The sequence below is a fragment of the Anaeromicrobium sediminis genome (genome assembly GCF_002270055.1).
GTDB classification, from domain to species: Bacteria; Bacillota; Clostridia; order Peptostreptococcales; family Thermotaleaceae; genus Anaeromicrobium; species Anaeromicrobium sediminis.
In genome coordinates this window covers 1-57,671 of sequence record NZ_NIBG01000002.1, presented here as the reverse complement: position 1 = coordinate 57,671, position 57,671 = coordinate 1, and the positions used below count along the sequence as shown (strand labels likewise).

Genomic DNA, 57,671 nt, shown 5'->3' with positions numbered 1-57,671 from the left:
GACCATATGGTGTATCATGTGGAATTCTAGAAACAACATATTTCCAGTCTTCACCGTAAAGCCCTGCAATGTACTCATCAGTTTTTGGACCTTCATCACAATTAAGTCCCCATGACCAGATAACATCTGGTGATGGAATAATGTTATTGGCTTTTGCACCAATACGTGTTTTGTTTAATGCACAGTGACGGCAACCATAAGTCATACCATCTTCTTCAGCTTTATACAAATAATCATCTACCTTGTGGAAGATACCGTTTAGAATAGTTACTAAATGAATGTCAGGGAATGTAACAAATACTTTATCCTTTCCTGCAGCTTTAATAGCGTAATAATTAGTACTGATTGCAGGGATAATTCCATATACGATTTTAACACCATCTTCTTTATATTGATGAAGCTTTGAAATTTCAATTGCTTCCCTAATATATGCACCAAGCATTTTTCTGATACCTAAGTATTGAATATCCCAATGCTCAGGAATCCATTCATCTTTTGCATAGGCAACATCTTCTTCTGTTAATCCAAGCTTCTTTGATCCTTCAATCCATAGAGGAAGTAATTCTTCAATTTCGCTTTCATCAAATGCACAAAGCTCTAGGAATTCTCTATAAACTTTTGACATGTTATTTTCCCTCCTTTACAGCTTCAATGAAACTTTCAATACGTGTTTGTAATGGCCCCATTGCTTCTCTTGAGTATTCATATGAAGATTCTAACTTAAGTAATGGAATACCAGCTTCACTTAAACGCTTAGCAAGTACAGTATGCTCCATGTCATAGATTTCATCAAATGACAATTGATACCATATTACTGCGTCAACTTTATATTCTTTAACAATTTCCATAAGAGACTCATATCTATCATTCCATGCTGGTTGGAACATATTTACAGCAATCTTATCAAGATATTTAGCTTGGTGAATATTCTCAATCATATCCCCTTCTGTGGCAATATCATTTCTATACCAACGAAGGCCATCATCAAACATGTCTGCTACAATCTTACCGCCTGCTTCTTCAATTAATCTAGGAACAGTATAATCCCCTTGAGCAACGATATGACCTGCAAATAAAATACGTGGTCCGTTAACAGTGTTACCTTCAGAAGTTTTAGCTTCTTCATAGAATTTTTCAAGATAGTCAAGAGCTACTTCTGGTCTAGCCTTATATGTAAAATGATTAAGTTTAATAAAATCATGACCGCTAATTTTAGGATTATCTTCTTTTCTTAATTCATCAAGTTCTCTAATCACTTTTCTAATTTTATTAGATTTTTCAACTTCAGCTTTTAATACTTCATTAGTGATTTCGTTTCCTGTTTCATCTTCAAGACGTTTCTTTAATTTTTCTAAAGAACGCTTAAAATATTTTCTAGCAAAATCTTTCTTCCATTCAACAGGAACACCCACTTTATAAACGGGTAATCCGTGGAATTCCATTAACTCTGAAATACGCCCAACATGACAATCTAACTGTTGTGCAACAATTAAATCTGCAAATGGTGTTACAGGGTCTAATCCCATTAGGTTATAACCTGCTAATGATCTTGCATAAGGATTCATGAAACGTAACATATCTTCAAGTACAGCATCTGGTGGCTCAGGCTCTCCACCTTTAATCATGAAATATGGTTCTGCACCTGCAGCATAAATCATTTCTTCTGGTACATATTGTCCAATGTATTCAATGACCTTTTTTCCCTCATCTTTAGCTTTTCTAAGCTCAGCTGGTCTCTCATTGGCAACAGTTTGAAAGTCTTTTAAAATTGACATATTATCCCCCCTTGATCTATTTATAAAGATACATTATATATCTTTACTTTCTAATACTTATTTGCTTTCAAGCATAGTTTCAGATCCATTTAATTCATCTACAACAACACTTTCTTCCAAAAACTCAATTCCGCATACAGAACATCTTAACCCTTCTGCTTCTGGTAAATCTATATCTTGATATTTCATTTGAATATCAAATTCTTCTTCCATTTCAACATTACATTTACCACACTTATACATTCTTTTCACCTCCAAAATCTCAAATCACGTATTTCAAAAACTTGCTTAATACTTTTACTCAAATTCGTGTCCTAATAGAACGCGGTGGGCATATACAGTCTTGATCGTATATGTTTCTCCATCTTTTTCGTAAGCAACATATGGACAAAAATTGTCTAAACGTGCTTTCGCTAGAATACTTTCATCTTCAGCAATTAAAAATGTCTTTTCTGCTTCAGCCTTTTCTATTACAGCCTGAACGTCTTCTTTAGCAACTCCTCGCTCACTCATCAAATCTTTAACTTCACTTGAAATAATGATTTCCATTTTCTTTCCTCCATTTTTTATGTGTTTCTTTTATTTATGAAATGCTGTGCCAAGGGCTTTCTTAGCACACTCCATAACAGCTTCTGTTAATGTTGGATGGGCATGAATGGTTGTTGCCATCTCCTCAACAGTGGTGCCCTTCTTAATGCACATAGCAAGTTCTCCAATAAGGGAGCTAGCTTCTGTACAGTATAAAATTGCACCAATAATCTTTCTAGAATCTTTATCAATAGTCATTTTCATAGCACCAACTGTCTCTTGCATAGTGGCTGCTTTTTCATTAGCACTCATTTGAATATATCCTGTAAGTACATGAATGCCTCGTTCTCTTGCTTCATCTTCAGATAATCCTACTTTAGCTATTTCAGGAACTCCAAATATAATCCATGGTAGTACACTATAATCAAGGGTTACTTTGTTACCACAAATATTTTCTGCCGCAATAACGCCTTCATTCTGTGCTTTATGAGAAAGCTGTGGACCTGCTACAATATCTCCAACTGCATAGATACTTTTGACACCCGTCTGCATATGTTCATTGATAACAATTTTACCTCTTTCAATCTTAACTTCGGCAACGTTTTCAAGACCTAAATCATAAATATTACTTGTACGACCTATACCTACTAAGACATTTTCTGTCTCTAATATTTCACCATTGTTTAAATAACTTTTTACTTTTTTGTCTTCAACAATCTCAACTTTTTCAATCTTAACATCTGTCAAAACTGTAATTCCTTCTTTTTCTAGATGTTCTGCCACTAGTTTACTCATACTAGCATCTTGTAAAAGTGGTGAAACATCTTTAGCCGCTTCAATAATAGTTACCTTACAACCCATAGCATTATAGATTGTAGACATTTCAATTCCTATAGCCCCTGCACCAATTACAACCATATCTTTTGGCACTTCCTTAAGGGTTAATGCTTCATCAGAAGTAAAAACATTCTTTCTATCAATATTAAAAGCTGGAATCATACTTGGCTCTGATCCTGTTGAAATAACAATACCATCTTTAGCAGTTACTTCCTGAACACCATCTTTACCTGTCAATTTAACTCTATGACCATCTAAGATTTCAGCTTTTGTACCTACACGAAGTTCAATGTTATCCCTTCCGCCAATTACAAATTGCTTTAATCCAAAATTTAATTGCTGTACGATTTTGTTTTTACTAGCCATAACACGTTTAAAGTTCACATCAAAGTCTTTAACTTCAATTCCAAATTTTTTTGCTTTTTTAATGTCTTCTAAAGCACGAACACTACGAAGCAAAGCTTTTGTAGGAATACATCCCCTATTAACACAAGTTCCTCCTGGTCCATCCTTACCTCGTTTATCAACTAAAAGAACTTTTTTTCCATTGTCAGCACATCTCAAAGCACAAGCTGTTCCACCACTTCCTGATCCTATTACAATTACGTCAAAATCAAAAGTATTCATTATAACCTCCTTTATAATTTTCACAAAATATCTCTCCAGAATTTACACATGTGTAATCAAGGACATAAATAACTGTAAAATACATCATTTTAATAGTATGGATTGTTAATAGTATCACAATTAAGGCAAAAAATATATACCTTATCCAGCAGCAACACACGTTTTACACATGTGTAATTTACCATAATTATATATTCGCATTTACTACATGTCAACCTATTTGACAAGAATTTTCAAAATATTAAATCAAATGCATATAATCGTTATTACAGCTTATATAATCTTATATTTAACAATCAAATCAATTTATAGCTGCCATTGTAAAAATATGTTATACTAAATGTCATCCTAGCTTATTTGTTAAAAATATTTATTAATAAAGGAATGTGAGTTAAAATGAACGATACTGAATTAAAAATATACAATGCTGCTAAAGAACATTTTTATAAAAACGGCTATTACAATACAACTGTACGGGAAATAGCAAAATCTGCAGAGGTTAATTCCGGCTTATTTAATTACTATTTTCAAAACAAATACAATATCGCTAAAATGATGTATGATGACATATTCTACAATATTAAAAATCTTACATTACAATATTTTAATGACGAAAAAAATCCGGCCATTTTTATGGGAGTCATGATGCGTTTACATACCTATACTCTTTACAGCGATCCTATTGTCAAGTTTGTTATGGATGCCTTAAAAGAAGGTATTTTTGAAGATTCTATATTTTATACTACAGAAATATTGGTTAAAAATATCGCTGACTATTATAAAAGAAATTATACTGACGAAGCATTACATCTGCTGTTATCCATCACTATTGCTACTGAAAAAACATGTCTTACTCAAAAATACAATGGACGTATCAGCTATGATTTACACCAAATAGCCAATACTATATTAAAGATTCATCTTTCGGGTTTTGACTTAGACAAAGATGAAATTGCAAGATGTACTGAAAGCATCGTAGAGAAATTTGAATTCATCACAAGCAAACATCCTAATTTCGTTGATTTAATCATTTAGTTCTACATTCATCAGCCTTACTGTATTTGCTGTATTTTTTATAATACCATCTATTGTAGTTATTAAAGAAACGTTGAAATTGGGGGACTTAGCTAACATGAAATACTATTTTTATTTCCAATGCAAATAATTAAAAACTATAAATTTGTTAATATAATATATCAAAATCAGGTAGTAAAAAAATCTTACTTGAACTAATAGATTTGAAAGAAATCGGTATCATTATCAGTAGAACTTAAAAAAGTTGACTCCTGTTAAAGACAGAAGTCAACTTTTACTAACTTATGGGAATGAAAAAAAAGATGCTATAAAAAGTGAGTCCACTGAAAAACTTAGGTAAGTTTAAAAACTGAAAGAAAATAAGTTCAATAATTTTTGAAAAGGTTGATCATCAGAACATCCTATGATGTAAACAATTATGAACCTTCTATTTTAAATATCTTATACTTAACCTATAGCCTGATAGTGACTCCCTTTGAAAAAAGGTTCCATGGAAAATTCCATAAAACCCTTCTTTATTTTCATATTGCTCCCCCATGGGATACAGCATTTTTGCCCTTTTCCTTTGACATATATAATCCCTTATCAGCTACCTGAATAAGTTCATCCACAGTTCTTCCATCATGAGGATAAGAAGAAATACCTATGGAAATAGTAAACCTAGGATTACTATCACAACTCACATTCTGCCTTATTCTTTCCGCCACATACGTAGCCCCCTTATGAGAAATGTCTGGTAGCACTATTATAAACTCATCTCCACCATATCTACCTAGAGAATCTACATCCCTTATGCTTCTCTTACTAATATAAGCTAGATTCTTAATGGCCTTATCTCCTGTTATGTGACCATGTACATCATTTATTTTTTTAAAATTATCTATATCATACATTAAAACAGAAAACCTTTTCTCCAATTTAATAGATTTTCCAATAATATCTAATATGGTTGTCTTATTATAGGCCTGTGTAAGCGCATCCTTCTGAGCCTTGTTTAATAACCTTTCATTATGAAGTTTCATATGGAATAATTGTTTTTCAAATTCTAACTTACTAGATTTATTAGATAAAATCTTTTCTTTATTTTTATCCTTAATATTGATTCTTTTAAAGAAATACATATAAAAATAAAAATATGCCATGAACTTAAATAAAGTTGATATATATGAAAAAATTATTATATCTTTAAATATGATTAATACATAACTTATTAATAGATTTACCAAAGCCTGCCAAAAAATTTTTTCATCTTTCTTTACGAGGATAATATTAAATGAAATTAAGATAAGTATAAAAATGTTTTTTATTATGTTGGATATATTAAAAAATCCTATTAATTGAATTTTATATAATATAGTTGCTAGTAATATTGTTCCTATAAATATAATTACTTGTACACACCTGTATGTATTTTTACGAAATTTACAAATCAATGATATACTAATTGAAATCATTAACACAACTTCAGCCATATAGACCATTTCAGAAAGGTAAACATCTTCATTAAATACAAATGGAATAATACATAAAAGAAATGGTACAAAGAACATAATTCCCCTAACTTTAATATTTGTATTTAGTTTTTTACAAGTTATTGTGGAGAAAAAAATCAAAAAAGAAAAACATATAATTATTAAAAATATTATTTTATCCATAGTATAAAAGAACTGCCTCCTCCTTTTATATTGGTGTAATAGTCTGCTTTTCGAAAGTTTAAGTTATAATTAAAATGTCTTCTAAACTTATGTAATTCTACATAATTGTACAAATTTCCTCTCTTTTCACAATAAGAATATAATTCTTTTATTAAATAATTGTGCTTATATGAAATTATAAAAGTATAAATGAACAGGGATACTAAAATTTTTTTAATTTTAGCATCCCTAGTATTTTCTTAATTATTCAAATATACACTTTTATTCTTAACTGTCATTAATCACCTGATAAAAACCTAGCAACATTCGTAACTAACATTTAAACATAAATCTACTGTAACATCTACATTGCTTGCACTTGGCCTAATTACAATTGAATTAAGCACATCTGATGTAATAACAATTGAATCATTAAGATCTAATGTCAACCCTTGTGATACACCGTTTAAAAGTATATCTAAATTCCCATCAGTAAGTTCCGTTACTTCTAGCACTAGTGTTCCAGAAGTACTTACGACTCCATCGGCTTCCCATAGCGTTCGAGGGATATCAGGACCTATACCTGTATACGAATAGCATTGTTCAAAGCAGTCTTTATCCATTATTTTGTCACGACAACATATACAACTTTGTTCACAATATGAACCCATAAATAAACTCATCTCCTTTATTAGTATATTCACTTGCAAAACATTAATTTTTCTATAGTTATCAGATTCATTCCTCTTTTATATTCTTTATTTAAAAGAAGTAGCTTGTCCGTCTCTTCTGTTACTATAGGCTATGCACCATAGGCATATATGGTTACTATTCAGCTACTTTGTAATTTAGATAAAGTGAAGATGAATCTAAATAAAACCTAACGTTCATGAGACTTTTTAGATATGTATACTTTCACTACTTTAGACAAGAGATGATTCTTTGTACACACACCTACAGAATTATCTCTTATGAAAATTTATTTTTTAAGATATATTACTTAGAAAATTATCCTAGCAGCATTATAACTAACAGTTACACGTAAATTTACTGTAACATCTTCATTTATTAAATAATTCTACCTAAATAAAAATATAATTGAAAAGGCATATTATGAATTTAAAAACTCACAATATGCCTAGTATTTTCTTAATTACTACATATATACTTTTACTCTTAACTACCCCTATTTACCTGATTAAAGCCTAGCAACATTGATAACTAACATCTACACATAAGTCTACTGTAACTTCTACATCATCCTGACCTGCAGCAATTGAAATTTCATCAAGGTCATTTGAAGTTATAACAACTGAATCATCAAGATCTAATGTATCTACTGCTGTCATTTCACCATTTAAAAATAGAGCTATAGTAGCAGCGGCAGGACTAATTGCAGTGACTTCTAAAGCTAATGTTCCAGAAGGATTTGAGACTCCATCCGCTTCCCATAGTATTTGAGCACTATTGAAAGTACTATCTAGACTTGAAAATGTATAGCATTGTTCAAAGCAGTCTTTATCTATCACTTTGTCACTACAACATATACAGCTTTGTTCACAGTATGAATTCATAAATAAACTCATCTCCTTTAATAATTATTTATATCTTAACTATCCGATAAAATCGCTACTTTATTAGCAACGATCATAATGAATTATCATGCACATGTTAATTGCACAGGTACCTTGATCAGCATTACCACTACACATAACTTCAATCTCGTCAATTCCATCTATAGTTATTGCTCGCGACTCACCTTGGTTTAACGTAATTACTCTGGTAGTTCCATTATTTCTAGTCAAGGTAATTTGAATTGTTCCGCCTGCAGAACAAGCTTTAGTAAAATTAAATACTATAGTAGCACATGGATTTACTAACCCGTTTGCCATCCATATTATTTCATTCTCACCACAATCAGGCGTAAAGCATTTTTTTATTAAATTGGTTACTCTTTCTCGAGGTGAACATATACCCAAGATTCTCATCTCCTAACTTATTATTTTGAAATATGAATTATTAATAAATTTTAGTATACTTCTATTTATAAGAATAGGTTATCACTTACAAAACAATAATTGTCTTGTGGTGATCAAATGGTCCCTCTCTTATATTCTCTTTGGAAGAAGTAGATAGGTTGTTCCTTCTTCTACTGTAATATATGTCCCATAGGACTAAATGGTTACATGGTAGTAAAAATAATATTATCTTGTCCTAAATCCTAACTCTTATATGAAGGTCTCATCCTTATACCTCCATGATCTTCTTTCTAAAAAAAATAAATCCGCCCCAATTAAATACGAGACGGATCCTATGAATATGATTTTGTCTTTAAATATTCTCTTTGTTTAAGAATTAGCTTAGCACCATTCACAACAACAACAACAATCCTCCTTTTCGCATGGGTTAAAAGGGTAATGTACAATTAACGTAAAGCAACCTGAACATACCTGATCTTCTTCAGGTCCACAGCACTTTACTGCAATACTACGAACAAAACCTATTGTCAAAGTGAGTTCATCCTTTGGCAGCACAGTTTCTATACAAGTTTTACATTTTGTTCCCTTCTTTATTATTAATCTCATTTCGCAATCAGATGTATTAGTTACTTTGATTGTCCCTGATGTTGTTACTCTAATTCCTTTCCAAATAATTTTGGGACGGGAATTGCATTTTTGCCGAATCCTTCCACAAATTTTATCTGTTATTAATTGTTGTACCTTATGTCCTTTATCTTTTTCACACGGTGATGATCTTGAAGACACACAACGATCACTTACGGCGACTTTAGTCCAATAAGGCTGTTGATTCATAATTTATTAGCCTCCTCAGTATGTTCATAAAATTTTCAATATACAATTTTAATCACATCCACAAATGATTGTATTTAATTTTAACTTATCACACTATATACTATGACTTTTTTATAAGAATAGTGATTATTGTCCTTTTATCATCTCTCAGGTCATGTTAAAATATTTTTTGGAAAAAGCTACAAAAAAAAAGACGGAACCTAGGTTCCATCTTTTTAGATTATTAATAAAATATAATTTAAATTTCCACAAATAAAATCTAACTAACAAACTATCCTATAAACCCAACTACAATATACAACACAAAGGCTATGGCAGAACTTAGTAATGCATAAGGTATTTGGGTCTTAACATGATCAATGTGATCTGATGCAGATGCCATTGAAGCTAATATGGTCGTATCAGAAATAGGTGAACAATGATCTCCCATTATGGCACCTGATACTACGGCACCTATACTTGCATAAATGTTTGCATCCATAGCCACTGCCATTTGTAATGCAATTGGCATTAATATGGCAAAGGTTCCCCAACTAGTTCCCGTTGAGAAGGCCATTATACAACCTAATATGAATATAATAGCTGGACCAAAGGCTCCACTTACTTTTCCTGCCACTAAGCTTGCCAAGTATTGTCCTGTTCCTAAATCAGAAATAGAATTTCCTATAGCAAAGGCAAATATTAAGATAGATGCTACAGGTACCATTCCACCTATACCTTTATATAGATAATCCATGTATTCATTTAAAGTTAAGATTTTCTTTCCTATATATAAAACTCCACAAAATGCCACTGCTGCAATTACTGCCCAGTATACTGATGTGGATCCTGATCCTTCCATCATGTTTCCTTCACCAGTAATATACAAACTAATAGGCATCATTCCGATTAAGACTATTAATGGTAATATCATATTCCACATGTTAGGAGTTACCCCTTCTTTCACGGGTACTTCCGTTGCGTCAGTAGAAACTAATGGTGTAGCTCCCTTTCTTAAAACTTCTCCAGTCCTAGCCCTTTCTTCGGCTTTTTTCATAGGACCCCAATCCTTCTCAGTTAATATATAATAAAGTACTGATAATATTGCTATTATGGAATAAAACTGATATGGTATACTCTTTGCTAATATGCTTGTAGGATTTCCTGAAATTACTCCTGATGATACTTGAACTCCTATAATTCCAATTAATGTGGCACCCCATCCATTTAAAGGAATTAGCCCGCATACAGGTGCTGATGTGGAGTCACATATATATGCTAACTTTTCCCTTGAAACGTTATACTTGTCAGTAAGTGGTCTTGCCACAACTCCTGATGTTAATATGGTTATGGATGATTCTATAAAAACTACAATTCCAATAATATAAGCTAATAACATAGCTCCTTTTCTGTTTTTTACAGTCTTTCTCTTTTCTGTCAAAAACTCAACAAATCCAGCCACTCCACCAGATGCCTGTATTAAAGTTATGATTCCTCCTACTAAGAATGAAAACAATATGGTCTTTGTTATCCATCCTTCCTGAAATATTACTACAATTCCTGATAAAGATTCATTTAATGCGGTTATAAAGTTCCAGTCTGCCAAAATAAGTTCTGCCACATAAATCCCCGCAAACAAGGATATAAATACTTGTTTCGATCGAATAGCCAAGGCAATGGCTATAATCGGGGGCAGTATAGTTAAAAATCCATATTCCACTACGCACTCCTCCTTCTTTTTATTTTTTCTATTTTAACAGATATACACTCATAAATCTAGTAAAAAATGTCATATATTTATAATTTATTGAAAATTCTGTACATTTATTCATACTAACTAAAAAAGAGCATACTCATGCCCTTTTATATGATACTCTCTTTAATTTCCTTAGCCCATTTTTTAGCTTCTTCTAAATCCTTATCTTTATTATTCTTAAGTGGATCCTGAAAATCTATTTGGCCTAAATATTTATTTTCACCTAAATCTTCTTTGAATCTTTCAAAGACCTTTCCCTTACCTCCACCGTGGCAGCAGAATAAGGCTATATTCTTATTCTTAATATTAACCTTAGATAAAAAAGCTCTAAAGGCAGGAGCATAGGACCATGCCCATACGGGAGTTCCCATATATATTAAATCATAATCATTTGGATTTTTATCAATACTTTCAAGTTCAGGTATTTTCTTTGTCATTACTTGCTTTCCACCCCAGAAATATTTCATAAACCCACTTTTTTTAGGCTCTTCTAGCGGTTTTAACTCTAATAAATCTGCACCTACCTCTTTAGCAATGCCCTCTGCAATATACTTGGTATTACCCTCAAAGGAGTAAAATACAACTAACTTTTTCATAATAAACCTCCCAATATTATCCTATTATTACCATTATACCCATTTATTTTAGTAACATTCTATAATTTCTTCTTAACTAAAAAAAGACTAATATCACTTTATTTTTAGCAATATTAGCCCTAGATGATCCAATTATTAGGCGCCACTATACATACTCATTATGAGCATACTCATAAGAAAGAATATACATCCTATAGTTATAAGTGGACCATTTATGATTTTCTCCTTAGAAAATACTTCTTTATTTTTAAAGGATATATCCACTTTATATTTTTTACTTAAGTATTTCATCAATTTAACAGCCATAAAAATTCCCATAGTACTAACTATAAAATAAATTAATAGTTCATTATTACTTATATTAAAATCCATCTCGTCTGTTGATGGTTCCGATAATAAATTTAACACTTCTGGAAATCCATTGTTTGTAAAATGTATAAACATGGATGATAATATGGATCCAGTTATTCTTACCACATAAGTCATTACTATACCTGCTATGAATGTGTGGGTAAACTGAAAAAAGTTCATATGAAACATTCCAAATAATAGACCATTCATAAAGGCTGCCACATGAATACTTTTATCCCTATATCCATCAAGGACAATTCCCCTCATAACCAATTCTTCAAATAGGGCTGGAAACACTACGGTGCTTATAATAAGTACATACATATTTTCAATGGGAAAATCCATTAGCTCTTCAATCATTTCACTACCACAAAACTTTTCAAATATAAATATAACACTTAACTTAGTTGGTAGGACACTAATCCATATTAAAAATAGAATGAGGTAAGTTTTCATGTCTATTAATTTAAACTTAGACAATATGGCCCTTCTTCTCTCCTTATTTTTATATAAGTAAATAGCACAAGGTATAAAGGCACCTATTGGCAATAGTGCCCATTGGGGAGTAAAGAATCCAACTATCATTAGCCATATAATAGTCTTTAGCAAAAACATGTTTGCCTTATACATATTTCTCTCTTCTACTTTTGTCTCTATCTCCAATTGTCGCCCCCCTAAACTAATACCTTAAAATGCAGGCTGTGCTGCCTTTTGTAGTATTTCATTTATCTCTACTGACTTTTTATTTTTCATATATTCAGAGTTCATTTCCACTATACTATGTCTAAAGTTAACTTCATTCATAAGCTTCATATAAGGTATAGGATCAAAGGCTTCTGGCGAGTATACTCCTGGCTTTTTCCATATACCTCGCCCAAGTAGCTCTATGGCTATAGTTGCTCCTATGGCCGTTTGGGCTACTACTGCTTGGCTGTTAAATCTCTCAAAGGCCTCTTCCTGTTCATAGGGTTGATATATGAAAATTTCCCTTTTTAGTCCATCCTTAATCCCCTTACAATGAACTCCCACACACATTTTACCTTCATAACTATCATCTATCTTATCAGGCTGTGGTAATACGGCTGCCACCACATCCCTAGGTTTTATCATTTGATTTTTATAATTAATCTCCTTTAAACTTCTCATTCCTAATTTATCTATCATCTTAAGGGCATCTATTAACCCATCATCAAGGGCTATTTTATAAGTGCATTTCCTAAGACCATATTCCTTTAAAAACTTAGGCATACATACAACTTCTTCATGCTCTATTTGGTATATTTTTTGATAACCTATTCCCTCTGGAAAATTAAACAGTTCTTCTCCTGAAAAGGGTGGATAGGCTGTATAACCAGTGTCTTTATCCCAAACTACACTTGGATTTAAACACTCATCTAATATAGTCCATACATTAAATCCAAAGGCCAAATCATCTTCATTATTTTTCTTACTGATATTACAACCATCCTTCACATGAAGTTCATGTAATTCATCAAACAAGTGCTGTGCTGCAAATTTGGCAAATACATTTACAACTCCTGGATCTATCCCAACACATATTATGGCCGTCTTACCATTTTTCATCCATTTGTCATGGGCATTAAAATTATGATCTGTCATGAAGGGATCATATACCTTTTTAGCCTCCATTGATTCTTTAATATCAAACTTAGGTAAAGACCAAGTTCCCATATTTAAAAAATCAACATTCATCTCATGGGCCACATCAAATAAGGTCTCTGCTAAAAATGGAGGTGAAGCATCAAATAAACAATCACAATCATATTTTTTAATAATCCCTCTTAATTGATCTTTGTTAGACGCATCTAGGCCCTCTCCATAAGCCTTAACTTTTGAGCCTTTGTAAAACTCTGTCATTTCCTTGGCCTTTTCATAATCATAATCGGCAAATACAATAGACTCAAGCCAGTTGGAATCTCTACTTCTTTCCTCTAAAAATTTTCCAACAACTTCTCCAACGCATCCACATCCTACAAGTAGTAAACGCACATTCCCAGTCCTCATTTCTTTATTGGATTTTATTGATAATTAATTATAAACCTCTCATTTTCAAAAGACAATAACTTTATTTTTTCCTATTTAATTATATGTTCTTACTTTCCATTTGATTAAAAATGCACCCATTAAAGTTATTAAAGGAAATAGATAACAAAGTACTGCATAGGGAGCATATTCCAGGGCTGATATGCCCGTTACACCAAGTATAATAAGGGCATTTATATTAATAGGTATAATGGGAGCTATTACAGTTCCCGTATCAGATATGACCCTACCTAATACTTCCTTATCCATATGAAATTCTTCAAACTTTTCTTTAAATACCTTACTAGTAATAACTATACCCATAGTCTGATCGCAGGTTATTAAAGTAATTAGCATACTAGTAAGAGAGGCCCCTAATACGGCACTTCTAGGACTCTTTATCTTAACTATGATAATATTAAAGAGTTCATCTATAATACCACTCTTTCTTAAAACCTCACCTAATGTGACTACCATAACTACTATACAAACTACCTCTATCATAGAATACAATCCACCACTTTTTAGAACATCAGAAAGTATTCCTAATGAATCGGAACTATATCCCTTATACATGGTATACAATATATCTTTAAACGCCACCCCCTGCATATAGAAACTAACTAGACTTCCTCCTAGTAAACCTATTAATACAATGCCTAATAGATCTATTCCAAGGACAGATAAAACTAACATACATAGGGGAAACAAAAATAAATAGGGAGATATATTAAATCCATTTTTAATACTCTCTTGATACATAACTATATTATCCACATTAGAAACACCATACTTAGTTCCCATATAATAATAGATAATTAAAGTTATTATATACACGGGTAAAAAGGTAGTCATCATCCTCTTCATCATATCCTTATACTTGGCATCTATCACATACATACTAATATTTAAAATGCCTGATATGGGTGATAACTTATCTGATATAAATGATGCGGATACAACCACACCAAGGATTACTCCCATGGGTACACCAAAGCCCTTAGCCACACCTAATATGGCCACACCTACAGTTCCTATAGTTCCTATAGCGCTTCCTATAAATACGGACATGAAGGATATGATTAAAAAGGACATGAACAAAAAGTTCAATCCCTTCATATACTCAAATCCATAATACATAATAGTAGGTACAACTCCAGATAAAAGCCATATGGATACATTTGCTCCAATTAAAAGTATAAATAAATATAGCTTCTTGTACTCTAACATTTCCCTAATAACTTTCTTATATAATTTTATTAAATCATACTTCTTCCTATGAAGAAGTAATCCAACTAATAAGTTACTAATGATAAATCCATATAATAGGGACTTTCCTAAATACAATACTACTCCTACAGAAAGTACTATTATGAAAAAAACTAAAATTAACTCGGTCTTTGTAAATACATCCTTTTTCATAGTTTCTCTACCTCTACTTAAAAATAAACTTTATATATTGTTCCATATGCAATTACATATCCCTTTATTCTTTACAAAATCTTCATAAAATTTTAATGTTCCAATAAATTATGGTAAAAAAAAAGAGGTTTTATCCTCTTTTATACTAATCTTTAATTAATGTTCTTCTTAACCTATAACTTTAACTTGAACATTATCATTATTTAAATTTATACTTAAATATTCTTTGGTCTCAAAGCTTAACAACAACTTTAACATTCACTTTTAGGTTTTTTAAAGAAAAACAACCTATAGACAACTCCATGAGCTAATGCTATTAAAATACATTTCTTATATACATCTAGTGCATAGTCCATATTTAGATTCAAAACTGCACCCTTATAAAAACTTGCCATTACTACCCAAGACCCTATAGCTAACCATATTTGCCACGACAACCTAAAGTACCCCTTAAAAAACCTCATGTCATATCCTCCCCTATATTGAAGTTAAAGAGTAACCTTCACTTTAACATAAACTTTATATTATTCTAGTCATTATATTCAAACAATATTCATGTTCATGTTCACGTTCTGGCCTAACATCAGCAGTTCTAAATAGGTCTATAATTTCTAAGTTGTCATAAGAGCTGATTAACTCCTTAAAATTAATTTCGTCATAAAAGTTGAAAACCCTTCCCTATTTGAAGGATATGTAAAAGATACTTTCATTTTTTAATCCATATAAATAAATCGAACATGACTTTACTCATGTCCGATCTATATTCTATGCACTATGGATCCATTAATTCATATGAAAAAGGCATACTTCGTATGCGACCTTATGGAACCCTATGGTTCCCGCAGGCGTCTGCTAACGCAATCTGAACACCTTCCTTTGAAGAGGCAGGGGAATCCTTCCCCCACACCCCCTTAATTTTTTACTTATCCACAATTTACATAATTTGTAATTTCCTAGTAAGTAAAAAATTCAATTAATCTTGAATTTTATCTTTTCTTCTCAAAGTAGTTCCTACAGATGGTATATTTCCTCTATAGTGATTTAAACTATCATATTTAACTTCACTTAAAGTTTTAATCTCCCTTAATGAACTTCCCTTAGGACATATTATAACTTCCACACCTTGGAATTTTCTATTAGTCTTTAATTCAATCTCTGATGTATTAAATATTAGTACCTTATTTTTAGTACTTATAGCCACTAAGTCCGAATCTTCTTCCATCATTTTCATAGAAATCAATTCACAATAATCAGCATAAGCATTAACAAGAACTGTTCTATTAGTTTTAGTCTGATAACTAGATAGAGGAATCTTTGTACACTTACCATTTTTGAAGAAGAATAGCATATATCCGCTATAGTCAGTAGTTGTTACCATGTATATAATCTTCTCATTATCTTCAAGATGAAGTAAACTTCCAAGATATTCTCCAAGGCTACTACTTTTACAATCATGGATTTCATAAAGTCTCTTTTTATATACCTTTTGCTTATTAGTAAACAATAGGATTTCAGATTTATTAGTAGTTTCAATCTCTTGTACTATTTCATCTCCATCCTTAAGTCTTTGTTCACTATTACCTCTTAAACTAGCATGGGTAATCTTTTTTAAATAACCTTCTTTAGTTCTAAACAACTTTAAGTTATAATCTTCAATTAAATCTTCTTTATTTATATTTTCAATATGATTTTCATAAACCACATCTGTACTTCTATCTTGACCATATTTCTTAGATACACGAGAAAGATCATTTGTAATAATTCTCTTAATCTTTTTATCACTATTTAAAGTGGCATCTAAATTTTTAAGTTCTTTTTCAAGTTTCTCTATATCTTTTATCTTTCCAATAATATATTCCTTATTGAAATTTCTAAGCTTTATCTCGGCTATAAATTCTGCTTGTTCTTTGTCTACTGAAAAACCTTCCATAAGATTTGGAATTACATCCTTCTCTTTTTCCGTTTCTCTAACTATTTTAACAGCCTTATCTATATCAAGTAAAATCTTCTCTAAACCTCTTAATAAATGTAATTTTTCTGATTTTACTCCTATATCATATATTATTCCCTTTTTAATACACTCTTGTCTAAATTTAACCCATTCAAGTAATATATGCCTTACTCCTAATACCTTTGGGTATCCATCTATTAATATATTAAAGTTACAGCTAAAGGAATCTTGAAGCTTAGTATATTTAAATATCTTTATCATAAGCTTCTCCACATCTGTAGCTCTTTTAATATCTAGGGTAATCTTAAGACCATTTTTATCAGTTTCGTCTCTAAGATCTGTAATATTTTTTATCTTGCCATTTTTAATTAAATCAGTAATTTGATCTATGATAGTTTCCACATTTGTGGTATAAGGAATTTCAACTATATCTATACAATTGTTCTTTTTATCATAGACATACTTTCCCCTTAAATAAAAAGTTCCCTTACCTTCTTCATAGATTTTTCTAATATTTTTTTCGTCATAGATAATTTCTCCACCTGTTGAAAAATCAGGAGCTTTGATAATCTCTGTCAAATCTATGGTTTCATCCTTAATAAGGGCTGTTGTAGCCTCACAGATTTCATTTAAGTTAAAACTGCATATATTACTTGCCATACCTACTGCAATCCCAAGATTAGGATTTACTAAGATATTTGGAAAAGTAGTAGGAAGTAACGTTGGTTCGTCCATAGTATTATCATAGTTTGGCATAAACTCTACTGTGTTTTTACCAATCTCTCTAAAAAATTCTTCACAGATAGAGTCAAGCTTTGCCTCCGTATATCTGGCAGCTGCAAAGGCCATATCCTTTGAGTAAACCTTACCAAAGTTTCCTTTACTATCTACATAAGGGTGTAGTAGTGCTTCATTTCCACGAGTTAACCTTACCATAGTTTGATAAATTGCCATATCTCCATGGGGGTTAAGTCTCATAGTTTGTCCCACAATATTTGCTGACTTTGTTTTAGTCCCCTTTAACAGACCCATCTTATACATGGTATATAATAGTTTTCTATGGGATGGTTTTAAACCATCAATTTCAGGTAATGCTCTAGATACAATTACCGACATGGAATAGGGCATATAGTTTGTCTCTAGGGTATCTACTACACTCATTTTTCTTATATTGTCTATCATAGCTTCTATTTTAACTCACGTCCGATCTATCTAAATACTTGTATCCATATTCTTGTATGAACTCTTTTCTTCCAGCAAGGTTATCACCTAAGAATAACTCAAAGGCTTCCTTTGTTGCCTTTGCATCAGTTGGAGTTACCTTTACCAATCTTCTAGTATCAGGACACATGGTAGTTTGCCACATCATTTCTGGTTCATTTTCTCCTAGTCCCTTTGATCTTTGAATCCTATACTTCCCTTTTAATTTCTTTAAAATTTTACTTTTTTCAGGTTCCGTATAAGCAAAGTGACTATTGCCCTTACTATCTGTAATCTCATAAAGTGGTGATTCTGCAATATATACATATCCCTCTTCAATCATAGTAGGAGTTAGTACATAAAGCATAGTTATAATAAGACATCTAATTTGGTACCCATCCACATCCGCATCGGTACATATGATGATTTTGTTCCAATTCATCTTGTCCATATCAAAATCTGTAAGTTCCTTTAGATGCTTTGACTTTACTTCAACACCACATCCAATTACACGAAGTAGGTCCATAATAATATCATTTTTAAAAATCTTTTCATAATCAGATTTTAAACAATTTAGTATCTTCCCACGTACAGGTATAATAGCTTGGAAATTAGCATCCCTTCCCATTTTGGTACTACCAAGGGCCGAATCTCCCTCCACTATGAAAAGTTCACGTATGGACTTGTCCTTACTTCTACAATCTACAAACTTCTTTACCCTATTACTAATATTATCAATCTTTTTACTAAGCTTTTTACGCACATCTATACGAGTTTTCTCAGCCTTTTCCCTACTTCTTTTATTAACTAAAATCTGTTCTAATATTTTATTTGTCTCTATTCTATTTTCAATAAAATAAATATCTAACTTTTCCTTTAAAAACTCATTCATGGCATCTTTAATAAATACATTTGTAATAGCCTTTTTAGTCTGATTTTCATAGGAAGTTATAGTACTATAAGTGTTTGCTACAAGAATTAAACTATCTTCAATATCTTGAAAAGTTACCTTCTTTTCTCCCTTATTGTACTTACCTTCCTTATTTAACTTCTTATCTATAGCATATACAAAGGCATTTTTAACGGCCTTATCTGGTGCTCCACCATACTCTAAGAAAGACGAGTTGTGATAATACTCAAGTAAATTTTTCTCATTATTAAAGCAAAATCCAACCTCAGCCTTTACCTTATACTCAGGCTTATCTTCACGATCACGTCCATTAGTTTCTAACTCAAAGTATTGCATACCTGTAAATCCAGACTCTCCACTATACTCTGTCACATAATCACTAATACCATTTTTATAAAAATAAGTGAATCGTTCATTACTTTCTTCATCATTTAAAATAAATTTAATACCCTTATTAACAATGGCTTGTCTCTTTAAAACCCTTTTAAAGAAATCTAGCTCTATATTAATATCATTAAATACTTCTAAATCTGGCTTCCACTTAATAGTAGACCCCGTATGTTTAGAGCCTGACTTTTTCTTTATATAACCTTCTTTAGTATCTGTCACATTATCTCCCTTTTCAAAGGAAAGATTATATTCATATCCATCCCTTAAAACGGTCACGTCCATATATTCAGAAGCAAATTGTGTTGCAGCCGTTCCTAAACCATTTAATCCTATACTAAACTGATAGTTGCTACCAGAATTATTATCATATTTTCCACCACCATAAAGGATACAAAAGACTATTTCCCAATTATACTTTTGCTCTTTAGGATTCCATTCAATAGGAATACCGCGACCAAAGTCCTTTACCTCTATGGATTTATCTTTAAATCTCGTTACCTCTATAACATTTCCAAAGCCCTCTGCGGCCTCATCTCTACTATTACCTATTATCTCCATTACCGTATGTTGACAGCCTTTTATGCCATCACTACCAAATATAACTCCAGGACGAAGTCTTACTTTATCTTTCTCTTCAAGGGTTGAAAGACTTTCATTCCCGTAATCATGTTTCTTACTCACTCTTTTCCACCTACTAACCTATTCTATTGACTCATCGTCTTCCAATAACCGTATTATACCATCTTTTAAAAATAAAACCAAACATGTGTTCTGCACATTATGAAGAACCATTCAAAATAGTGAAACCTTTGAATGGTTCTTTTATAGATTATCATATACATACAATCTCTGTAAACACAAACTACTGCAATTACAATAATAGGTATAATAATACTACTAGTTAATGTTAAAGATTAACTAGAGCTTTAACATTAACTTTATATTTTTTAAGGCATTAGCACTAAAGTGAATCAGACTTTTGTTCAAAAAAAAGATTATTGAAATGAAGTGTTTCCCCTCATTGCAATAATCTTTATGAGACTATCAGTAGATTAGTGTAAATATTTCTACATAAACTCACTTATTAAATCATGAAAATCTTCTTTTATATCCAATTTACTTTCAACAGTAGACTCTTTAACTCCTTCTAGGATAGCCTTATACTCTTCTTTTTCTTTATTTTCATAGAGTATCCCTGTAAACAATCCATCACATTCTATATACCTGTTCATAGCTTCCTTAAAATCATAAATATTGTGATTTTCAGATTCATCTAGATTTATTAAATTCTTCTTATACCATTCATAGGTATTAATTTTATTAAATGTTACACATGGACTATATACATTTATAAATGAAAATCCCTTATGCTCTATGCCTTTTACTATTATATCTATAAGCTGTTTTTGATTACCAGAGGTACCTTGGGCTATATAAGTGGCTCCTGCTGCTAGGGCCATTAATCCAGGTTTTAAAGGTTCTTCTACATTCCCCATGGGAGTACTCTTAGTCACAAAGCCCTTTTTACTTATTGGAGATGTATGGCCTTTTGTTAATCCATATATTTGATTATTTAGGACTATATATGTCATGTCAACATTTCTTTTCATGGCATGAACCGTATGATTTGTTCCTATGGCAAAGCCATCTCCATCCCCACCAGCTGCTATAACCGTAAGGTCAGGATTTACCATCTTTATTCCTTGAGCTAAAGGTAGTGATCTACCATGTATACTGTGAACCCCATAAGCATCTACATATCCAGATATTCTTCCTGAGCAACCTATTCCTGAAACTACAGCCAAGTTATGATTTTCTATATTTAGCTTTCCTGCCGCACTTTGTATGGCCCTTAATACAGAAAAATGACCGCACCCAGGGCACCATGTAGGTTTCACATCACTAGCATAATCCTTTGCAGTTTTCATTTAGATCAACTCCTCTACTTTGGATTTTATTTCATTTATACTAAATTTTTGCCCATTATATTTTACTAAACTATGAAGCTTACTACTTTCTTTTAATTTTGATTTTATAATAGAATATATTTGTCCTCTTATATTATTTTCTACCACTAATATAGTATTATATTTTGAATACATATTCTTAATTTGATCTAGTGGTAAGGGCTTAATCCTTCTAATTATTCCATATGCCACAGACATATTTTCCTTCTCAACCATAGATTTAATAATTCCATGATTTGATCCTAAACTCAATATTAATGTATTACTATCTTCGTTGCCATATATATCTATAGCATCCTCACCATATAGTTCTTCTAATTTATCAAATCTCTTATTCATCATTTTCTCTCTATTAATAGGTTTATCATTAGGTTTTCCATATTCACAGTGCTCAAGGCCCGTCACATGATGTATGCCATTTATCATACCTGGTATTGACCTTGGTGATATATTATCACTGGTAAATTCATATCTCTTAAAGGGTTGAGTTAATTCCTTTAACTCACTTTCCTTTAAAAGCTTTCCCCTATTAATAGGTATTTTGTTTATATCTAACTCATCAATAGTTTCCATAGATAATCCCAAATTCAAATCTACTAAAACTATGACAGGACACTGATATTTTTCAGCTAGATTAAATGCCCTCATAGTATCATAAAAACATTCTTCCACAGTAGATGGTGTTAATATAATAGATGGTATTTCTCCATGGGGACCGTAGTATAGGGCATATATATCACTTTGTTCATGTTTTGTAGGCAATCCTGTACTTGGTCCCACTCTCTGTACATCTACTATTACTACAGGGATTTCTGTAATACCTGCAAAACTTAAGCCTTCCATCATAAGTGATATACCTGGCCCTGATGTGGATGTCATAGCTCTAGCTCCACTATAAGCTCCTCCAAGTGCCATCATAAGAGCACTTATTTCATCCTCTGTTTGAACCATTATTCCCCCATACTTTGGTAGCTTGGCCCCTAGATACTCCATTACTTCTGATGCTGGAGTTATAGGATATGAAGGTATAAACCTACACCCAGCCATAAGAGCCCCAAGGCCTATAGCTTCATTTCCTATCATAGTAGCCCTCTTTATTTGTGACTTGCTTTTATTTAATTTGTATAAAGATAAGATTTTATCATCAATAGGATGTTTATATGCATTTTCTAATATATTTATATTTTTATGAACTACATCCTCACCTTTTTTCATAAAGTCTTCTTCTATAATGGCCTTTCCCGTATCTATGTTTAACCCTAATATATTAGACAAGAATCCTACTACAGCCATATTTCTCATATTATAAGTTCCATAAGTCTTTGCCATTTCTGTAATTGGCAATGGCAACATTTTCACACCTTCAGGTATATTAAGTCCTTCCATGTCCATAGTATGATCATAGATCAATAACCCTTTGTCCCTTATTTTACTTCCATTGATTTCTATTGTCTCCCTATCAAAGGCAACTAATATTTGAAATTTTTCACTATTATTTAATACTTTGTCTATGCTTATATCTATCATGTAATTTGTGTGTCCACCCTTTATTCTTGATGCAAAGGTTCTACTTCCATAGGTATAGTATCCACTGCGTGACAATATTTTCATGAGTGTTTTTCCCACTCTCACTATACCTTCTCCTTGAATCCCACCTATCATTATAGAAATATTATTTTTCATGTAAAAAACCCCCTTGTGGTTTTATATTTATTTCTTTATATCTTTTAAACAATTAACTATGATTAGGTTCTTTTTTTCCTTTTCGCTAATATGATACCCCTGTGATTATACTTTAAACCTCATCAAAGTCATTATAAAAGGACAAGCCATGGTAGTATCTACCATGATCTTGTCCTCTATGTTCATATGAATTTCATGCCTTTAAAATTTTCATGCTTAATTAACTCTAGTATATTAAGCACCACTCATTGCTTTAATAGCAAATCTCTTTATTTTTTTTGTTGTAGTTTTTTCAAATTCTGTTTCACGAATTCTGATTTCCTTAATGTTTTTATAATGGGGAATAGTCTTATTTATATCATCTATATCCTTCTCTAACTCTTTTCTTGCATCTTTAATTTCATTAGCTATAATATACTCATTGTCAAGATAGACCTCTGCAATGATATTTGTGTCTATATCTATATCCCCTTCACAATAAACTACAACTTCTTCAACATAAGGAATATTTGAAATAAACATTTCAAGTTCTTCAGGGTAAATATTTTTACCATTCCTAAGCACTATTAAGTTCTTTTTTCTTCCTGTAATATACAAGAATCCATCCTTATCAATTTTTCCTAAGTCACCAGTCCTAAACCAACCATCATTCATAGCATCTATAGTTGCTTCTTCATTCTTATAGTATCCCAGCATTACAGTTTTACCCTTTACTAATATTTCACCTTCATCACTATCAGGGAATTTATCTATCTTTACTTCACAACAAGGAAGTACCTGTCCTATGGTACCATCTCTAAAATAGTTATTTCTAAAACCAGAAACAATAGGTGAACATTCAGTAATACCATATCCATTTAAAACAGTTATACCAAAATCTCTAAATCCCTGTACATACTTAGAATCAAGAGGCGCTCCACCACATACTATAAGTTCTAAATCTCCTCCAAATCCATCAAGTACATTCTTAAAGAGCTTTCTTCTAATATCAATGCCTAGCTTAAGCAAGAAGTTGCTGGTTTTAATAGTTTTTCTCAGTAAGTTAGCTTTGCCATTTTTATTAGCCGTATCCCATATTTTTTTATACATTTTTTCCAAAAATAGTGGAACCAATATTAAGTCTGTAGGTTTAAAATTCTTAATGTCCTTTGAAACACTTTTCAAACTCTTGTTAATACATACTTTGTTTCCCCCATGTATCATACATAAAACTCCTGCTGTAAATCCAAAGGTATGATGGATAGGTAAGATAAGAACTGAAACCTCATGTACCTTAGCATGTCTTAATGTACCAACCGTATTAGCAGCAAGATTTTCATGGGATAACATTACTCCTTTACTTACTCCTGTTGTTCCTGAAGTGTAAATAATAGCCGCTAATTTATTAGCATCTATTTCGTTTTTTATAAAAGAATCATCACCTTGTGAAATTAATTGATTACCCTTTTCTATCAAGGATTCATATGATAAAAATTTATTATTATCCTCTTCACCATTCATATCAATAAAGTACTTTATCTCTGGCAATTGGTCCTCAATTTCTTTAATCATCTTTGAATATTTATGGGAATATACAATTGCTCTACAATTACTATCTATAAGGTTATTTTTTATTTCTTGTGCTGAAAGATCCTTATCAATAGGAACTATTACATTTGAACCATTAACAGTAGCAAAATATGTTACTATCCATTCATAACTGTTCTCACCAATGACAGCTATATGACTATCTTTTAAACCCATACTATAAAAAGCAGTTCCTAAAGAGTTAATATGCTCTTTTAATTGATTATAGGTTACTTTCTTTGTGTTGTTGCCTTTTATTCTATATTCAAAAGCTGTTTTATTAGAATATTTTAATGAAGCATTTTCTATGAGTTCTTTTAAATTACTTATATGATCAACTTTATAAAGTGGATAATTAGAATTTTTCATAATAAAAAACCGTCCCCCCGTTCATTGGATTACCTTTATTAACCGTATTATATCATCTTTTCAAATAGAATCAGATATTAGTTCTATACAAAATAAATCTTTATAACTTTTACTTTATTAATCACCAGTTGCCGTCTTAATAGCAAACCTCTTTATTTTTTTCGTTGTAGTTTTTTCAAATTCATTATCTCGAATTCTTATCTTTTTAATGTGTTTATAATGGGCAAGGGTACTATTTATACGATCTATATCCTTCTCTAACTCTTTTTTTACATCTTCAATTTCATTAGATACAATATACTCATTGTCAAGGTAGACCTCTGCAATAATATTGGTGTCTATATCTATACTATCCCCTTCACAATAAACTACAACTTCTTCAACATAGGGAATATTTGAAATAAGCATTTCAAGTTCTTCAGGATAAATATTTTTACCATTCCTAAGTACTATTAAGTTCTTCTTCCTTCCTGTAATATACAAAAATCCATCATTGTCAATCTTTCCTATATCACCAGTCCTAAACCAACCATCATCCATAACTTCTCTAGTTACTTTCTCATTTTTATAGTATCCTAGCATTACAGTTTTACCCTTTACTAATATTTCACCATCGTCACTACCAGGAAGTTTGTCTATCTTCACTTCACAACAAGGCAATACCTGTCCTATACTACCATCTCTTAAATAGTTATTTCTACAAACTGAAATAACAGGTGAACATTCAGTGATACCGTATCCATTTAAAACAGTTATGCCAAAATCCCTAAATCCCTGTACATATTTAGGATCAAGTGGTGCTGGTTCTAAAAATATATACAAATATACTCATTTTAGATAATTCGCACTTATTCTATCTTAAGATAATTTTAAGCCTTGGTTGAACCAGTGTATTTCATATTAAAAATACTACTCTACTTCCCACAACCGTATTTTAAATATATAAATAAAAGTTTATTTAACCTTCATTTCTGATAAAACATATGCTTTCTATTTTCATAGAAGGTACATACATTTATGATTAAATATTCTTTTTTAACTCACTCTTTTTTCTAATATTTCTTTAACTTTTTTATATGGTGTATATAAACTTATTTCTTTATCATAATTTCTATTTAGAATATTGATACTTGCATTGCTATCTGCATGAATTTCTCCACATTTAGGACACTTAAATACATCTCCTCTTCTCTTACCAAACTCTCCACACATATTACATACTTTGCTTGTATAAGCTGGATTAACATAAGTATACTTAACCCTATTTAAGTCACACTTATACTCTAATCTATCTCTTATATAACCTTTTATCCATCTCGATAACTTTCGTTTAATTGATTTTGGGTATCTATCATTCCAACTAACAAAGTCTAATTTCTCCATCACTATTTCTTTTGGAGTTTCATTTTTTATTAATTCATTTAACGAATGATTTATATATGCTTTTACAGTTTGGTTATGTTTAAGTTTATTATGATTGTATTTAACTTTTCCTAAGTTATTTTCTTTTATAGCATTTGCTTTCTTCACGTTTCCTTCTTCTAAATGAGATTTATATAAAGCCCAAAACCTATTTCTTTGCTTATTAACTTTATTTAATCTCTCAGTTTCGCTATTAAGAAATTTGTTTAATTTTTCACCATAAAATTTACCACTTGATACTGCAAATAGATACTTATAACCTTTATCAATCCCTATTATGTTTGAATTATTATTTTCTTTTACTTGTGTTTGTAATCCCTTATGAACTTGTATCCTTCTATCATCTAAAACTACTCTTAAATTTCCACTATGTACTTGCTTATCTGTTAATTCAATACACAGTCTTTTCCCTCGTTTGGCAGTCATTATGTTAATATAAAGCATATCTTTTTTCATTTGATAAGAATACATTTGTGCATCTATCATAAAAGATTTACATTCCCTACTATAAGGAATACTTTTTTTATATCTTCTAGTTAATCTTCGTATCATATTGTTCAGATATTTAAAGTTTAACTTCTTATCTTCAAACTTTTTAGGAATATGAATAGATTTATAAGTTAATACATCTTGATACAATTTATCAGCCTTTAATATATATCTAATATAATATTTTTCTTCATTTGATAAATTTTCATTGTTATTAACACATATCTTAATTCTATTTTTTATATTACTCCATTCAGTTTTGATATTGGCTATAGCTTCATCCAAAGCCTGCTTCCAATATCTAGCAGGTAATTTCCATTGCTCTGCAAACTTAGATTTTACCCATACGTCTCTAATCTCTTTTCTATATTTAGGAAGGATAAGAATGCTATTAACCCCACTATATCTTGAATATACATAGTTCTTAACATTCTTATATTGATTAGCTATATATTGTAATTCTTCTAAGTCTATTTCCTTCGAATATTGCTTTACAGTTTTCATAATAGTATCCATTATCCTCACCTCATTTGTTTTATATCTTAATTATATTATACGTCAAGTGTCTACACTTTATCAATAAGTTGTTCACACTTTTTATATTATGCATTATAATATAATTGAGGTGATTATAATATGTCAGTTAAAAAGGATAAAATACGCATAGCTGTTACAATTCCAAGAGAAATCAATGAACAATTAAAAATCAAAGCTGAACAAGAGCAACGCTCAGTATCAAATTACGTTTACAATTTAATTGTTAAAGATTTAAAACAAGATTAGGTTTACTTATTATAGTAAGCCTTATTTATATATTTAAAATACGATTGTTACTCAATTACCTAAAATATTTGTATATATTTTTAGATGTTCAGTTAAGTTCGCTACTACTCAACCAGTTCTCTTATGAACTTCTTATACTTTCACATAAGCACAGACTATATCACCATCCTAATAAATAGGATGCTCCCCATTTCCATCACCAATAGCTTGTGATGTACTGGCTTTTGCCATAGTCGTTGAAGGTTTCCCTCTTTGGGACTTCCCTGCTGATTACCCATTGTATAAACACTTAGGATTTAACCATATGCCATCTAACTAATTTTTTCTACTTTCGTAACCTTCACACTCACCTTTATTTCATGGTCATGTTGTGGTTTAGTTAGCTTTAGGGACTTCCAGCAATTAAAGGAGTTTTGGGTGATTTCATAATCACCACTCTATGCTCTTTACGAACATAGGGAGCTTTCATTTCAAAATATACTTTTGTCTATGTTTTTCTATATTTCAGCATATTTTGACAACTGTTTAGTTGCTCCACCACATACTATAAGCTCTAGATTTCCTCCAAATCCATCAAGTACATTCTTAAAAATTTTTCTTCTAAGATCAATTCCTAGGTTAAGTAGGAAATTGCTAAACTTAATAGTTTTTCTCAGTAAATTAGCTTTACCATTTTTATTAGCCCTATCCCATATTTTCTTATACATTTTTTCTAAAAATAGTGGAACCAACATTAAATCTGTAGGTTTAAAATTCACAATGTCCTTTGAAACACTTTTCAAGCTCTTATTAATACATACTTTAGTTCCCGAATGTATCATACATAAAACTCCCGCTGTAAATCCAAAGGTATGATGGATGGGTAAGATAAGAACTACAGTCTCATGTACCTTAGCATATCTTAATGTCCCAACCGTATTAGTAGCAAGATTTTCATGTGATAACATTACGCCCTTACTTACACCAGTCGTTCCTGAAGTGTAAATAATAGCAGTTAATTTATTAGGATCTATTTCATTTTTTATAAAATCATTATGACCTTGTAAGACTAATTCAGTACCTTTTTCTATGACAGTTTCATATGATATAAACTTATTATTATCCTCTTCACCATCCATATCAATAAAGTACTTTATTTCTGGTAATTGGCCTTCAATTTCTTTAATCATCTTTGAATATTTATGTGAATATACAATTGCTCTACAATTACTATCTATAAGGGTATTTTTTATATCTTGTGCTGAAAGGTCCTTATCAATAGGAACTATTACATTTGAACCATTAACAGTAGCAAAATAGGTAACTATCCATTCATAACTATTCTCACCAATAACAGCTATATGACTGTCCTTTAACCCCATACTATAAAAAGCAGTTCCTAAAGAGTCAATATGCTCTTTTAATTCCCTATAGCTTACTTTCTTTGTTTTATTGCCTTTGATTCTATATTCAAAGGCTGTTTTATTAGAATATTTTAATGAAGCATTTTCTATGAGTTCTTTTAAATTACTTATATTGTCAACTTCATAAAGTGGATAATTGGAATTTTTCATAAAAAAACTCACCTCCTGTTCATATTTATCGGTGCCAAGTTTAACACCATTACTTTAAAATCGAATTGTTTATATAATATCTTGTGTTAAGGTAAATGATTTTATAGTTAATATGTTAACTAATTCATTCTATTGTACCTACTCATATCTTTCAATAACCGTATTATATCATCTTTTTAAATGGAATCAAAAATTCGTTCTGTAAAATATAAAGAACCATTCAAAATCATAAGATCTTTGAATGGTTCTTTTAATAGATTATCATATACATGTAATCTGTGTAAACACAAACTACTCATATTAAAGTTTAATCTTCACCCTAAACTTTAATATGAACATTAACATTAATTAAATTTGTCTTTAATAATCCTTAAAGACCTATCTGCTTCATTCCTAATAGACTCTTCTTCATCATTTTCTTTAATATGATTTAATATGTCTATTACTTCTTCATTATTAAAACTCTCTAGTGCCCTAACAATTTTCCACCTAATAATTGGATCATTATCATATTCATGTAAACAATCCATAAGGTCCTTTAATATTTGTGCCTTTTCACTAACATCATTATAAAAACATAGGAAACCAATAGCATCTATTACTTCTCTTATAGCTAACACATTACCAGACTTCAATACTGTCATAAGTTCAGGTAACACATTAACACTCATGTGAGCCAATGTTCTACTTATTATGTCATGAGGCAGAGGATAACTTCTTTTATTAAAGGGCTTTTTAGGCAATTCCTTATGTTGATTCTTCCCTATAAGTCCTAAATAATTAACCATAATCCTAGCACAGTCATTATTTTTCTTTAATAGAGCATCACATAACTCAATCTTTATATAAAGCTTTTTCTCAATGGAGAGCTTATCACAAAATAAAGTTATCATTTTCTCATCTAAGTTAACCTTATTAGATAATAACCTTACTCCTATAGTCCTTTTATGAGCTTCCTTTGAGTTTAATAAATCTAGTAGCTCATCCTTATTTAAGTGTTCATATTCTAATGTATCTTCATGAACTATATATCCACGACCTTTTAATTGTTCATCTGAACTCTTCATAATAATTCTCCTACTTAATGTTGAAGGTTAATAGGAACTTTAACATTAACTTTATATTTTTTTAAGTATTATGTTTAACCAATGTTCATGTTCACGTTTAGGTCTAACATCAACAGTTGTGAATAGTTCTATAATCTCCAAGTTGTCAATCGTACTAATTAACTCTTTAAAACTAACTTCGTCGTAAAAGTTGAAGAACCTTCCATTTTTTATTTCTTCTTTATTTCCATATTTAAAAGAAAGATAAAAGACTCCTCCATTTTTCAATGCTCTAGCACAATTTTTGATTATCACATGAATATCCATCCTATTTATATGAAGTATGGATGCACAGGCCCATATGGCATCAAATTCCGACACATAGGATATTTCTCTCATGTCTTTTACTAAAACTTCTTGTCCTATTAGTTTACTTGCTGATTTAGCAAGTTCTTCTGAATAATCTATTGCTTCCACACTATATCCTTGATTTTTAAAGTAAAGGCTATCACGCCCAGATCCACAACCAAGATCTAATATCTTATCTCCCTTTTTTAGATGTTTTTCAAATCTATCATATAGATTAGTCATATCTACATTTAATGTATTTTCTACAAATGATTTAGCATTATTATTATAATATTCTTTATTCATTTCTTCTCTCCCTCAAACTCTATCTTATAACATATTTTACCATGTTATTCACATTTTCGAACACACATTCTATTTTTTATATAATTTTTCTCAAATTCTCTTTTATTACGCACGTATTTAGGGTATAATCTAAGAGGATACGTACGTAAAAAAGGAATGATATTAAATGAACGATAATTTTTATTACTCATTTCCTGCTATAAGAGGACTTCAAGCTAATCGGGACTATTATGTTATAATGTGTCCTTTTAATATTTTAGTGAAACTTTTTATGTTCAACGAAGAAGATATTCCTCCAGAACATAGAGCACAAAGAATACTAAACAAAGCTAGGATTCCCCATATAAGTAGGTATATGATAGACAATCCAAATGATTATGTTTTCTCTTCATTAACAGCCTCTGTTGATGGAGATATTAAATTTGAATCCTATGATGATTCTAATTTTAAAAACATAGGTACTCTTCAAGTGGCTATGGATAGTCGTCTACTTATTAATGACGGTCAACATAGAAAGGCGGCCATCGAGGAAGCTTTAAAGGAAAATCCAGATTTGGGCAAAGAAACTATATCAGTAGTTTTGTTTATAGATGAAGATCTAAAGCGTAGTCAACAAATGTTTTCAGATCTTAACAAACATGCAGTTAATGTATCTAAGTCAATTGGAATCTTGTATGATTCTAGAGATGAAATAGCCATATTAACTAAAGATATAATAAAATCTATAAAAAACTTAAATAACTTTACAGATAAGGAGCGTAGTCATTTAGCTAAACTATCTAGTAAGTTATTTACTTTAAGTAATATATATAAATCTAATAAGAAAATCATTGGTTCTAACACCCTTGATGATAATATGAAAAAATTCATATTAGAATATTGGACATACCTTTCTAATAATCTAAAGGATTGGCAATTCGTATTTAAAAAAGAACTTAGCGCCAAAAACTTTAGAGAATCCTATGTATGTTCCCATGGAGTTATATTAGAGGCCTTTGGACTTATTGGTAATTACGTATATTCTTACGATATTAAAAATTGGAAATCAATTTTAAAGAAACTCAACAAAATTGATTGGAATAGAAACAATCTACAGGATTGGCAGCACAGAGTTATTTCAGCAAATGGTAGAATCACAAAGAGTGCTACAAGCATAAAACTAGCCTCTAACCTTATAAAAGAAAAAATAGATTTACCATTAACTAAAGATGAAGCAAAGCTGGAAGAAAACTTTAAGAAGGGATTAATGAAAAAATGATACCAAGCTTTTTTAAAGAAAACACACTAGATGATCTATACAAAGAAATGACAATGGTATACCTAAATGATAATAGACCGTGGATTATAGGTTATAGTGGTGGTAAAGATAGTACAGTAGTTGTAGAACTTGTATATCATATGCTACTTAGCTTACCTGAAGAAAAAAGACATAAAAATGTTTATGTAGTATCTTCAGATACTTTAATAGAAAATCCTATTATCTTAAATAACTTAAATGAAAATATGAGACTTATAAATGTATCTGCAAAAAAAGATAGAATACCTATGATAGCAGAGATAGTAATACCTCATGTTAATGATACCTTTTGGGTCAATGTTATTGGTAGAGGTTATCCTACTCCAAAATCTATAATGTATAGATGGTGTACAGAAAGATTAAAAATACGACCTTCTAATAAATTTATATCTGCTCATCTGAAAAATGAAGATGTGGTAGTTTTGCTAGGAGTTAGGAAAGATGAAAGTATTTCAAGAAAACAAAGGATTGAAAATAAGCAAATAGATGGATATTTATTAACACCCCATGAAACATTAAAAAATGATATGAATAGAGCCTATGTATATACCCCTATAGTAGATTTTACTACAGATGATGTATGGGAAATACTATTAAACCAATACATGGGATTAACTCCTTGGGGATCTAATAATATAGATTTGTTTAAATTGTATTCTAAAGGATCTGGTTATGAAGGTGAATGTCCTTTTGTCACAGATAGCGGAAATACTAACACTTGTGGAAATAGCCGCTTTGGCTGCTGGATATGTACTGTAGTAAAAGAAGATAAATCTTTAAATGGATTTATCAGAAGTGAACCATGGCTTTTACCTCTAGCCCAATTTAGAAGATGGATTATGTCTATACGTAATGAATCTCAATATAGAAGAAGTTATAAAAGAAATGGTTCTGTTCAAAGAATGAAGGATGGTACTGTAATATATGGCCCTTTCACATTTGAGGCTAGACAAGAAATATTAAACAAATTATTAGAAACACAAAAAATTATCCAAAGAACTCACCCTGAAGTGACTTTAATCACATTAGATGAATTAAAGAAAATAGACGAAATTTGGGATGATGAAGAAGACTTAACTCGACAAACACTAGTTAAACTATATGAAAATGTTGTAGGTAAAAAATTACCTTGGCATGATTATAAGAAAACACTATTTGATGAAGTTGCACTAACTACTATTAAAGATTTATGTGATGAATCTAATATAGATTATCCTCTATTAAAAGCACTACTTATTCAAACAGATAAATATAAACACTATGGAAATCCGTCTAAGATGAAAAAGTCAGTAGAAAAACTACTTAACCAAGGATGGGTTCATGATGAAATAATACAACAAGCTGAGCAGGAAAAAGAAGAATCTACTAAGGAGCAATACAATGTTACTAAAGAATCTTAGACTAAAAAACTTTAAATCATATGAAGATGAAGTAGAATTTAATTTCTCTACTGATGAAAATAAAAATATAATCCTTATCGGTGGTAAAAATGGTGCTGGTAAATCTAGTATCTTTGAATCTATCAAACTATGTATATATGGCCCACTAGCTTATAAATATCAAGGATTTAATGCATTCTATATAAATAAAATTAAATCTAATATAAACAATAACGCCTTTAAAAATGACATAGTAACATCTTATGTTTCTATAGACATGGAACTGGAAGAAGGCTCTGATAAAAACTTATATACATTAACTCGTACTTGGACTTTTGAAGATACAAAACTTAACGAATCCTTTGTAGTATATAAGAATAATTCAAAAACTCCACTTAACGAAGATGAATTATTTAACTTTGAGAATTATTTAAAATCCATACTATCTCCAAAGATATTTGATTTCTTCTTCTTTGATGGAGAACAATTATCTGAGTTTTTCATTGGTAAAAACTCTAATATGCATTTAAAAGAATCTTTCTTATCTCTTTGTAACTATGATACTTTTGAAGTTCTGAAAAATAGAATTATAAATAGTAACAAAGGAAAAAGCAAACATACTGATTTAATAGATGAGTACAAAGATAATTACTTAAGCTGGGAGATGAAGTTACAAACCTTAAAAGAAGAAGAGTCTATCAATATATCTAGGATTAAAATTTTAGAAGATAAAATTTCTTTTTTAAATGCAGAAAGAAAGACCCTAGAAGAGGAATTTAAAAAACAGGGTGGCTTACTTTCAGAAGATAGAAAAAAACTTACAAATAGATTATCTGAATGTGAAAATATACGTGGTGAGGTAAATGCTAAAGTTAAAAACTTTGCTAATAACACCCTTCCCTTTATGATTTTAAAAGATAACTTATTAGAAATAGACACTCAAATAAAAAAAGAAATAAAAAATGAATCCTATATAACTACAAGCAAAACTTTAGAATCTTCCTCTTTAGGCGAGATATTACCTAAGATATTTGATCAATATCACATTGATTCCAAAGGAAAAGACATGGATGAAATATCTAAAAATATTATAGATTCATTAAAAGAAGAATTAAAACCTGATACTTATGCAGAAGATTACAGACCTTTACATCAATTATCCCATGATAATTTTAATACTGTATCTTCTAGAATTAATGAATTAACAGCTAACTATGAAGAACATAAAAAAGATATAGAAAATTCTTATGCTAAGTATAAACAAGCTGATATAGAAGTAAAGGAAATAAATAATAAATTAAATACGTCCCTTAGCAATGAAGAATTAAATTTATTCTTAGATAAAATTACAAAGCTAAATAACTCTATATCTGAGAAGGAACAATTAAAAATTCTTAAGGAAATGACTATTTCATCTCTTAAAGAAGAAATGAATGTTGTTGCAAATCAAATTGAAAAGAGTAAATCTCTTTATCATAATCTCTTAAAAGAAAATAATGTTCATGATGTATCTATGGAAATGATAGAATTATTAGCTAAAATAATAGTTACACTTACTAGTGAAAAAATCAAAGAAATTCAAACTTATTTCATGAGTATATTTAGCAAAATAATTAGAAAAGACAAATTCATAGATTACATTCATATAGATAATGATTTTAATGTTGCCCTATACATAGATAGAGAATACTCTAGTACAGATGTTTTAAATCTCTTATCTAATATAGGTAGTAATGAAATAAATAAAAAACTAGGAAATCTATTTACTAAAGATTTATTAAAGTCATTAGATGCTACTGATATAAAAGAAGCTAAAGAAAAACTTAACAATATGGATAACACTACATCTATTTCTTTAAGAACAAAAGTAGATGTGGGAGGTTTTTCAAACGGAGAAAAGCAAATATATATTTTATGTATCTATTGGTCTCTAGTAAAGGCATCAGGAATCAATATTCCATTTATAATAGATACTCCTTATGCCAGAATAGATGAGTCTCATAGAAATAGTATTACTACTGACTACTTCTCAACTATTAGTAATCAAGTAGTTATACTCTCTACTAATACAGAGATTGATGAACCTGCATATAGACAATTAAAAGACATTATTAGTCATGAATACTTAATCGAATATGACGATATAAATAGAAAAACAAATAAAACCAATGGTTATTTTTTCGAGGTGTAGAATATGGGATTTAGATTAAAAACATCAAAAGAAACTAAAGAAATATTTGAAAAACTAGATAATAGCATAAATTTAAAACCCTTTGCTCTTTGCAAAGTTGCTATGTCTCTATCTTTAAAAAATCCATCTGATGTTAAAGATTACTCAAATGATATAAACGGACTTGAATTAAATAGACAAACCATAACGGCTGAACATGATATTATGTTTAAAGTTCTTATGGAAAACCATGCAAAAAAACATCTATCTGATGATGATTACTTTCCTAAATATACAAAGTGGCATATTGATAGAGGTGCCAAAATGCTAGAATCTAAAATTAAATACTATGGAAACTTAGAACAATTTATTAAAAATATGATTAGTGGAGATGATAAGGACTATGATTTATCTAGATAACAACGCCACAACTCCTATTGACCCAGAAGTATTTGATGCTATGGAGCCATACTTAAAGGAAGAGTATGGCAATCCCTCCAGCAAGTACTATTTAAAAGCAGAAAATGCTAAAAAAGCAGTAGAAAAAGCCCGCGAGCAGGTAGCATCATTAATAAATAGTGATCCTACTGAAATAATATTTACTGGCGGTGCTTCTGAAAGTAACAACTTTATCATTAAAGGTGTGGCTGACTATCAAAAGTTCATAGAAAACTCAGGTAACCATATAATAACTTCTAAGGTAGAACACAAAGCTGTACTTCAAACATGTAAATTTTTAAATGGTGAAGTATTTATGAATAGTGAAGAAAATAATATGTATGCTCCTAAAGTTGATAGAGGCTATGAAGTTACCTTTTTAGATGTAAATGAATATGGACAAGTTTCTACAGAAAACTTATCTAATAATATTAATGACAATACAATACTAACAAGTTTAATATGGGGAAACAACGAAATTGGAAGCTTAAATGATATATTATCCTTAGCTAAAGTATGTAAAGAAAAAGATATATTATTTCACTCAGATGCTACACAAGTTTTAGGAAAACTAGATATAGATATATCTAAAGTACCAGTGGATTTCCTATCTTTTTCTGCCCATAAACTATATGGCCCTAAAGGTGTTGGAGCTGCTTTCATACGCTCAGGTGAATTTTTAATGCCTGATATAACAGCCCTTATTCATGGGGGATCTCAAGAATACGGCTATAGAGCTGGCACACATGCAGTACATAATATAGTTGGATTTGGAAAAGCTTGTGAAATAGCTAAAAGAGACATGAATGATTATATTGAAAAGATAAAGAAATCAGAGATTGAAGTTAGAAATGCTTTAAAGGAAAAATTTAATAATATAGTGTTCTTAGGTGACCCTAATAATCATATTCCTGGTACTATTAGTTTCATATTACCAGATAAGCATAATGAGTTATATATTAAGCAAATTTCTGATAGAATTGCTATTTCTAGTGGTTCTGCTTGTAGTATTAATGAGCCTTCTTATGTTTTAGATGCTATAGGTAGAAAAAATGATAATACTCATTTTTTTAGAATGAGTATTGGTAAATTTGAGAAAACTATACACAATAAACTTAATTCTATTTAACATACACTGTTCAATAGGGTATCATATATTTTTATGATACCCTATGTTTTTGAAAATCAAGTCCTGTGTTTTAATTTTTTGTCATAGATTACTCAGTAAACATTCACGAGATTGCTTAACACTATCTTTCTTCTCTCGATATAATAGTTCTTTTTCTTTATTTCCATTTTTAATGTATTCTTCAATCAACAAATAGTATACATCAGCTAGACTTTTATATACCTTACTCCTATCTGTTTTTCTGTTGGAAAATTTCAGGAATTTAATGTAATCACCTTCTGCATCCTGTAAAAATTTCACTTTATCTTTCTTTGCTAATATCGCTATTTTTTGATTTAATGTCCCTCTATAAAGGAAATAATTTTTATATAGATTTTCCTTCTCTACTATATCTATATTATCTCCACCTATGTTTAAATATGCCAAGGCGTTTTGATATGATTCCAATTTTACATCTTTAGATAAATCCAAATTTCCTTTGGAGTGATATATATTACCTATAATGTAAGCAATATCTTTTTCATCACACATATATTTTTCATTAGATAATGTACATCTAATAACTCTCATATATTCTTCTATTGATGATTCGTAATTAGTAAATGCTTCTTGTGTGCAATTTTTTTCAGCATAAGCATTTGCTAAATTAAAGTAATCTCTTGCTATAAGTATATTTAATGCCCTATTTTCTCCTATTTTCCTAGCCTTTATCCACAATTTAAGCATTTTATCTAACTTGTTTATTTCAAGTAAATCTGAGTCATTAACATCCTTTGCTTTTTCAATTAAATCTGTATACTCTTTATTGCTATTTAATTCTTCATTGTCACTCAAATTATTAGTATTCATTTCCTTATTTATATTTTCTATAATTTTAACCTGTAATTCTTGTTGAAATTTATACTCAGATTTATTAATATTAACATCAGGTCTTGCAGATATAATTATTTTATTTTTTTCGATAGGTATTATTTTATCCTTCTGTATTACCTCTTGATTTTGTGGCTCTATGTTCATAATATTTTCTTCTATATTACTATCTTTTTGTGCATTACATTCATATATACCTATAATACCTGTCATAGCTATACAGAGAATAACGACACAGCTAATCTTACTTTTATCTGAATCTTTATAAAAAACAGCTGTAACAACAGTCACTAAGGCACTCAAAAATATTATTCTTTGTACAAAGTTTTTGAAATATTTACCTTCTACAACTGGAACTTGAGTAATTACAATAAACATAATAAAAAGCATTAGCCCAATATATATTATGAATCCCCATGATATTTTTATGTCAATGTTTTTCATATATCATCCTCCTGTATTTATGCTTAGATTTCACTATGTTATCAAGTCAAAATACTATTTTAGCTCTAATTATCCTTCCATTTGATTTATTGCAGTTGCTAAAGCTGTCCCCCATTGAAATCTTAAATTCCTAAGAAAATCATCATTATTATCAAATATTGATTCAGATTTTCCATAGCTTAGTATTAATAACATAATAGCATCTCTAATTTTTTGTTTTTGTATGATATTATCAAGTTCTTCACTTTCTGATTCCGTGTCATTCTCTATGTCTCCACATATCGGTACAAAAACCTTTTGATAAAATGGATGGTTTATATTTAATTTGATAATTAACTTTCCTAAAATATGTTCAGTTTCAAAAAATATATTTTGAGGATAACTTACTGGCTCTATTTTGTATGGTTTATTCTCGATTTCTTGTTTTTTTATTAATCGTTTTTTATTAACTTCTTCCTCATTTTCACCTTTAGTAATTACTTCATTTATTATTCTATTTATTCTTTTATCTGCTTCTTGTTCACTCAAATCAGTCCCTTTTCTTCCTTTTGCTAAAACTGAAGATGCATTTTTCATGATTTCTTCAGAAGAATCAAATATGCCTGCTTTACTTCCATTTTCAGCTTTTGTTTTTTTCATTTTAGCTTGAATTTCTTTTCTTAAACTCTCTACTACAGGGGCTATAACTTGTCTAATTTTATCTCTTAACGAAGGAATAGGTTCTGCTCCACGCTTTATATAACGCACTGTAAAATATTCATCTAGTTCAGCCGGAAAAGAAATTTCACATCCCCAAAAACGATCTATTTTTTCATATTTAGCCGTACCTTTCATTCCTATAATATAAGGTACTTTTCCATAGAGTACTTCTCTACCTGCTCTTAATATTGATATACCTTCATTTTTGTCTATTTTCCTTTTTTTAGCAAAATCATTACCACCATCACCTCTTACCAAACGCCATTGTTCAGGTAATAACGACATTTTTATTTTAACTTCTGCAAATTCTCCATTAGAATTAGGAATTTCTAAATTTAGAGTAGTTTCACCTTTTTCTTCTGCTTTTAGATCCATTCCATCTTTAGAGTCAAATTTAGTTGGACCTATAAGATATAATGGATCATGTAAATATACCTTTTCTTCATTTAACATTATTTCAATTCCACTATAAATAAATTTCCTATATGTTCTTCCTATAAAATTAGATAATCCACTAATATGCTCCGATGCATTTATTGGCTCACTTTTTACCATGTCATATTGTAAACGGTCACATTTTTTCAAAATTATTATTGTTCCTGTGGAATTTTTTAAATATTCTTTATATTTTTCAGATGGCTCTCTTAATACAGGCTTAGGTATTCCATGTAATTTATCCTGTCTTATATCATCTAAATCTATATACGTATATTTGAAATCTTCATTCCTGCTATTCCTTGTATAAACTTCTATACGTCTTGCAAGTGATATTCCACCTAAAGTCAATCCCACGCCAAACTTGCCAATCCCTAATTTACCTCCACTTCTAGGTAACTCACGACATGTTTCTCCTAATACTAAACATTTATGATGTACCTCTTCTGTCATACCTTGTCCATTATCAATAATTGCAACTTCTTTAACTATATCGGTTTTTCTACTTCTACCTTTTTTTTCAAATTTATGATTTTCTACCTCTATATTAATCCATATTTTATTAGCTCCAGATTCAATAGAATTATCTGTAATTTCCCCTATTCCACTCTCGAAACTATATTCTGCGTGTCTTAAAGATTCGTACAATCTTTGTGGCTTTATTAAAGCCTTTTCCTCTACTTCTTTACTATTACTTGTTTCCACTTTTAAATTTTCATTAACGATTTCTTTTTTCATAAAATTTTGCCTCCTTAGATTATTGTCTATTGCCTCTAACATATAGCTCCAAAAAAAAAGATCTGTAGTCTACAGATCTTTCAAGCATTTATGTTAACAGAAATCCAAAGAGCTTTAATTTATATTACAAATATAACAATATCACATAGATTTAATATCTCTGCATTATACATTTAGTTTTCTCTATTAACATAACTAAAAAAAGATCTACCAAAGTAGACCTCTATAGACATATATGTTAACAGAATTTCAGAAAACCTAAATATACAACCTAGATATAAATAACCATTAGTTATATTATTTACAATATTATATATAGTATTAGCTCTCTTCTGAATATTCTGTTCCCACAGGCTTTGCCATGAGACCCTTCAGACTTTATGGTTATATATTACCATCAATCCCTTATATTGTAAATATGTTTTTTGTTATTTTCTGATTTTTTTCTACAATTATTGTTCAATTATCTAAAATAACTAGTAATGTTAACATATTACTAATTATTTTTTATTTATTTCTCATATGCATTTGTAATAAATCGCATACTTACCAACCTATTCTCGTGTCTAAACTTAAAATAGAATTTTTATCAAATAATGCTTTATTATCATTACCTAGTTGCTCTTAAAATTTCTAATATCATATCCTATAAAAAACTTAGTTACCTGATTTCTCTCCCTCTACCAAGAATGTATCTTTATCTAAACTATGTATTTATCAATTTGTCCTGACCACACTATCAACATATAGGATAAAGTTATATTATCTCCTTTAAATTATATATTTCCATTAATTGAGGATATTTTTCTAATTCAATTTCTAAATTTTTACCATCATAATATTGTATGAGTTTGTTATACTTTTTACGAATAGTATTAATACGGTCTATTGCACTAGGTGAAAGAGATGACGTTGACAATAAACCATAACAATCAGCATTATATTCATCTAATAACATGTGTATATCAGATAATTCTTTCTTAGAAATACTTTTATCTGTTCTTTTACACTGAAAAATCCATTTTCGCTTTTCCACACCGAACAAAGTATTATACTCTTCAAAGGCCTCAATATCTCTTCCTCCATCAGCAGCTGTTGTTTTTCCTATCAACCTTACATCTTTAAAACCTTTTAAGTCTAAAAACTTTTTACATAAATGTTCAAATTCTTCTGCTGTTAACTTATATAAATCAATGTTATTCTTGTAAAATTTAAAATTCGTAAAACAAAGATTAAAGTTTTTGTGCATTTTCTTAATCAATGTATGTTCATTTATGATGCATTCTTTTGGATTCTTGATTAACATAATAATTGTCCAAAAACTATCGCCTTTCATGCATAACATAGTATTAGAATCAGTATAATAATTTATATCTTCCCCTAAATCAAAAAATAAGTTTTTACAAATTGACACTAATTTTTTATTCACAGCTATATGGCTTTCAGCTACACTTGATATAAAATAATTAATACCATCATATATTTTTTCAATTTCACAGTATTTTTCTTTATTAAAAATGATAAATGGATCTACCGTGGTAGGGCCTAGTAAAATAGTCTTGTTATCATTAATTTGTATAAAATCTTCGTCTACATCAGAAATATTTTGTAAAAATGAAAATGCATTTTTCATTGACATTACAGATTTGAAATTGTTATTTTTAGCAAATTGTAGAAATAAATCATTTTTCATTCTAGAAATATTCTCTTTTATTTCTAAATACAATTGATATTCTACTGGAAAATTTAACTTACCTATATTAAATATCTCTGGTTTATAAACATTATTTTTCAAATGATTGACTAACTTATCTAGTAAATCAATATTGAAATCTACATTAGTATAGCCTATTTCATTCTCATCAAAAGGGCAACCTAATGAAAAAGTAGAAAGTTCCTCTGGTTTTTTGTTGAAAAATCCGAAAAATAATTGAGATATTATAATAGTTCTGTATTGAGCATCCAAATGTAATTTTAGTGTTTCAAGTTCTTCGTCATGGTCATATACAAAACTTGAGAATATATCCAAAGTATCTTTTTTTATGTCATATCTTATTATCAATGAAATTTCATAGAATTCCACTCTTATCTCATCATTATCTTCAAATACATCAATTTCTTCATATCCATCTAAAAATTCTAGAAATTTAATTTTATTACTCATTCCCTTCCCCCTCTATATTAATTTTAAAATAAATAGTCTATCTAATGACTCTTTCATGTTTATACGCTTATATACAATTCAATAAACACTTTATTCACTTATGGAAAAGTGATTAGCAGTATATATCTACTAATCACTTTTATCATTTCCTATTTTTCATCTCTTCTTATTTCCCAATAAGCTCTATCCTTAATACCTATTGGTCTATTCTCATGTCCAAACTTAACTAAACTATGATGCTTTTCAAGAGACTTTATTCTATTGTAAATTGTTTCTTCTTCCTGCTTTGCCTTTGTATTGAATATAAACTTAACATCCTTGTTACTTAGATCTGACACATTGTGTACTATCCAAGTTAATATATAATTAGCATATTCATTATCTCCAGTAGAAAAATGGCTAAGTAACTGAGTAGATAAGATAGTTCCTACACCAAACATTCTACCTTCCTTTAAAATCTTCTTTATACTATTAAAGTTTTTACTTAAGAAGTTATCTGCTTCATCTACTAATATGAGATTAGTAAGTTCTCTACATTGATTCTCCATCTTACTTTCACCTTTAACTAACATTTGAGTGTAGAATAAATCTAAAGTTATGGCTACTACTAGATTTTGAATACTTTCATCATATCCAGATAAATTAATTACAGTTACTCCATCTATTAAACCAAATAATGGTTTTGTTAGTTTAGCATCTGGTTCAAATAATTGGAAGTCATTTAAATCACTTAATGCTGCATATAAGCTATCCTCTTTCACATCTTCTCTGTTTAAATATATTCTACATACATCATGAAGAGTAGGTGGTGTGTTGTTCCATGTAGCTTTATTAACTTTATGAATTCCTCTCTCTGTATAAGCTTCCATTATTATTTCTTTTAACATATTTTGTTGCTTTATACCAAGATTAAATGCTCCTGATATGGTTTCTTTTATTACACTTGCCGTATGAAGTGGTAATAATGGTTTTGGGTTACTTCCAAAGAATAATGCCAGTGGGTTATATGGCAGATTATATATTTCATATACGGTAGCATTTGTAGCCTCTACAAAATCATCATCTATATAATCTCCTTTATAGTCAAATATAAGGATCCCTGGAGTTTTTCCTCCCACATTATATTTTCCTTCTTTATATAGTTGATATATTAATGATTTAGTAAATTGAGTTTTACCTGTACCCATAGTACCTATTATTCCCGTATTAGTATGGAATGTCTTTTCCGTATTAGTTGGATACCATTTCATTTCTCTACCACTTGAATCATTATGACCAAATAAAATCTCCATAGGTCTTAATTCTTCTTTTTCTTCTACAATTTTTTCTTCTACTGCTTCTTCATATTCTTGTGCTTTATTTTCTTCACAAGCAATTTGTCTTTCTAAATCTATTGGAATACTTTCTTCGTAATGCATAGTGTTTATATCTTTTTGAATTTCACCATTATTTTGTTTATAAGTTGAACTTAATAACAACTCTTTTCTGAAATCTGATTCTCCACTTTCAAATCTATTCTTTAGTATCTCCACATCTGATATTATGTGTCTATATCCAGCCTCTTCAGGTAATTCTATTTCTAAGAATTTATCTTCTTCTAACTCTTTGACTTCACAAGTGTTTCTAAATGCACGTTCTTTAAAAGATATTATGGCCCCTCTACCTAAAATATTATCTAAATCATTACTAATTGTATAATCATCTCTTAGTAGTTTAGTTCTTATCTCAGAATTAATTATTTTATCCCAATCTTGTTCCTTCCAGATGTTATAAAGTTTCATTTTTTCAGCACTTACTAATACCACTTGCATCATAAAGTTTCTATATATCTTACTTTCAAAGGGCTTTTCTTCATTATTTACTAGGAATTTATCTAGATGATTTCTAGTCTTAGTAACCTGAATTAACGCTTTATCCTTTACATATTTAGGATTGCCTCCACTCTTTACTTCCACTGGATAGTAATGAACTTTCACCTCATCATCTACTAACTCTATTCCTACAAATAATAAATCATCTGAGTAATAACCATTAACTTTACCTAGTAAATTCTTTACTGAAAATAAACCTTCTGATATTTTAAGACCTGCTCCACCAGATACTCTAAAAATTTCTTCTAAAGATATAGGAACCCATACAATATCTTTGTGGTTAAAGTATGCAAGCCCTATCTTTGCAGCCGATATTATACTTAGTTTTTCCTTTGTGGAATGTCCTCTATCAGAGATTAACTTAAGTAACCAATCTCCATTTATTCCATTAAAACAATTTATTAGATTCTTTATCTGTTCATTATTAGCTTCAATACCCTTTGAATCTAAAAATTCTTTTAATATAATCTTATAATGATTAGATTTTCTAGTAACTGTTATGGCATCATATCCACTTGATGATGTGTATTGGTCACTATAATGGATTATTAGTAAATCTGATGAATCTTCATCATCTTTAAAGAAGTTTAGATCTATCTTTGGATCTACAAAGGTAATCCAATTTGAAGATTCATATATTTTATTTAAATCACTTTTTCCATCTTTGCTAATAGTAGTAATAATGGACTCTTCATTGTTAATAGTTCCACCTCTAGCTATTATTTTAGCTAAACTATTAATCTTAATAGCTAAATCTATTAGCTTATTTTCTGTGTCTAAAAATTTAGTACCAAATCCTGTAGTATAGTCATCACCTAATAATTTAGATGGTATTCCAGATAATAATCCATCTAAAGAAATTCCTGATGATATATCACTCATTGGAGCTTGCTTAACCTTTGCAAATCCATTCATTTCATAAAAACAAATATGAGCGTAATTATATTTTTTTGCATTTAAATTCTTTCTATAAAAATGAACCTTTTCTCTATATGCATTTAATATATCTACTTCTGTATAATTTTTAGTCTTTCTAATATTTATATCTAGGTTTTCTTTTATTTCTTTAGGCGTATTATAAAAGGATAATTGTTCAAAGATATTAAATTCTTCATCAGAATAAATACTTATATCTATAGGAGTTAAGTTTTCTACTTTATCCTTCTCTCCCCTACTTATATAGTAGTCTAATATACCTTGTAATACTTCTTTGCAATCACCCATATTAATTAAATTTATCTTCATACTAGCCTCTTTAGATAAACTAAATAAATATGAAAAATGACTTATAAACTCTTCTATTTTTTCTTTAACTAATTTTGATACAAATTTTCTAGAACCTTTGTATCTATCCATATCATTTCTTATATAATACTTCCATTCCTTTGAATGGCTTTGTTCTACAGGTTTGTAGATAGCATCATCACCATAAGCTAAATATGGTATTAAATATAGTGAGTTTAGTTTCTTTATTATTTCATCATTGATTTTTTCATCATCAACTTCTTTATTTACCATAAGCTGATACATAACAGTCATAGGATATAAAGGAGATAATAATATTTCCTCTTCGTCATAAGATTTTTTTACAGTACCAATTTTTAGTAAGCTCTTATCGCGATCTCCCCTTATATATTTTCCTTCTATGATTTCATCTACAGCATTTAAGTATGCATCTATATAGTTTGAAGATAATCTTATTAATTCTTCATTATAATAAGCTAAACTAGGTAACAAACTATTTACCTTATAGTATCTAATTAAATTTAAATAAGCTTCTTTTAATTCTTCATTTATGGATATATCTATAGGATTTAATTCTCCTTCTGTTCTCTCTTCAAAGAACAATCCTTCTGTTTGAATAATAGTCTTTTCTCTATCTAGATTTTCTCTAAAATCTCCAGATGTGAAATATTCTTTATTATTAAATAATAACTTTTGCCCCTTTAATTTAAAGTCTTTTCTTTCTTCTCTTTTTAATTTCCATATATTCTGAGAAGTTATAACTACAGGAGCACTTTTATCGTCTTCTATAGCTACAGGTATTCTTATTTCACCTATTATTAGATCAAGGTTATACATTTTAACATTTTCATCTAATTCAATATTATTTTTAAGTACAACCTTATCTTCTACTGCATCTATTATAATTTCTTCATTTCCATCTATAGAGATTTCCTTTGTATTAGTACCACCCGAATTAAATACAATATTTTCAGAGCCTGCTTTAATTAATAATCTATTTCCTTTGGGCTTCATATAAACATTAAAACCAGATTCTATAATATCACTATTTAATTTTTCCTTTTCCAGATCTAAGACAATTATTTTAAACTTAAATTTCGCTTTAATTTTTCCAGCTTTATCTTTATCTGCATATTCTATTTTATTGAAAGATGTAGTTCCAACCTCATGTTCAATAGTTACTTCTAATTTTTTACCTGAAGCTTTAGCTGTAGCTTCATCTTTTTTATTTTCTGTAATATAAGCTTGTTTTAAATAGTCATTAAATTTAAATTGTACCTTTATTTCTGATAATTTATCTTTATTAAAAAGAATAATATTTCTAACTCTTCTCTTAGTAGGAGTATCTCCTTCTTCTAATTCCCACTTTTCTATAGAATCCGATAAAACTTCCATTTCCTCATATTCAATCTTTTTATCATTCTTTTTATTATCTATAGAGATACATATGTATTTATAATTGGCTTCTTCCCAATCGCTTCTTTTTAAAGTTTCAACTCCCGAATCATCAAAATCCTTGTAAAGATCCTTTTCCACATCTCCGTATTTATGAATATTGTCTACTAACAAAAAGTATTTATTGTTATCTTCTAATCTACTTTTAATCTTTTCTTTTGATAAATATTCTAATCCAGAATCATAAAAGATATTAAAGTTTTTATAGTCTTCTTTTTTTATTTCTTCTTTGTTTATTACATCTAATACTTCTGTATATTGAAATAAACTATTGTTATCTTCATGATATTGCTTTTTCTTATTATTTAATTCTAATTTTAATATTAATTTATCAACCTTAGTAAGGTTACTATTTTCTATTTTATTGTTAATATCTTTAGTTATAGTATCTATATGAAATGGCATTCCTTTTTTGTTAAAGCTAATGGCTCCTCCTAAGATACTATCTAAATCTAAATGATGTATAAACAATATGGCTGTATTCTTAAATTGTTCATCATCAAGACCCACCTTATTTCTAAGGGTTGTTAAAAAATCCACTGTTATATTATCAGTAGTGGCAGCTACTATTATCTTCACGTCTCCACTTTGTATAGTATAAGTTTTGTAAGGTTTACTTCCTTCATTTACTTTATATTCAAATTCCTCAACATTGTTTTCTTTTCTTATTTCCTCATATAGATTTTGTACATATTCTTCTTTCTCAAATTCTATATTAAATTTGTCTCCGCTTTTTATATCCACATTATTAAAATATTCATTTACTTTCTTAGATAAATAATTATAAAACTCTCTTAACATATTGGGCATCTCCACTATCACTTTTTTTCTCTAAAATATTTAACTTATCAAATAAATTAGTTATATTTTTTCTTGAATCACGATCTAAAAATACTCCTCGTCTTTCAAATTCTTTAAAGAAGTCTTTTAGCTTCATTTTTTCATCTTCTTTTATAATGATTCTAGTCATAAATAAAAGGTAATCCTCTGTTAAGTTTAATGTAAATCCTAATCTACCTCTACTTTTTAAGAAGTTTTCTTTACAAAACTCTTCAAACCACAGTCTATATCTTTTATGAAGATCTTTACGCTTTGAAACACTGAATTGATAATCTATCGTTGAAAATAATTCATATACTTTTTTATATAATCTATTGTGGTTGTATTTATCTCCTAAAGATAGATTTTCCCACTCCATATCTTCTAAGTTATTCGTATATACTGCTAATACTTCATCCATATTATCTATAAAAGCCTCTGCTTCTTCTTCATTCATATTATCTAGTATTTTCTTTATATCATCATAGATTAATTCTTTATCCATATTGTTATGATTTAATATTTCTAAACAATTGGCATGGGAGAATATACTATGCACAGCTGACTCTACTTTTCTCCATCCTTCTGCATAGCTGACCCTTGATCTAGATGTATTTTCCCAATCTAGATTAAAGTATATCTTATCAATTTCATTTTCATCTTCATCAAAGAACCTTCTAAATTTTAGTGCGGTTTGTGCCACATACATAAAATAATAGAATTTCAATAAACTTTCTATGTTTTCTATATATGTTTTATGGTCCTTTACTATAAATAGAAAATCTTCTTTAAATCTATTTCTTATTTCATCTACACAATTATGATAAGTTAGCTTGTCGCTCTTTTTATCCTTTAACTCTTCTAAGCTATTAAATAATAATTTAATCAATGTATTATTAGGTTTTGTATTATATATTTTTTCTACTTTAGAGTAGGTTTCTTCATCTCCATTTATTAATACGTCATAAATAAATTCACCTAATTTATTATCATATCCATTGGCGTAAATATAAGCTAGTACCTTTGGATGAAAAATATTTAAGCTTCCATCCTTATTAAAAAACATTTCATTTAGGATACTTTTAAATACTGTTGGATCTTCATTTTCCTCCACATTAGATAGTATATTGTTCATATATAATTCGCCATCAAACATATTATCCATAGTCTTTTTTACTATTTTTCTAGAAAACGAAGCTACACTATTTTTAAATTTTGGTTTAGACTCTTTAGGAATTCTACCTATTGTATATGGGAATATACTTATGCTCTTCCCCGGTTTATGAGTTAAACCTATCTTGTTATCTTTAATTTGATAACGCCTTTTCATTTCTTCTATATTTATTTCATATCTCATATCTATCTCTCCACAAATCTAAAGTCGCCGTCATAGTCTACTTCTAAAACAAACTTCTTATTGTCTTTACCCATATTACACGAGAACATTATTTGGTCATCTCTATTTTCTATATCTGTTATCTTGTTTATAAACTCTGAGAAGTTTATATATTCTGTTCTCTCCTTTTTATTAGGCCTATATCCATTTCTAACTTTAGACAATAATTCATATAGTTTATAGTCAATACTAACTTGCGCTTTATTGTCCGTAATTCTATCTTCAAAATTCAATAAAAATTCACTTATAAACTTTAGTATTTCTTTTTCATCACTTTCTTTGAACTCATTTTTTCCCGGTCTTAATTCTAACTCTTGACTTACCTTATATTTACTTTGTTTTTTCCCTAAGTTTATATTAATTTCATCTCTATCAGCTTGACCATTCCATAGATATATAGATTCCATTATCTTTTTGTTTAATTCTTTTATATTTTTCCTGTCTCCTACGTTCCAATAATATAATAGCCTACAAAACTCATTGTATAGTTTTTCATTTGCTATTGACTCTTTTCCATTAAAGGTATATAACCTAAAGAAATATTTTATCAATGCATTTTTCATTTCTCTATTAGGCATATTTTTATTTGCATCTAATATTTCTTTTAATTTAAAATCATTTTCTATATCCATATTATCTATAAAAAATTGTAATAGGTTCTGTGTATTATTTAAGTTTATTACTAGTTCATCTACATATTCATTTCTACTATTTAATGGATCTGTTTTAGTAAGGATATTTATTATTGTTGATGTATCATTTTCAGTAAATAATATAGATGGTAACATACAATCTATATAATCCTTATCTTCTAAGTTTTTCAATATATTTTTTAATTTAGTCCTTGATATATTATCAAATCTAACATCTACTAAAATACTATATATAAAATCTAATAAAGCTCTAGTAGATATAATTGCTTTATTTGTAATTATACCTTTTATCAATAATTTTGTTATTTTTTCTTGTACATCATCTCTTTGTAAAAATTCATAGTTATATTTTATAGGACATTGGTCTTTGTAATTACAATTATCACATCCATTATTATATGCCATGTAAAAAGGATTCTCATCACTCTTTACTACTACTTTATTTATTATATTTCTCATATAATCCGACTTAGGACCTTCTTCTGTTAAGGAGTACATATGATAATCACTAAAATTTACATACTGAAATGGTTCATCTTCGTTATATGAATAATCCTCTACATTCATATCTAATATCTTTTTATCTTCAACAAATTGTTTTAATAGTGTATATCTATCTCCATACTTAGAATCTATAAAATTACTAAGTGTTCCTAAGTTTATAGCCAAAATCATTTTTTCATTATGATTTTCAGATAATCTTTCATCTGAAAAATCGTTTAACTCTTCATTTAATGTATCTATACATAATTTTTCAGGATCAAAGCTCTCCGTAGCATCATTATGTAGTTTAAAATTCTTAATTAAGTCATTATTATTTTCTTTCATATATGATATTAGGTGAGATTTACCATCCCCTACACTACCACAAACTAATATAAGTTTTGGTGATATAGAATTATTACTATTAAATATTAATTTATATAATTCTTCTTCAACATCTCTTTTAACATGCATATGCTTTTTAAAATTACTAAAGGATTCAAGATTCTCTACAGATTCTTTTGAAGAAGTCTTTAATCTTTTAAGTTGATCTAATAAACAATTTTCAATCACTTTTGATTCACCTGCTTATAAATATTTCTTATTTCTCCATTTTATCTATTATTATATACCTATTTTTTGGCAATTTCTACAATTTAGTATAAACTTCCTATTGCTTCGCTAAACATATATGTCTATTTTAAACAACCCCCTTATACACTTCCCATACAATATTCTCCGAAAAAATAGGATGGTACACCATCCTATAGAATTCCAATATGCTCTTTTAATTGACTCATCAATATTTTTCTATCTTCTAATTTTAAAATGAGTAAGCTTAATCCTATTTCTTTATCATTCTTAAACTCTATTCTTGTATATTTTTTTGTCCACCATTAATATAAGTTCTCTCAGCTTTGTAATAACCATTATCTTAGTATTTTAGTTCTATGACATTGCCTCTTTTATATTAGTAAAAAGTTTACAGTTAGTATATATTTAATTTATAGCATATGAATTAAAATTTCCACTAGAATTTGGTTTTATCTAACAGGAAATAAAATCCAGTTATTAGAATAGGTCCTAACACAATATGAAAATATCTATCTTTGAGTAAATTTTTTAGATAATTTATAAATATAGATTTTTTCTTTTTAACACCTTTACCTTTTAAAGTCATAGATAAATACTTATTACTTACCTTCATATAGCATATATATCTGAACACTAAAATAAGGTAGCCTTTCAGCTACCTTATCCTAGATTAACTCTACTACATTTGTACTTACTACATCAGCAGAATCAATTTCTTTTAATTCTCCATTTTCAGTTTGAAATACATTCTTTTCAATGATAGTATCGCCCCTCATAGCCTTAATAGTAATGGATTTAGATATTCTATGATGAAAGGATCTTTATCTATACAGGGTGGTGAATTGGAATACGGCTACTCCTCCCCCTGTAATTCTAAAAAAGAACTACAGGAGAAGGGTTTTTACTATACAGTAACGGAGCCATTGGTATCCGTATACCCTTTTTCTTATTTAAGTAACTATTACCGTATTCGAAAACATCCTCTCAAACCCACCCAGGCCCGATTACCAGGTATGTGTACCAAACATTTGAGGATGCCCCACAACGGAGCTGCACGCCTATTATCTGGGAAATGCCTGTATTGTTTTCCCTAAAAACACATACAGGCCCATGCAGCTCTTCAATTACTTTACTATTATAAAATCCCCTGAATTTATTAATAAATTCAATTGAAAAATCTCTTTTCCTTGATAGTCTTCTGTAATCTAATATTATCTTTAATAATACCAATAACACCAATAACACCAATACATACAATTATTAATATTGTAATCCATTTTTCAATATTTTCACCTTGTATTTAAATTTTTTATTACTTTTTTTCATTTCTTTATACATCTTTAATTTGAATAAATCTTTAATTCAAATTCCTCAATAGCAACTGGTTTACCTGTAAAAGTTGTATAATCGAAACTAAAAGCGTGTTCAGAGTTTTTGTTACAAACCCCAATATATCTTTCACTATTTTTTAGCTTCATTGCATTAATTTTCCCACTGCATATAGGACAATCGGAATAGGCTTTAATTAAAGAAACCATTCCATCTTCATCTAATAAAAATAAAACATCCCCTCAAAAAGTATTCACTCCCTTAAACCCTTGTTTTTTAAAAGAAATTTAAAATATATATCCGTCTATTCCTTTACGTTTACACGGTTACTGACAATTCAGGATAAATAAATAACAAAATCCAGTATACTAATTTTTATAGTTAGTTATACTGGATTTTCTGTTTCAAGACGGTAAATCTTTGACGCATACGTAGCCATTACATAAATATATACTTAGAATCATTTCTCAGCGTGAGGTAAAAATAATTTGATCTTTTCTATTCTATTAAACTCCATTTTCTCAATGATAAAGGTATAATCTTTATATTCTATTTTTTGGTTAATAATTGGCATACATCCCACTTGTTCAAGGATAAATCCTCCTATAGTATTACTATTTTCATTTGAAAGATTTATGTTCAATTGTTTATTTAAATCCTCTATACGCATACGACCATTAAGCATATATGTATATTCATCTATTTTTTCAATTAGATTTTCTTCTGCATCATATTCATCCCTAATTTCTCCAAGCAATTCTTCAATTAAATCTTCCAGAGCTATGATACCATTAGTACCACCATGTTCCCCCACAACAATAGCAATATGTGTTTTTTTTATTGTCATTTCTTTAAACAAATCATGCAGACACATGAATTCTGATACAAAAAATGCCTCTCTTAAAAATTTTGTCAAATCAAAGTTTTCTATTTCAGATTGAGTTAAAAATAGCAAGTCCTTTACATAAAGAATACCTGTGATATTATCTAAGTTATCTTTATATATAGGAATTCTTGAAAATTGAGTTTTCATGATAATTTCTTTTACTTCTGTAAAGGAAGCATCCTCAGCTAAAAAATTAACATCAGTTCTAGGAACCATAATATGTTTAATCTGAATATCATCAAAATCAAATACATTTTGAATCATCTGCTTTTCATGCTCTTTTACAGATCCTATTTTTTCTCCTAAATTAACAACTAACCGTATTTCTTCCTCCGAAATATTACTAGTTACTTTTTTTAACTCAATGCCAACAAGTTTTAATAAGAAATAGGTGATTTTATCCAATAGAAATACAAAGGGCTTTAACAGCTTCATGAGTATATTTAAAGGAGTTATGAAAACACTAGATATTTTATAAGGATAATTTGCGGCAATAGATTTTGGCATAATTTCAGCAAAAATTAAAATAATTGGTGTAAGCACTAAAGTAGATAAAGTAACACCAATTGCCCCAAAGGTTCTTGTAAAAAAGGAAGTAGCTAAAGAAGCAGCTAAAATATTTACAATATTATTCCCTATTAAAAGTGCAATTAACATTGTATGTGGTTTTTCAATAATTTTCTCCATCAAAATAGCTTTAGAGTTCCCTTTAAGTGCTTTGTTTTTTAGCTTTATTTTATCAAGGCTTGTAAGGGCTGTTTCACTTGCAGAAAAAAAACCTGATAAAACAATTAAAAGAATTAAACTAGTCAATATAATAGCCATACTCTCCATAAATATATTTAAACATTAGTTGAGTTATAAAATCCTCAACGTCTCCTTTCTGAAATTTTATTCTTATTATATGCATTTTTATCTTTAGAAATCCATCACACTGGCTAGAATTAAAATATATATCCATCTATTATTTGACACTTACATTTCTGAGTAAAAGTGCACTCCCATAAAAAAAATCCCCCCAAACCTTAGTCTGAGAGAACATAAAATACACTTCTATATTTATTTAAAATCTCTATAACCTGTTGACTTCAACCTATTTCATCTCTATCCTCACAACTGTCTCAACATGTGTAGTATGTGGAAACATATTCACATTCACAGAACTACTCTTTATCTGTAATGCTGTTTAAATCAACTAATGCTAATTTATATAGATATGTAATTACAAATTATTAAATACTTACTACATCAGCAGAATCAATTTCTTTTAATTCTCCATTTTCAGTTTTAAATACATTTTTATAAATGATAAATTTCATTACTTTCTCCCGCTCTTTCTTAGTTACATAATTCTTAACATAGTCTATACTAAAGGTAGTGATTCGACCTAGTTCATTACTGTTATTACTTTAAATTTTTCCTTTTTCACCTTTAAATACTTGCTCTGCAATGACAGCCTCCATAGCTGATCTAACTTCTTCTACTGTTACGTCATTACGGGCATGATCTACCCTTGTTGAGCTTGTCTTTTCCATTTCATTTCTAAACTTCATTTCTAATTTTTTCATCTAAGATTTCACTCCTTATTCACCTATTAATTCTGATTCATTTAGCTTAGTTAATTCTAGTGTCATGTTTGGTTGTAGGTCTATTAGGCTACTTGCCACTGCATATACATCTTCATTAGATGTATCATGCTTTAGGTTTAAGTAAGCTTTAGTTTTCTTAATCTCCTTTCACTTATACAGATATGAGATCTATGATTTTTTTGACTTATTATTTTTGTGTCATAGTCTTTTTTATTTTCTCTACTTTTTCTTTATTTCTCTACAAATTAAATTTTTCTATTCTCATATAATCGTTTAATATGTATCATTCAAATACATCTTACTTCATCTCCCCTCATAGCCTTAGTAGTGATGGATTTAGATATTCTATGGTTAATGGATCTTTATCTATACAGGGTGGTGAATTGGAACACGGCTACTCCTCCCCCTGTAATTCTAAAAAAGAACTACAGGAGAAGGGTTTTTACTATACAGTAACGGAGCCAAAGGTATCCGTATACCCTTTTTCTTATTTGAGTAACTATATTACCTTATTCGAAAACATCCTCTCAAACCCGCCCAGGCCCGATTACCAGGTATGTGTACCAAACATTTGAGGATGCCCCACAACGGAGCTGCACGCCTATTATCTGGGAAATGCCTGTATTGTTTCCCCTAAAAACACATACAGGCCCATGCAGCTCTAACCTGCGACTAAACCGTTGGTACGGTAAGTTATTTTATCGTGATTCCTTTAGTCACCTCATCTAAACATGGGTATTGTCCAATGAGTTCACCCTCCAGCTTTCAACACGTCAATATTTTTTTATAGTGGAATTGATTAACCACACTTTATTTATCTATCACCTATATAGATAAATAATTTTTATATTTTTTGACTGATGGTTTTTTGCAAAAAAATAAGATGGCAAATTTGCCATCTTCTCTTCATAATTTTTCTTAAATAAAATAAGGTAGCCTTTCGGCTACCCTATCCTAGATTAATTCTCCTACATGAGCAGAATCAATTTCTTTTAACTTTTCGTTTTCTGTTTTAAATACATTCTTATGAATGAAATATTTCTTTGCTCCTTCTACTTCTTCCTTAGTCACTTGATTTCTCACATTATCTTTACTAAGTAGAGTTATGCTACCTAATTCATTTGAATCTTTTCATTTGTTTCCGCTCTGATTTTCATTTTAATCTAGTTTTATAAAACAAAGAATAACATGAAATAAAATCCAACTGTTATTGTAAGACCTATAGCTATATAGGTATATCCACCTTTGTAAAAAACTTTTTTAGGTAATTCATACTTACAAACTTCATTTTTAATTTTATGTATTATACTTTCGAAAAGATTTTCATCTTTAATATCCTTACCTTTTAAAGCAATATAAGGATGCTCCTTAAATATTTCCATATGGCATAAGTTATTTATATTTATATCTCCACCATCCACTTTATACTCTAAGTTCATATTTTCTAATACTTTTTCTACACATAAAAAAACTTCTTTTTTTTCTAAGTTATATACTCCATAACTTCGTTCAAATGATTTTTTTACTATTGATATAAATAACACCAATATTCCTATAGCCCCACACAAAAGGATATAATTTCCGTTTTCTATAGCTAGTTCCAATCCTAATGCTATTCCATACATCATTGGAGATGTAGTACATATAATTCTTATGATCAATTGTCTTTCCATTCTTAATTTGTCTAAACATATTAATATTCCATATATCATAGTTAAGGCGCCAAGTAACATATAATACGTACAAAATAATGTTTTACCTAAACTCCCCATAATCTCACCTCATCTTCATCCATATTATTCCATTTTCATTGTATCACATAGTTTTACACACTAAAATAAGGTAGCCTTTCGGCTACCCTATCCTAGATTAACTCTACTACATCTGTACTTACTATATCAGCAGAATCAATTTCTTTTAATTTTCCATTTTCAGTTTGAAATACATTCTTATCAATGATAGATTGCATTACCGTTTCTACTTCTTCCCTAGTTACATCATCACGAACATAATCTACACTAAGGGTAGCGATGCGACCTAGTTCATTTCTGAACTTCATTTCTAATTTTTTCATTTAAATCTCCCTCCTATTCGTTTATTAATTCAGATTCATTTAGCTTTGCCACTTCTAAGGCTGTCTTAGATTGTAACCCTATTAAGCTACTTGCTACTGCATATACATCTTCATTAGATGCATCATGCTTTAGGT

At 29.5% G+C, this 57,671-nt stretch carries 46 protein-coding genes and 2 pseudogenes (1 of these 48 running past the window's edge); 7 read left to right on the top strand and 41 right to left on the bottom strand.

Annotation, left to right across the window (positions count from 1 at the left end; all coding sequences use genetic code 11):
• The 5 genes from CCE28_RS03205 to lpdA form a co-directional block, all read right to left on the bottom strand.
• Window positions 1-442, bottom strand: partial view of a 2-hydroxyacyl-CoA dehydratase family protein gene (locus tag CCE28_RS03205; RefSeq protein WP_176461638.1) — the beginning only. Its footprint begins 800 nt before the window's first position; 442 of the gene's 1,242 nt are visible here — the first part of the coding sequence; its start codon is at window positions 440-442; its stop codon lies beyond the left edge, outside the window.
• Between the two features lie 184 nt (window positions 443-626).
• Window positions 627-1,775: a 2-hydroxyacyl-CoA dehydratase subunit D gene (locus tag CCE28_RS03200; protein ID WP_095130934.1), complete on the bottom strand. Its 1,149-nt coding sequence runs from the start codon at window positions 1,773-1,775 to the stop codon at window positions 627-629.
• A 57-nt stretch (window positions 1,776-1,832) separates the two neighbouring features.
• Window positions 1,833-2,018, bottom strand: coding sequence for a DUF7479 domain-containing protein (locus tag CCE28_RS03195; protein WP_095130932.1), 186 nt, complete (start codon window positions 2,016-2,018; stop codon window positions 1,833-1,835).
• Window positions 2,019-2,072: 54 nt separating this feature from the next.
• Window positions 2,073-2,324 (bottom strand): hypothetical protein, encoded by a 252-nt coding sequence (locus CCE28_RS03190; RefSeq protein WP_095130930.1) that lies wholly within the window; start codon window positions 2,322-2,324, stop codon window positions 2,073-2,075.
• A 30-nt stretch (window positions 2,325-2,354) separates the two neighbouring features.
• Window positions 2,355-3,767, bottom strand: a complete 1,413-nt coding sequence (gene lpdA, locus CCE28_RS03185; protein WP_095130928.1) for a dihydrolipoyl dehydrogenase — start codon at window positions 3,765-3,767, stop codon at window positions 2,355-2,357.
• A 396-nt stretch (window positions 3,768-4,163) separates the two neighbouring features.
• Between lpdA and CCE28_RS03180 the strand changes: the two genes are divergently transcribed.
• Window positions 4,164-4,802 carry a TetR/AcrR family transcriptional regulator gene (locus CCE28_RS03180; RefSeq protein WP_095130926.1) on the top strand — a complete coding sequence of 213 codons (639 nt, stop codon included), beginning with the start codon at window positions 4,164-4,166 and terminating at the stop codon, window positions 4,800-4,802.
• 521 nt (window positions 4,803-5,323) lie between these two features.
• On the opposite strand, the gene CCE28_RS03175 is transcribed toward CCE28_RS03180, so the two are convergent.
• From CCE28_RS03175 to CCE28_RS03090, 18 genes are all read right to left on the bottom strand, one after another.
• Window positions 5,324-6,028 (bottom strand): GGDEF domain-containing protein, encoded by a 705-nt coding sequence (locus tag CCE28_RS03175; RefSeq protein ID WP_207652846.1) that lies wholly within the window; start codon window positions 6,026-6,028, stop codon window positions 5,324-5,326.
• A gap of 725 nt (window positions 6,029-6,753) precedes the next feature.
• On the bottom strand, window positions 6,754-7,140 hold the full coding sequence (locus CCE28_RS03170) for an S-Ena type endospore appendage (RefSeq protein WP_141228310.1): 387 nt from the start codon (window positions 7,138-7,140) through the stop codon (window positions 6,754-6,756).
• Window positions 7,141-7,641: 501 nt separating this feature from the next.
• The gene (locus CCE28_RS03165; RefSeq protein WP_095130920.1) at window positions 7,642-8,010 is read right to left on the bottom strand and encodes an S-Ena type endospore appendage; all 369 of its coding nucleotides are present in this window, start codon (window positions 8,008-8,010) and stop codon (window positions 7,642-7,644) included.
• Between the two features lie 63 nt (window positions 8,011-8,073).
• Window positions 8,074-8,415, bottom strand: coding sequence for a DUF3992 domain-containing protein (locus tag CCE28_RS03160; protein WP_176461636.1), 342 nt, complete (start codon window positions 8,413-8,415; stop codon window positions 8,074-8,076).
• A gap of 381 nt (window positions 8,416-8,796) precedes the next feature.
• Entirely contained in the window at window positions 8,797-9,249 is a 453-nt protein-coding gene (locus tag CCE28_RS03155) for an S-Ena type endospore appendage (protein ID WP_095130916.1), read from the bottom strand.
• Between the two features lie 271 nt (window positions 9,250-9,520).
• Window positions 9,521-10,948 (bottom strand): Na+/H+ antiporter NhaC family protein, encoded by a 1,428-nt coding sequence (locus CCE28_RS03150; protein WP_095130914.1) that lies wholly within the window; start codon window positions 10,946-10,948, stop codon window positions 9,521-9,523.
• 143 nt (window positions 10,949-11,091) lie between these two features.
• On the bottom strand, window positions 11,092-11,580 hold the full coding sequence (locus CCE28_RS03145; protein WP_095130911.1) for a flavodoxin family protein: 489 nt from the start codon (window positions 11,578-11,580) through the stop codon (window positions 11,092-11,094).
• Between the two features lie 135 nt (window positions 11,581-11,715).
• Window positions 11,716-12,594 carry a CPBP family intramembrane glutamic endopeptidase gene (locus CCE28_RS03140; protein ID WP_095130909.1) on the bottom strand — a complete coding sequence of 293 codons (879 nt, stop codon included), beginning with the start codon at window positions 12,592-12,594 and terminating at the stop codon, window positions 11,716-11,718.
• A 24-nt stretch (window positions 12,595-12,618) separates the two neighbouring features.
• Complete coding sequence (locus CCE28_RS03135) at window positions 12,619-13,941, bottom strand: saccharopine dehydrogenase family protein (RefSeq protein ID WP_242972878.1); 1,323 nt, start codon at window positions 13,939-13,941, stop codon at window positions 12,619-12,621.
• Between the two features lie 90 nt (window positions 13,942-14,031).
• The gene (locus CCE28_RS03130) at window positions 14,032-15,396 is read right to left on the bottom strand and encodes a Na+/H+ antiporter NhaC family protein (RefSeq protein ID WP_095130905.1); all 1,365 of its coding nucleotides are present in this window, start codon (window positions 15,394-15,396) and stop codon (window positions 14,032-14,034) included.
• Between the two features lie 251 nt (window positions 15,397-15,647).
• The gene (locus tag CCE28_RS03125; RefSeq protein WP_095130903.1) at window positions 15,648-15,860 is read right to left on the bottom strand and encodes a hypothetical protein; all 213 of its coding nucleotides are present in this window, start codon (window positions 15,858-15,860) and stop codon (window positions 15,648-15,650) included.
• A 509-nt stretch (window positions 15,861-16,369) separates the two neighbouring features.
• Window positions 16,370-18,529, bottom strand: coding sequence for a DNA gyrase/topoisomerase IV subunit A (locus CCE28_RS03120; RefSeq protein WP_095130901.1), 2,160 nt, complete (start codon window positions 18,527-18,529; stop codon window positions 16,370-16,372).
• Window positions 18,530-18,539: 10 nt separating this feature from the next.
• Window positions 18,540-20,528: a toprim domain-containing protein gene (locus CCE28_RS03115; RefSeq protein ID WP_095130899.1), complete on the bottom strand. Its 1,989-nt coding sequence runs from the start codon at window positions 20,526-20,528 to the stop codon at window positions 18,540-18,542.
• Between the two features lie 386 nt (window positions 20,529-20,914).
• Window positions 20,915-21,775, bottom strand: coding sequence for a 2-oxoacid:ferredoxin oxidoreductase subunit beta (locus CCE28_RS03110; RefSeq protein WP_095130897.1), 861 nt, complete (start codon window positions 21,773-21,775; stop codon window positions 20,915-20,917).
• Window positions 21,776-23,497: a 2-oxoacid:acceptor oxidoreductase subunit alpha gene (locus tag CCE28_RS03105; protein ID WP_095130895.1), complete on the bottom strand. Its 1,722-nt coding sequence runs from the start codon at window positions 23,495-23,497 to the stop codon at window positions 21,776-21,778.
• Window positions 23,498-23,731: 234 nt separating this feature from the next.
• Window positions 23,732-25,432, bottom strand: coding sequence for an AMP-dependent synthetase/ligase (locus tag CCE28_RS03100; protein ID WP_095130893.1), 1,701 nt, complete (start codon window positions 25,430-25,432; stop codon window positions 23,732-23,734).
• A gap of 117 nt (window positions 25,433-25,549) precedes the next feature.
• Entirely contained in the window at window positions 25,550-26,254 is a 705-nt protein-coding gene (locus CCE28_RS03095) for an AMP-binding protein (RefSeq protein ID WP_095130891.1), read from the bottom strand.
• A gap of 213 nt (window positions 26,255-26,467) precedes the next feature.
• Window positions 26,468-27,859 carry an RNA-guided endonuclease TnpB family protein gene (locus tag CCE28_RS03090; protein ID WP_095130889.1) on the bottom strand — a complete coding sequence of 464 codons (1,392 nt, stop codon included), beginning with the start codon at window positions 27,857-27,859 and terminating at the stop codon, window positions 26,468-26,470.
• 120 nt (window positions 27,860-27,979) lie between these two features.
• Between CCE28_RS03090 and CCE28_RS03085 the strand changes: the two genes are divergently transcribed.
• Window positions 27,980-28,126 (top strand): ribbon-helix-helix domain-containing protein, encoded by a 147-nt coding sequence (locus CCE28_RS03085; protein WP_095130887.1) that lies wholly within the window; start codon window positions 27,980-27,982, stop codon window positions 28,124-28,126.
• A 497-nt stretch (window positions 28,127-28,623) separates the two neighbouring features.
• On the opposite strand, the gene CCE28_RS03080 is transcribed toward CCE28_RS03085, so the two are convergent.
• The 3 genes from CCE28_RS03080 to CCE28_RS03070 all read right to left on the bottom strand — a co-directional run bounded on the left by CCE28_RS03080 (window position 28,624) and on the right by CCE28_RS03070 (window position 31,379).
• Window positions 28,624-29,679 (bottom strand): AMP-binding protein, encoded by a 1,056-nt coding sequence (locus CCE28_RS03080; protein WP_095130885.1) that lies wholly within the window; start codon window positions 29,677-29,679, stop codon window positions 28,624-28,626.
• Window positions 29,680-30,023: 344 nt separating this feature from the next.
• A complete protein-coding gene (locus CCE28_RS03075) occupies window positions 30,024-30,746 on the bottom strand; it encodes a HEAT repeat domain-containing protein (RefSeq protein ID WP_095130883.1) in 723 nt (240 codons plus the stop codon).
• A 51-nt stretch (window positions 30,747-30,797) separates the two neighbouring features.
• Window positions 30,798-31,379, bottom strand: coding sequence for a class I SAM-dependent methyltransferase (locus CCE28_RS03070; RefSeq protein ID WP_095130881.1), 582 nt, complete (start codon window positions 31,377-31,379; stop codon window positions 30,798-30,800).
• Between the two features lie 166 nt (window positions 31,380-31,545).
• Here CCE28_RS03070 and dndB point away from each other — a divergent pair, with 166 nt between their 5' ends.
• From dndB to CCE28_RS03045, 5 genes are read left to right on the top strand one after another with little or no spacing between them, the layout of a single operon-like run.
• Window positions 31,546-32,637: a DNA sulfur modification protein DndB gene (dndB, locus tag CCE28_RS03065; RefSeq protein WP_095130879.1), complete on the top strand. Its 1,092-nt coding sequence runs from the start codon at window positions 31,546-31,548 to the stop codon at window positions 32,635-32,637.
• A complete protein-coding gene (dndC, locus tag CCE28_RS03060; RefSeq protein ID WP_095130877.1) occupies window positions 32,634-34,076 on the top strand; it encodes a DNA phosphorothioation system sulfurtransferase DndC in 1,443 nt (480 codons plus the stop codon). The genes dndB and dndC overlap by 4 nt, the downstream gene beginning before the upstream one ends.
• Window positions 34,057-36,246 carry an AAA family ATPase gene (locus tag CCE28_RS03055; RefSeq protein WP_095130875.1) on the top strand — a complete coding sequence of 730 codons (2,190 nt, stop codon included), beginning with the start codon at window positions 34,057-34,059 and terminating at the stop codon, window positions 36,244-36,246. The genes dndC and CCE28_RS03055 overlap by 20 nt, the downstream gene beginning before the upstream one ends.
• 3 nt (window positions 36,247-36,249) lie before the next feature.
• Complete coding sequence (locus CCE28_RS03050) at window positions 36,250-36,645, top strand: DndE family protein (RefSeq protein WP_095130873.1); 396 nt, start codon at window positions 36,250-36,252, stop codon at window positions 36,643-36,645.
• Complete coding sequence (locus tag CCE28_RS03045; protein ID WP_095130871.1) at window positions 36,629-37,792, top strand: cysteine desulfurase family protein; 1,164 nt, start codon at window positions 36,629-36,631, stop codon at window positions 37,790-37,792. The genes CCE28_RS03050 and CCE28_RS03045 overlap by 17 nt, the downstream gene beginning before the upstream one ends.
• An 81-nt stretch (window positions 37,793-37,873) precedes the next feature.
• Here the strand turns inward: CCE28_RS03045 and CCE28_RS03040 are convergent, their stop codons facing one another.
• The 15 genes and pseudogenes from CCE28_RS03040 to CCE28_RS23090 all read right to left on the bottom strand — a co-directional run.
• A complete protein-coding gene (locus tag CCE28_RS03040) occupies window positions 37,874-39,106 on the bottom strand; it encodes a hypothetical protein (RefSeq protein WP_095130869.1) in 1,233 nt (410 codons plus the stop codon).
• Between the two features lie 69 nt (window positions 39,107-39,175).
• Window positions 39,176-40,978, bottom strand: a complete 1,803-nt coding sequence (locus tag CCE28_RS03035; protein WP_176461635.1) for an ATP-binding protein — start codon at window positions 40,976-40,978, stop codon at window positions 39,176-39,178.
• A gap of 757 nt (window positions 40,979-41,735) precedes the next feature.
• Window positions 41,736-43,142 (bottom strand): restriction endonuclease, encoded by a 1,407-nt coding sequence (locus CCE28_RS03030; RefSeq protein ID WP_095130865.1) that lies wholly within the window; start codon window positions 43,140-43,142, stop codon window positions 41,736-41,738.
• Window positions 43,143-43,291: 149 nt separating this feature from the next.
• Window positions 43,292-48,514: a DNA phosphorothioation-dependent restriction protein DptH gene (gene dptH, locus CCE28_RS03025; protein ID WP_176461634.1), complete on the bottom strand. Its 5,223-nt coding sequence runs from the start codon at window positions 48,512-48,514 to the stop codon at window positions 43,292-43,294.
• Window positions 48,495-49,889, bottom strand: a complete 1,395-nt coding sequence (gene dptG / locus CCE28_RS03020; RefSeq protein ID WP_095130861.1) for a DNA phosphorothioation-dependent restriction protein DptG — start codon at window positions 49,887-49,889, stop codon at window positions 48,495-48,497. The genes dptH and dptG overlap by 20 nt, the downstream gene beginning before the upstream one ends.
• A 2-nt stretch (window positions 49,890-49,891) precedes the next feature.
• A complete protein-coding gene (gene dptF / locus CCE28_RS03015) occupies window positions 49,892-51,637 on the bottom strand; it encodes a DNA phosphorothioation-dependent restriction protein DptF (RefSeq protein WP_095130859.1) in 1,746 nt (581 codons plus the stop codon).
• A gap of 686 nt (window positions 51,638-52,323) precedes the next feature.
• Window positions 52,324-52,434: a DUF2922 family protein gene (locus tag CCE28_RS03010; RefSeq protein WP_095130857.1), complete on the bottom strand. Its 111-nt coding sequence runs from the start codon at window positions 52,432-52,434 to the stop codon at window positions 52,324-52,326.
• Window positions 52,435-53,447: 1,013 nt separating this feature from the next.
• Window positions 53,448-54,707 (bottom strand): hemolysin family protein, encoded by a 1,260-nt coding sequence (locus CCE28_RS03000; RefSeq protein ID WP_095130853.1) that lies wholly within the window; start codon window positions 54,705-54,707, stop codon window positions 53,448-53,450.
• A gap of 398 nt (window positions 54,708-55,105) precedes the next feature.
• Window positions 55,106-55,258 (bottom strand): annotated as a pseudogene (locus tag CCE28_RS22975) (DUF2922 domain-containing protein); the annotation flags it as partial.
• A gap of 24 nt (window positions 55,259-55,282) precedes the next feature.
• Window positions 55,283-55,441 carry a DUF2922 domain-containing protein gene (locus CCE28_RS02990; protein WP_095130848.1) on the bottom strand — a complete coding sequence of 53 codons (159 nt, stop codon included), beginning with the start codon at window positions 55,439-55,441 and terminating at the stop codon, window positions 55,283-55,285.
• 15 nt (window positions 55,442-55,456) lie between these two features.
• Window positions 55,457-55,603 (bottom strand): DUF1659 domain-containing protein, encoded by a 147-nt coding sequence (locus CCE28_RS23095; protein ID WP_456297860.1) that lies wholly within the window; start codon window positions 55,601-55,603, stop codon window positions 55,457-55,459.
• Window positions 55,604-56,416: 813 nt separating this feature from the next.
• Window positions 56,417-56,572, bottom strand: a pseudogene (locus CCE28_RS02985) (DUF2922 family protein); the annotation flags it as partial.
• A 59-nt stretch (window positions 56,573-56,631) separates the two neighbouring features.
• Window positions 56,632-57,234: a hypothetical protein gene (locus tag CCE28_RS02980; protein ID WP_095130844.1), complete on the bottom strand. Its 603-nt coding sequence runs from the start codon at window positions 57,232-57,234 to the stop codon at window positions 56,632-56,634.
• A 92-nt stretch (window positions 57,235-57,326) separates the two neighbouring features.
• Window positions 57,327-57,536 carry a DUF2922 domain-containing protein gene (locus tag CCE28_RS02975; protein ID WP_095130842.1) on the bottom strand — a complete coding sequence of 70 codons (210 nt, stop codon included), beginning with the start codon at window positions 57,534-57,536 and terminating at the stop codon, window positions 57,327-57,329.
• A gap of 13 nt (window positions 57,537-57,549) precedes the next feature.
• The coding region (locus CCE28_RS23090) for a DUF1659 domain-containing protein (RefSeq protein WP_456297859.1) at window positions 57,550-57,671 on the bottom strand (122 nt) is incomplete at its 5' end.

Bases quoted from the DNA above. Each gene is read 5' to 3' on its own strand.
- CCE28_RS03045 (WP_095130871.1), top strand. From the start codon at position 36,629: ATGATTTATCTAGATAACAACGCCACAACTCCTATTGACCCAGAAGTA.
- CCE28_RS03105 (WP_095130895.1), bottom strand. From the start codon at position 23,497: ATGAAAAATAATATTTCTATAATGATAGGTGGGATTCAAGGAGAAGGT.
- CCE28_RS03120 (WP_095130901.1), bottom strand. From the start codon at position 18,529: ATGATAGACAATATAAGAAAAATGAGTGTAGTAGATACCCTAGAGACA.
- dptH (WP_176461634.1), bottom strand. From the start codon at position 48,514: ATGTTAAGAGAGTTTTATAATTATTTATCTAAGAAAGTAAATGAATAT.
- CCE28_RS03010 (WP_095130857.1), bottom strand. From the start codon at position 52,434: ATGAGGGGCGATACTATCATTGAAAAGAATGTATTTCAAACTGAAAAT.
- CCE28_RS02980 (WP_095130844.1), bottom strand. From the start codon at position 57,234: ATGGGGAGTTTAGGTAAAACATTATTTTGTACGTATTATATGTTACTT.
- lpdA (WP_095130928.1), bottom strand. From the start codon at position 3,767: ATGAATACTTTTGATTTTGACGTAATTGTAATAGGATCAGGAAGTGGT.
- CCE28_RS03190 (WP_095130930.1), bottom strand. From the start codon at position 2,324: ATGGAAATCATTATTTCAAGTGAAGTTAAAGATTTGATGAGTGAGCGA.
- CCE28_RS03180 (WP_095130926.1), top strand. From the start codon at position 4,164: ATGAACGATACTGAATTAAAAATATACAATGCTGCTAAAGAACATTTT.
- CCE28_RS03110 (WP_095130897.1), bottom strand. From the start codon at position 21,775: ATGAAAACTGCAAAGGATTATGCTAGTGATGTGAAACCTACATGGTGC.
- dptG (WP_095130861.1), bottom strand. From the start codon at position 49,889: ATGAGATATGAAATAAATATAGAAGAAATGAAAAGGCGTTATCAAATT.
- CCE28_RS03080 (WP_095130885.1), bottom strand. From the start codon at position 29,679: ATGAAAAATTCCAATTATCCACTTTATGAAGTTGACAATATAAGTAAT.
- CCE28_RS02975 (WP_095130842.1), bottom strand. From the start codon at position 57,536: ATGAAAAAATTAGAAATGAAGTTCAGAAATGAACTAGGTCGCATCGCT.
- CCE28_RS03030 (WP_095130865.1), bottom strand. From the start codon at position 43,142: ATGAGTAATAAAATTAAATTTCTAGAATTTTTAGATGGATATGAAGAA.
- CCE28_RS03155 (WP_095130916.1), bottom strand. From the start codon at position 9,249: ATGAATCAACAGCCTTATTGGACTAAAGTCGCCGTAAGTGATCGTTGT.
- CCE28_RS03195 (WP_095130932.1), bottom strand. From the start codon at position 2,018: ATGTATAAGTGTGGTAAATGTAATGTTGAAATGGAAGAAGAATTTGAT.
- CCE28_RS03100 (WP_095130893.1), bottom strand. From the start codon at position 25,432: ATGAAAAATTCTAATTATCCACTTTATAAAGTTGATCATATAAGTAAT.
- CCE28_RS03125 (WP_095130903.1), bottom strand. From the start codon at position 15,860: ATGAGGTTTTTTAAGGGGTACTTTAGGTTGTCGTGGCAAATATGGTTA.
- CCE28_RS03085 (WP_095130887.1), top strand. From the start codon at position 27,980: ATGTCAGTTAAAAAGGATAAAATACGCATAGCTGTTACAATTCCAAGA.
- CCE28_RS03145 (WP_095130911.1), bottom strand. From the start codon at position 11,580: ATGAAAAAGTTAGTTGTATTTTACTCCTTTGAGGGTAATACCAAGTAT.
- CCE28_RS03055 (WP_095130875.1), top strand. From the start codon at position 34,057: ATGTTACTAAAGAATCTTAGACTAAAAAACTTTAAATCATATGAAGAT.
- CCE28_RS03035 (WP_176461635.1), bottom strand. From the start codon at position 40,978: ATGAAAAAAGAAATCGTTAATGAAAATTTAAAAGTGGAAACAAGTAAT.
- CCE28_RS03130 (WP_095130905.1), bottom strand. From the start codon at position 15,396: ATGAAAAAGGATGTATTTACAAAGACCGAGTTAATTTTAGTTTTTTTC.
- CCE28_RS03000 (WP_095130853.1), bottom strand. From the start codon at position 54,707: ATGGAGAGTATGGCTATTATATTGACTAGTTTAATTCTTTTAATTGTT.
- CCE28_RS03070 (WP_095130881.1), bottom strand. From the start codon at position 31,379: ATGAATAAAGAATATTATAATAATAATGCTAAATCATTTGTAGAAAAT.
- dndB (WP_095130879.1), top strand. From the start codon at position 31,546: ATGAACGATAATTTTTATTACTCATTTCCTGCTATAAGAGGACTTCAA.
- dndC (WP_095130877.1), top strand. From the start codon at position 32,634: ATGATACCAAGCTTTTTTAAAGAAAACACACTAGATGATCTATACAAA.
- CCE28_RS03165 (WP_095130920.1), bottom strand. From the start codon at position 8,010: ATGAATTCATACTGTGAACAAAGCTGTATATGTTGTAGTGACAAAGTG.
- CCE28_RS02990 (WP_095130848.1), bottom strand. From the start codon at position 55,441: ATGAAAAAATTAGAAATGAAGTTTAGAAATGAAATGGAAAAGACAAGC.
- CCE28_RS03200 (WP_095130934.1), bottom strand. From the start codon at position 1,775: ATGTCAATTTTAAAAGACTTTCAAACTGTTGCCAATGAGAGACCAGCT.
- CCE28_RS03090 (WP_095130889.1), bottom strand. From the start codon at position 27,859: ATGGATACTATTATGAAAACTGTAAAGCAATATTCGAAGGAAATAGAC.
- CCE28_RS03050 (WP_095130873.1), top strand. From the start codon at position 36,250: ATGGGATTTAGATTAAAAACATCAAAAGAAACTAAAGAAATATTTGAA.
- CCE28_RS03040 (WP_095130869.1), bottom strand. From the start codon at position 39,106: ATGAAAAACATTGACATAAAAATATCATGGGGATTCATAATATATATT.
- CCE28_RS03075 (WP_095130883.1), bottom strand. From the start codon at position 30,746: ATGAAGAGTTCAGATGAACAATTAAAAGGTCGTGGATATATAGTTCAT.